This window comes from bacterium (assembly GCA_040755755.1).
GTDB lineage: Bacteria > SZUA-182 > SZUA-182 > DTGQ01 > DTGQ01 > DTGQ01.
Genome location: JBFLZW010000083.1, coordinates 9,791 through 67,461, shown reverse-complemented (window position 1 = coordinate 67,461; position 57,671 = coordinate 9,791). Strand labels below are relative to the sequence as shown.

Sequence of the window (57,671 nt, the reverse complement as noted above, 5' to 3'; positions counted from 1 at the left end):
CCCGGCCTATGAGAAGGCCATTGAGACCGTCCTGGAGCATGATCTTCAGTGCATGCTCGTCAATACCCTCGAAGACGGGCTTATCCTTCTCCAGTATCTCAAGGAGCACAAGGCCGGGCGGGGAACATTCATGGCTGTTGAGGGCATTCCCTGCCCTGATACTGCGCCTGGTCTGGAGGAGCATGCTCTTGAATCTTTGGATATACCGGGAATCATCGGCCTGGCAATCAGGCTGATCCGGTATGAGAAGCGGTATGAGAGAGTTATGGCGTATTTTTTTGGCCATACGATTCTGGTTGATGATATCTCGGTGGCCAGACAGATATTTCCGAAACTGAGCGGACAGTATCGGATCGTGACCCGAAGCGGCGAAATTTTATCTTCCTGCGGAATAATTTCCGGTGGAGAGTCCCAGAAGACCTCGCCAAGCCTTCTGGCCAGAAAACGACAGATGGAAGAGTTGCAGGTCTCGGTTCCACTCCTCCAATCGAATATCGAACAGGAGGAAGCTGCCCGAAACAAGACAGCCAAAGAGATTGAAGAGCTGCGGCAGGAGAAGGAGGAACTGAATCAGCGGCAGCATAAGCTTGAAATCGCCCTGAATGGGCTGCAAAAAGACCTCTCTCACCTTGAGGCGGAGCTTGAGCAGGATCGGCAGCGGCTCAAGGAAGTCAAGTACAAAAAAGAGCGGGCTCTGGCTGATGAGGAAGAACTGGCTGCGGATCTGAAGAACCAGGAAGCGCGGCTCGGTAAGGTCAGGGAAGAAAAAATCCAGGCTGAGCAGGAAATCAGAACCTTTGCTCATGAGCTTGATACCTTGCGCCAGCAGGAGAAAAGCTTGCAGGAGCAAATGACTGACTGCAAAATCGCCCTTACTTCCTTCCGGGAGCATCACAAGGCGCTGCAGACAAACGTGCGGCACCAGCAGGAATTACAGCTTCAGAATACCAGGAGGATAGCTAATCTTCAGAGCAGGCTGGAAAAAATTGATCTCAATTGGCAAAAAAGCGATCAGACCCTTCATGAGCTGAACGGACGTCTCCCCCAGCTTATACAAGACAGAGAGGCTGCCAGCCTCGATTTCACGAGGCTTGAAGCTGACCGTAATGAACGGGTCGAGATAGTCAGGCATTTGGAAAAAAAACTGAAGAAAGCCCTTCAGGCGAAAAATCAGGTTCTCATGGAAACCAAAAAGGTTGAGCTTCACCTGACAGAGATACAGATCCGCATGAGTCACCTCCTTGGAGACAGCCATTTACCTGAGGACCAGATGATTCCTCCTGATGATTCTCCGCTTCTCGGTGAAGGAGAAATCCGGGAGCTTCAGGAACAGCTCCAGACTATCAGGAGCGCGATCTCATCCCTGGGAGCAGTCAACCTTATGGCAATTGAGGAATACAATCAGCTCCTTCAGCGCTATGAATTTCTCCACCAGCAGGAAACCGACATGCGCAGCTCTCTCGAATCGCTCAATTCCCTGATCAGCCGGATCAATCAGGATTCCTGTGCGCGCTTTCAGCAGGCATTTGACAGCATAAACTTTAATTTTCAAGCCGCCTTCAAACGGTTGTTTGAAGGCGGACATGCGGAGCTTTTACTTGAGGAACCCAATGATCTGCTTGAAACAGGTGTCGAAGTAGTGGCTCAGCCACCGGGGAAAAAACCGCAATATTTATCTCTTCTTTCCGGCGGCGAAAAAGCCATGACGGCGATTGCCCTGATTTTAGCCATTTATCTGCTGAAGCCGAGTCCATTCTGCTTACTGGATGAGATCGATGCTCCGCTGGATGATGCCAATATCGATCGATTTCTTACTATTATCAACGAATTCAAGCAGCGAACACAGTTTCTCATTATCACTCACAGCAAGAAAACGATGCAAACTGCTGATGCGATTTATGGGGTGACGATCGAACAGCCGGGTCTTTCCAAGGTAGTCAGTCTGGAATTACCTCATTCTCCATCGGGAGGAGATTGATCCGGCACCTGCTGGTGACTAGAGAATAACCCTTGTCTCAACACCTTTGCCGTCATCGGTTTTTGAGACAATGACGTTTCCTTTCCCTGATTCTAATTTTGCCCATTTATAGATCCGAATAGCCTCTCTCATGATCTCGCTGACTGTCAATCCGCTTTTAGTGCTTAATTCTTTCAGTGCCTCGTAACTATCTTTTGGGATAGTGAAATTGAGTCTCTTTTTTTGCATAGTTCCCTCCATTTTTGCTACAGATTTAAGGATGTCTTACTAATAATATCACATTATCATATTTTACGCACTACAAAAATTTAATTACTGAATAAAAAATTTACCTGCCGCGATCTAAAAAAGTGGTTTCTTGGTTGAATTTCATAATTATTTTCATATAAAATAGGGACGTATTGCATTCATTTTCCGGTGGTCTTCAGTTCATCTCATTTGGTATTATCATCATAAAGCTGAAAGAAGATATTGACACAAATAAGGAGTCATGGTAGTATAGTAGTCCCCGGTGAGAAAATGATGGCGGATAAAGGATAAAGGGAGAGCGAACAAAGAGCTTGACAGGGGGAGGAAAGGTTGATAGAATAAAAAACGCGGTTGAGAAAGATCCACGGGAAGAAAGAGAAAGAAGGCAGTATATAGTTCTTTGAAAAGATGGGTATCGCTATTTTGCGGACAGGAATTTAGGATAGGGATAAAACTTGATGGAGAGTTTGATCCTGGCTCAGAACGAACGCTGGCGGTATGCTTAACACATGCAAGTCGAACGAGAAAGGGGCCTTCGGGCCCTGAGTAAAGTGGCGAACGGGTGAGTAACGCGTGAGCAAGCTGCCCTGGAGTAGAGGATAACATTCCGAAAGGAGTGCTAATACTTTACGACATTAGGGCTGCGCATGCAGCTTTAATCAAAGAAGGCCTCTTCATGAAAGCTTTCGCTTCAGGATGCGCTCGCGTACCATTAGCTAGTTGGCGGGGTAATGGCCCACCAAGGTGAGGATGGTTAGCCGGCCTGAGAGGGTGTACGGCCACACTGGGATTGAGATACGGCCCAGACTCCTACGGGAGGCAGCAGTGGGGAATATTGCGCAATGGGGGAAACCCTGACGCAGCAATACCGCGTAGACGATGAAGGCCCTTGGGTTGTAAAGTCTTGTTAGGTGGGAAGAAGTGCTGTTACGTGAAGAACGTAATGGTTTGACGGTACCACCAGAGAAAGCCCCGGCTAACTCCGTGCCAGCAGCCGCGGTAATACGGAGGGGGCAAGCGTTGTTCGGAATTACTGGGCGTAAAGGGCGTGTAGGCGGCCTGGTAAGTTAGATGCGAAAGACCATGGCTTAACCATGGAATTGTGTCTAAAACTGCTGGGCTTGAGTATAGGAGAGGAGAGTGGAATTCCCAGTGTAGCGGTGAAATGCGTAGATATTGGGAGGAACACCGGTGGCGAAGGCGGCTCTCTGGACTAATACTGACGCTGAGGCGCGAAAGCTAGGGGAGCGAACGGGATTAGATACCCCGGTAGTCCTAGCCGTAAACGATGGACACTAGGTGTAGGAGGTATCGACTCCTTCTGTGCCGCAGCTAACGCATTAAGTGTCCCGCCTGGGGAGTACGTTCGCAAGAATGAAACTCAAAGGAATTGACGGGGGCCCGCACAAGCGGTGGAGCATGTGGTTTAATTCGAAGCAACGCGAAGAACCTTACCTGGGTTTGACATGTACTTGACGGTGCTAGAGATAGCATTTTCCCTTTGGGGACAGGTACACAGGTGCTGCATGGCTGTCGTCAGCTCGTGTCGTGAGATGTTGGGTTAAGTCCCGCAACGAGCGCAACCCTCACCCTTAATTGCCAACAGGTCGCGCTGGGAACTTTAAGGGAACTGCCGGTGATAAACCGGAGGAGGGTGGGGATGACGTCAAGTCCTCATGGCCCTTATGTCCAGGGCTACACACGTGCTACAATGGCTGGTACAAAGAGTATGCAAGGTCGCGAGGCGGAGCTAATCTCAAAAAGCCAGTCACAGTTCGGATTGAAGTCTGCAACTCGACTTCATGAAGCCGGAATCGCTAGTAATCGTGGATCAGCACGCCACGGTGAATACGTTCCCGGGCCTTGTACACACCGCCCGTCACACCATGAGAATCGGCTACACCAGAAGTCATTGGGCTAACCCGCAAGGGGGGCAGATGCCGAAGGTGTGGTTGGTGATTAGGGTGAAGTCGTAACAAGGTAGCCGTAGGAGAACCTGCGGCTGGATCACCTCCTTTCTAAGGATTGAAAGAATCCATTGAGATTGACGATAAGCGAAATAGCGATACCCTCCCTTTTTGTTGGGCCTATAGCTCAGCTGGTTAGAGCGCACGCCTGATAAGCGTGAGGTCTCTGGTTCAAGTCCAGATAGGCCCATAACAGAGAAAAAGGGGGTGTAGCTCAGTTGGGAGAGCGCCTGCCTTGCAAGCAGGAGGTCAGCGGTTCGAACCCGCTCATCTCCACCATAGAAGAGAAAGCAGGAAAGAGAAAAGAAAAAAGGTTTTTGAAAGATACCCATGAAGGGGTAATATGTGAAAAAAAGAAAGGCAACCACAGAGGCACAGAGACACAGAGAAAAGAAGAGAGAGAGAGAATATCTTTGGTGAGTTTGGGTCTGTGTGGTTTCTTTTTAGATCTTTGAAAATTGAATCTTTGCTAGGGTAAATTAGACGAAGGATTCTTTGACATACAAGGGAAAATGTATGGTCAAGCTACTAAGAGCATTTAGTGGATGCCTTGGCGTCAATAGGCGAAGAAGGGCGCAGTAAGCTGCGATAAGCCTCGGGGAGTCGCAAACAGACATAGATCCGGGGGTACCCGAATCGGGAAACCGGCCGGGAGTAATATTCCGGCATCTATCCTTGAATAAAATAGGGGGTAGAGGCGAACCAGGGGAACTGAAACATCTCAGTACCCTGAGGAAGAGAAAGAGAAATCGATTCCCTCAGTAGCGGCGAGCGAACGGGGAAGAGCCTAAACTGGACATACGTGATAGCCTACATGCGTTGTATGTTCGGGGTAGAGGGACCTGGTTGGGAGAAGGTGTAGATTCTCCAGGGAGTTAAAAAACTGCATTCTAGCTGAATAGTCTGGGAAGGCTAACCATAGACGGTGAAAGTCCGGTAAGCGAAAGGGTAGCAGACTCTTGTGATCAGGCACCCAAGTAACACGGGATACGTGGAGTCTTGTGTGAATCCGGGAGGACCACCTCCTAAGGCTAAATACTCATTGACGACCGATAGTGAACAAGTACCGTGAGGGAAAGGTGAAAAGTACTCCGGTGAGGAGAGTGAAAAGTACCTGAAACTAAATGTTTACAAGCAGTGGAATAGCTATGAGGCCGTGAGGTTTTCAGCTAGACCGCGTGCCTTTTGCTTAATGAGCCAGCGAGTTACTCAGTGCAGCAAGGTTAAGCCGATGGAGGTGGAGCCGTAGCGAAAGCGAGTCCGAATGGGGCGACAAGTTGTATTGAGTAGACCCGAAGCCGGGTGAGCTACCCATGGCCAGGGTAAAGCATGTGTAAAAGCATGTGGAGGCCCGAACCTTTGACAGTTGAAAATGTCCTGGATGAGCTGTGGGTAGGGGTGAAAGGCCAATCAAACTCGGAGATAGCTGGTTCTCCTCGAAATAGCTTTAGGGCTAGCCTTCCAGATTCAGTGGCAGCGGTAGGGCTCTGGATGGATAAGGGGCCATCTCGGTTACCAAGTCCAACTAAACTGCAAATGTTGTCAACATGTTACTGGAGGAGTCAGACTGTGAGGGATAAGCTTCATAGTCGAAAGGGAAACAGCCCAGACCGTCAGCTAAGGTCCCAAAGTGTAAGTTAAGTGGGAAAGGATGTGAGATTACTTAAACAACCAGGAGGTTGGCTTAGAAGCAGCCATCCTTTAAAGAAAGCGTAATAGCTCACTGGTCTAGTGATCTTGCGCCGAAAATATAACGGGGCTCAAACTTACCACCGAAGCTACGGAAGGAAGGTTAAAAACTTCTTTGGTAGAGGAGCGTTCCATACGGGTTGAAGTCAGACTGGGAAGACTGGTGGACTGTATGGAAGTGATTATGCTGGCATGAGTAGCGATAAACTCTGTGAGAAACAGAGTCGCCGTAAACCTAAGGTTTCCTGAGGAAGGTTAATCCGCTCAGGGTTAGTCGGATCCTTAGCCGAGGCCGAAAGGCGTAGGTGATGGGAAACAGGTTCATATTCCTGTACCACCAAAGCAGCGTTTGAGCGATGGGGTGACGCAGGAGGGTAGGGTATCCTCGGATTGGATAGCGAGGTCTAAGCCCGTAGGAGGCTATCTAAGCAAATCTGGATAGCATATACTCTGAGAGGTGATGGGGAGTCTCCTTAGAGGGACATAAACTACCTGAACCCATACTGCCAAGAAAAACCTCTAGTGAGCTGTGAGGTGACCGTACCGTAAACCGACACAGGTGGGTGGGGTGAGAATCCTAAGGCGCTTGAGAGAACGCTCGTTAAGGAACTCGGCAAAATAGCTCCGTAACTTCGGGAGAAGGGGTGCCCCGCTAGTGTTATCCGTGAGGAGAAGCACGAGGGGGTTGCAGTGACCAGGCCCAGGCGACTGTTTACTAAAAACACAGGTCTCTGCTAAGTGGCAACACGATGTATAGGGACTGACGCCTGCCCGGTGCTGGAAGGTTAAGGGGAGAGGTCATCCTTTTGGGGAGAAGCTTTGAACCGAAGCCCCAGTAAACGGCGGCCGTAACTATAACGGTCCTAAGGTAGCGAAATTCCTTGTCGGGTAAGTTCCGACCTGCACGAATGGCGTAACGATCTGGGCACTGTCTCAACGAGCGACTCAGCGAAATTGTAGCACCGGTGAAGATGCCGGTTACCCGTGGCTAGACGGAAAGACCCCGTGCACCTTTACTATAGCCTGACATTGTACTTTGAATTGGTATGTGCAGGATAGGTGGGAGGCGGAGAAGCTTGGGCGTCAGCCTGAGTGGAGCCAACCTTGAGATACCACCCTTATTAATTTGAAGTACTAACCCAGGTCCGTGAATCCGGATCGGAGACAGTGTCAGGTGGGTAGTTTGACTGGGGCGGTCGCCTCCAAAAGCGTAACGGAGGCGCCCAAAGGTTCCCTCAGTGCGGTTGGCAATCGCACGCAGAGTGCAAAGGCAATAAGGGAGCTTGACTGCGAGACACACAGGTCGAGCAGGTGCGAAAGCAGGGCTTAGTGATCCGGCGGTTCCGAGTGGAAGGGCCGTCGCTCAACGGATAAAAGGTACGCCGGGGATAACAGGCTTATTTGGCCCAAGAGTTCATATCGACGGCCAAGTTTGGCACCTCGATGTCGGCTCGTCGCATCCTGGGGCTGAAGCAGGTCCCAAGGGTTTGGCTGTTCGCCAATTAAAGCGGTACGCGAGCTGGGTTTAGAACGTCGTGAGACAGTTCGGTCCCTATCTACCATGGGCGTAGGATATTTGAGAGGCTCTGCTCCTAGTACGAGAGGACCGGAGTGGACGGACCTCTAGTGTACCAGTTGTCACGCCAGTGGCACCGCTGGTTAGCTATGTTCGGAAGGGATAACCGCTGAAGGCATCTAAGCGGGAAACCCACCTCAAGATGAGATATCCCCTCTTTATGAGATAAGATCCCTTGAAGATGACAAGGTTGATAGGCCGGGAGTGTAAGCATAGTAATATGTTGAGCTGACCGGTACTAATAGATCGAAAGGCTTGACCATACTCTTTTCTTTCCCTGCATTCTTTGTAAATGCGCAAGATGCCCTCCTTCAATCTCCATTTACCCCAAAAGCAAAGATCAAAAACTTGACTTACATTTTCTCGGTGGCTATGGCGAAGAGGAAACACCCGTTCCCATTCCGAACACGGAAGTTAAGCTCTTCTGCGCCGATGGTACTGCCTTATATCGAGGTGGGAGAGTAGGTCGCTGCCGAGGCTAATTTAATTTTCTCTGCAAAGCCCGTAACTCAGTGTTGCGGGCTTTGCTTTCTCAGCTCGGTTCTTCTCCCCTCCTCTACCGGATGTTCATCATAAAAAAATAAACAAAAATATTGACAAGGGTGAGAGGTGATGATAGTATGGGATTTCCTGTTGAGCAGGATGCTGGGTTGAGAAAAAAGCGAACAAAGAGCTTGACAGGGGGAGGAAAGGTTGATAGAATAAAAAACGCGGTTGAGAAAGATCCACGGGAAGAAAGAGAAAGAAGGCAGTATATAGTTCTTTGAAAAGATGGGTATCGCTATTTTGCGGACAGGAATTTAGGATAGGGATAAAACTTGATGGAGAGTTTGATCCTGGCTCAGAACGAACGCTGGCGGTATGCTTAACACATGCAAGTCGAACGAGAAAGGGGCCTTCGGGCCCTGAGTAAAGTGGCGAACGGGTGAGTAACGCGTGAGCAAGCTGCCCTGGAGTAGAGGATAACATTCCGAAAGGAGTGCTAATACTTTACGACATTAGGGCTGCGCATGCAGCTTTAATCAAAGAAGGCCTCTTCATGAAAGCTTTCGCTTCAGGATGCGCTCGCGTACCATTAGCTAGTTGGCGGGGTAATGGCCCACCAAGGTGAGGATGGTTAGCCGGCCTGAGAGGGTGTACGGCCACACTGGGATTGAGATACGGCCCAGACTCCTACGGGAGGCAGCAGTGGGGAATATTGCGCAATGGGGGAAACCCTGACGCAGCAATACCGCGTAGACGATGAAGGCCCTTGGGTTGTAAAGTCTTGTTAGGTGGGAAGAAGTGCTGTTACGTGAAGAACGTAATGGTTTGACGGTACCACCAGAGAAAGCCCCGGCTAACTCCGTGCCAGCAGCCGCGGTAATACGGAGGGGGCAAGCGTTGTTCGGAATTACTGGGCGTAAAGGGCGTGTAGGCGGCCTGGTAAGTTAGATGCGAAAGACCATGGCTTAACCATGGAATTGTGTCTAAAACTGCTGGGCTTGAGTATAGGAGAGGAGAGTGGAATTCCCAGTGTAGCGGTGAAATGCGTAGATATTGGGAGGAACACCGGTGGCGAAGGCGGCTCTCTGGACTAATACTGACGCTGAGGCGCGAAAGCTAGGGGAGCGAACGGGATTAGATACCCCGGTAGTCCTAGCCGTAAACGATGGACACTAGGTGTAGGAGGTATCGACTCCTTCTGTGCCGCAGCTAACGCATTAAGTGTCCCGCCTGGGGAGTACGTTCGCAAGAATGAAACTCAAAGGAATTGACGGGGGCCCGCACAAGCGGTGGAGCATGTGGTTTAATTCGAAGCAACGCGAAGAACCTTACCTGGGTTTGACATGTACTTGACGGTGCTAGAGATAGCATTTTCCCTTTGGGGACAGGTACACAGGTGCTGCATGGCTGTCGTCAGCTCGTGTCGTGAGATGTTGGGTTAAGTCCCGCAACGAGCGCAACCCTCACCCTTAATTGCCAACAGGTCGCGCTGGGAACTTTAAGGGAACTGCCGGTGATAAACCGGAGGAGGGTGGGGATGACGTCAAGTCCTCATGGCCCTTATGTCCAGGGCTACACACGTGCTACAATGGCTGGTACAAAGAGTATGCAAGGTCGCGAGGCGGAGCTAATCTCAAAAAGCCAGTCACAGTTCGGATTGAAGTCTGCAACTCGACTTCATGAAGCCGGAATCGCTAGTAATCGTGGATCAGCACGCCACGGTGAATACGTTCCCGGGCCTTGTACACACCGCCCGTCACACCATGAGAATCGGCTACACCAGAAGTCATTGGGCTAACCCGCAAGGGGGGCAGATGCCGAAGGTGTGGTTGGTGATTAGGGTGAAGTCGTAACAAGGTAGCCGTAGGAGAACCTGCGGCTGGATCACCTCCTTTCTAAGGATTGAAAGAATCCATTGAGATTGACGATAAGCGAAATAGCGATACCCTCCCTTTTTGTTGGGCCTATAGCTCAGCTGGTTAGAGCGCACGCCTGATAAGCGTGAGGTCTCTGGTTCAAGTCCAGATAGGCCCATAACAGAGAAAAAGGGGGTGTAGCTCAGTTGGGAGAGCGCCTGCCTTGCAAGCAGGAGGTCAGCGGTTCGAACCCGCTCATCTCCACCATAGAAGAGAAAGCAGGAAAGAGAAAAGAAAAAAGGTTTTTGAAAGATACCCATGAAGGGGTAATATGTGAAAAAAAGAAAGGCAACCACAGAGGCACAGAGACACAGAGAAAAGAAGAGAGAGAGAGAATATCTTTGGTGAGTTTGGGTCTGTGTGGTTTCTTTTTAGATCTTTGAAAATTGAATCTTTGCTAGGGTAAATTAGACGAAGGATTCTTTGACATACAAGGGAAAATGTATGGTCAAGCTACTAAGAGCATTTAGTGGATGCCTTGGCGTCAATAGGCGAAGAAGGGCGCAGTAAGCTGCGATAAGCCTCGGGGAGTCGCAAACAGACATAGATCCGGGGGTACCCGAATCGGGAAACCGGCCGGGAGTAATATTCCGGCATCTATCCTTGAATAAAATAGGGGGTAGAGGCGAACCAGGGGAACTGAAACATCTCAGTACCCTGAGGAAGAGAAAGAGAAATCGATTCCCTCAGTAGCGGCGAGCGAACGGGGAAGAGCCTAAACTGGACATACGTGATAGCCTACATGCGTTGTATGTTCGGGGTAGAGGGACCTGGTTGGGAGAAGGTGTAGATTCTCCAGGGAGTTAAAAAACTGCATTCTAGCTGAATAGTCTGGGAAGGCTAACCATAGACGGTGAAAGTCCGGTAAGCGAAAGGGTAGCAGACTCTTGTGATCAGGCACCCAAGTAACACGGGATACGTGGAGTCTTGTGTGAATCCGGGAGGACCACCTCCTAAGGCTAAATACTCATTGACGACCGATAGTGAACAAGTACCGTGAGGGAAAGGTGAAAAGTACTCCGGTGAGGAGAGTGAAAAGTACCTGAAACTAAATGTTTACAAGCAGTGGAATAGCTATGAGGCCGTGAGGTTTTCAGCTAGACCGCGTGCCTTTTGCTTAATGAGCCAGCGAGTTACTCAGTGCAGCAAGGTTAAGCCGATGGAGGTGGAGCCGTAGCGAAAGCGAGTCCGAATGGGGCGACAAGTTGTATTGAGTAGACCCGAAGCCGGGTGAGCTACCCATGGCCAGGGTAAAGCATGTGTAAAAGCATGTGGAGGCCCGAACCTTTGACAGTTGAAAATGTCCTGGATGAGCTGTGGGTAGGGGTGAAAGGCCAATCAAACTCGGAGATAGCTGGTTCTCCTCGAAATAGCTTTAGGGCTAGCCTTCCAGATTCAGTGGCAGCGGTAGGGCTCTGGATGGATAAGGGGCCATCTCGGTTACCAAGTCCAACTAAACTGCAAATGTTGTCAACATGTTACTGGAGGAGTCAGACTGTGAGGGATAAGCTTCATAGTCGAAAGGGAAACAGCCCAGACCGTCAGCTAAGGTCCCAAAGTGTAAGTTAAGTGGGAAAGGATGTGAGATTACTTAAACAACCAGGAGGTTGGCTTAGAAGCAGCCATCCTTTAAAGAAAGCGTAATAGCTCACTGGTCTAGTGATCTTGCGCCGAAAATATAACGGGGCTCAAACTTACCACCGAAGCTACGGAAGGAAGGTTAAAAACTTCTTTGGTAGAGGAGCGTTCCATACGGGTTGAAGTCAGACTGGGAAGACTGGTGGACTGTATGGAAGTGATTATGCTGGCATGAGTAGCGATAAACTCTGTGAGAAACAGAGTCGCCGTAAACCTAAGGTTTCCTGAGGAAGGTTAATCCGCTCAGGGTTAGTCGGATCCTTAGCCGAGGCCGAAAGGCGTAGGTGATGGGAAACAGGTTCATATTCCTGTACCACCAAAGCAGCGTTTGAGCGATGGGGTGACGCAGGAGGGTAGGGTATCCTCGGATTGGATAGCGAGGTCTAAGCCCGTAGGAGGCTATCTAAGCAAATCTGGATAGCATATACTCTGAGAGGTGATGGGGAGTCTCCTTAGAGGGACATAAACTACCTGAACCCATACTGCCAAGAAAAACCTCTAGTGAGCTGTGAGGTGACCGTACCGTAAACCGACACAGGTGGGTGGGGTGAGAATCCTAAGGCGCTTGAGAGAACGCTCGTTAAGGAACTCGGCAAAATAGCTCCGTAACTTCGGGAGAAGGGGTGCCCCGCTAGTGTTATCCGTGAGGAGAAGCACGAGGGGGTTGCAGTGACCAGGCCCAGGCGACTGTTTACTAAAAACACAGGTCTCTGCTAAGTGGCAACACGATGTATAGGGACTGACGCCTGCCCGGTGCTGGAAGGTTAAGGGGAGAGGTCATCCTTTTGGGGAGAAGCTTTGAACCGAAGCCCCAGTAAACGGCGGCCGTAACTATAACGGTCCTAAGGTAGCGAAATTCCTTGTCGGGTAAGTTCCGACCTGCACGAATGGCGTAACGATCTGGGCACTGTCTCAACGAGCGACTCAGCGAAATTGTAGCACCGGTGAAGATGCCGGTTACCCGTGGCTAGACGGAAAGACCCCGTGCACCTTTACTATAGCCTGACATTGTACTTTGAATTGGTATGTGCAGGATAGGTGGGAGGCGGAGAAGCTTGGGCGTCAGCCTGAGTGGAGCCAACCTTGAGATACCACCCTTATTAATTTGAAGTACTAACCCAGGTCCGTGAATCCGGATCGGAGACAGTGTCAGGTGGGTAGTTTGACTGGGGCGGTCGCCTCCAAAAGCGTAACGGAGGCGCCCAAAGGTTCCCTCAGTGCGGTTGGCAATCGCACGCAGAGTGCAAAGGCAATAAGGGAGCTTGACTGCGAGACACACAGGTCGAGCAGGTGCGAAAGCAGGGCTTAGTGATCCGGCGGTTCCGAGTGGAAGGGCCGTCGCTCAACGGATAAAAGGTACGCCGGGGATAACAGGCTTATTTGGCCCAAGAGTTCATATCGACGGCCAAGTTTGGCACCTCGATGTCGGCTCGTCGCATCCTGGGGCTGAAGCAGGTCCCAAGGGTTTGGCTGTTCGCCAATTAAAGCGGTACGCGAGCTGGGTTTAGAACGTCGTGAGACAGTTCGGTCCCTATCTACCATGGGCGTAGGATATTTGAGAGGCTCTGCTCCTAGTACGAGAGGACCGGAGTGGACGGACCTCTAGTGTACCAGTTGTCACGCCAGTGGCACCGCTGGTTAGCTATGTTCGGAAGGGATAACCGCTGAAGGCATCTAAGCGGGAAACCCACCTCAAGATGAGATATCCCCTCTTTATGAGATAAGATCCCTTGAAGATGACAAGGTTGATAGGCCGGGAGTGTAAGCATAGTAATATGTTGAGCTGACCGGTACTAATAGATCGAAAGGCTTGACCATACTCTTTTCTTTCCCTGCATTCTTTGTAAATGCGCAAGATGCCCTCCTTCAATCTCCATTTACCCCAAAAGCAAAGATCAAAAACTTGACTTACATTTTCTCGGTGGCTATGGCGAAGAGGAAACACCCGTTCCCATTCCGAACACGGAAGTTAAGCTCTTCTGCGCCGATGGTACTGCCTTATATCGAGGTGGGAGAGTAGGTCGCTGCCGAGGCTAATATCTGAAAACAGCCCGCAGATATACTATTTGCGGGCTGTTTTTGTATTGATGCACAAAATGCATCACCCACCCATAACCATCCACTATCCTTGAAATGACAACTGATATCTGGCAAGTTAAGATCAAAGGAGATAGCATGAAAGGGCTATTTCCTGATGGCAAAACCCTATCGGCTAAAGTCTGGACAGATTTTAGCCCTGAATCTGATCTCCAGGTAGGCAGGATAGTTATTTTAAGAAAAAGAAAGCCCCCAAGCACTCACCATTTTTGCCAAAATGGCCTGACATTTCAGCAGGAAAATGACGTAGGAAGTAGTTCCACAGCAGCGGGCACCTTAATAATCCACAGAATTGTAGGCAGATTTTGCCTTAAAAACCGGCTTTTATTCTGGGAAAAGGGAGATAATGATTATTTTCCAAAAGTATGCTATCCTGATGAGATCGCGGCCATTGTGATGAATATTGAAGGTCATTCGGAGCTTTCCCCCAGATTACAACCTGTCCTATGGCAGAAGCGAAATCAGAAGCTGTTGAAATTTTATAAAATGGCTGGAAGGATTTATGCCTTATTAGAAAAGGGCAGAGAAAATCAAAAAGGCGGGAAAAGTCAATGGCAGGATTTTTCTTATAGAGCATTCCGGAAAGGATTTTGGTATGCTTTTCATTTTCTGTGCTCCTTTTTTAACCTCAAAGGAAACTGATAAAAGCGCAAGCTACCCTCCTACCCCCTCCTACCCTCTTCATTGTCTAACCGATCATATTCCAAAATGAACTATCCTTTTGGAATTCCAATTCATAAATTGCTACTTGCTGGATTAGATCAGTACAGTTTTGAAATAATTGTCTGGTCAGAAAAGGTTCCCGGCTAAAATATAAGATATTTTCCATCAATCTGCACAATGCCTCCCTTTCGGACAATTTTCTCGTCAGCAACTGAGAGCTCTGCTTTAATCGATAAATCCCAGCAAGAGGAGAGAAATAATTCCTGCCCTTAATTTCCTGCTCCCCCCAAAAAGGAGTGCTGTAGACCAGATAATCGGCACCTGCCTTTTTAACCAGGGAAATCTCGTCACTTAAGACTGTGTATTTAGAAGAATGGATGGCAATAGTGGACTTTCCTGCTCCGGATTTTCCCATGAACAGATACCCCTGACCATCTCTTACAACTGAGGCAGCATGAAGGAGGAACCCTCCCTCTTGAACAAGGAACAGGGAATAGAGAATTCGCAAAAAGGAATCAAAACTGTAAACCGCTGCCCTGTTGGTAACGCGGGCAATCCGGTTATCAAAATCGATGTCCCCCTCAAGATCAGGTCTCCGAATGATAAACTTCTTATTATGATATGAAACATCCACCCAAAGTGTTTCGTCGAGCATATCATTCCATTTCTCCGATTCTTTCTGCCGAATGTCAATCTGCAGATGAACGGGAGGATGAGAACTTGAACGGGATGTTTGAAAAATACCTTCTTCTTTCAAACCGCACAATAAAGCAAAGTCTCGATATTTTTCAGCTATCATCTGAATAAACCACGGTTCACAGGACTTAATTATTAGTGGTATACCCCCGATTTCCAATTTGAAGTTACGCATTTTTTGCTTCCCTGCCGGGTTAGAATGTATGTTGAGTTGAATAGTATTTAAGAATAGACACAAATAGGCCCCTGATCCCCATGAATGGGGATCAGGGGCCTATCAGGGTGAAATAAAATGAAAGGTATACTCAGCAAAATTTAAAAATTAGAAGACCATGGCTGGTAATTCCAGCTTGAAGTGGTAAATGACCATGATTGATAATCCCAACTTGAAGTGGAAGACCAGGGCTGATAACTCCAGCTTGAGGATGTTGAAGACCAGGGCTGATAGTCCATAGCGATGCTGCTATATGAATATGACCACGGTTGGTTCCACAAGGTGATAGTAGTAGTAGTACTGCTGGAGTAATCCGAAAATTTAGTCGCAGGCTGTTTTGGCGCTGCCAACTTGGTGTAGGTTCCGCTCACGGCATCACTCGGAACATCGCCACTCTTGAAAGCTTGAGCTTTGATAGTGGCGGTGTTGGTCAGAGTCAGAGGAGCGGCATAAATTGGCGAATTCTCGGTCGGTTCACTGCCATCAATCGTATAGCGGATAGTAGCCCCTTGAGTGGCGCAGGTGATCGACACGGCTACTGAATCGGTAAAAGTACGAGGCAGGGGAGAGAACGCAGGTTTGGCCACTGTTTCAACTTCCTCCGTATAGGTACTTCTGGCGGCAGCACTCGGAGTATAACCATCCTTGAATGCCTTAGCTTTAATAGTGGTGGTACTGGTCAGGGTCAGAGGAGCGGTATAGATTGGCGAATTCTCAATCGGCTCACTGCCATCAGTTGTATAGCGGACAATAGCCCCTTGGGTAGCACAGGTGATCGACACAGATACTGAACCATGAAAGATGCCAGATGGGAGAGAGAAGCCGGGGGTAGCTACTTGTTTTATGAGTTTCGTATAGGTTCCGCTTACGGTATCACTTGGGTTGAAACCGCTCTTGAAGGCTTTCGCTTTAATGGTTGTGGTGCTGGTCAGGATCAAGGGAGTTGAATAGGCTGAAGAGGTTTCAGTCGGTTCACTGCCATCAATCGTATAGCGGATAGCAGCCCCTTGAGTCGTACAGGTCAGTGATACGGTAATTGAATCACTAAAGGTTCGCGATACTGGCGAAATGGAAGGAATAGCTGCCTTTTCCAACTTAGTGTAGGTTTCGCTTGCGGTGTCGCTTGCAGTATAGCCGCTCTTGAAAGCCTTTGCCTTAAGAGTAGTTGTTTTTGTCAGTGTCAGGGGAGCAGTATAGGCAGGGGAATCTACTGTCGGCTCACTGCCGTCTTTAGTGTAGCGGATGATAGCACCTTGCGTGGCACAGGTGATTGATACGGACATTGAACCTGTAAACGTGACGGATGAGGGGGAAAGAACAGGTGTGGCCAGGACGGCTGCTGGAGGAGAGGATATTACCTGTCTGGTTGAATCATCTCCCTGCCAGCCATCACCCCCGTCGATCTCAGGGAGGACCGGATCGTCTGGGCTGGCCGGCAGAGGTTCTCCGGACGATGTCGATATGCTGTAAGAGCGCTGAGTAGTAGAAACAAATTCAAATCCTCTGATAATGAGTTGTCCGGTTTGGCTATCGTAATATGAATTCCAATAATCTTTCGTATTATAGAAAAACATTTTATTATCCAGGAAGTATTTTGTGGATCGAATTACATAATAGCCTGTTTGTCCTTTCTGGATACCATAGGCAGTGAGAATATTAGCCCCTTGCCCATTCCATCCCCATTGTCCTCCGATGAGCGGGAGATCGTTCCCGGCAGGGACAATGGGGCTGTTACCGGACCGGAAGTCGCTGGCATAGGTGGAATAAAAGCCCATTTCTCCGTTGGGGCCATTATATAAATAATACCCCATACGGTTTTGAGGGGCAGTGTTCTTCCATCCGGGCGAGCAGTCAGTCACATCAGCAGGTGTGAAGCCCTGCTCATCTGCCTGAGAGTCATCAAGGATGGCCTGAGGATCTTCCTCATACCATATCCCCCACCACCAGACCAGGTTTTTACCAAGGTTTCTCAATGTATAGGTGTAAGTATAGATCTGAGTTACCGGGTCGTACTCGATATTTTCTATTACCGAGACTCCCGAAGAAGTCTTCTCCTGAGGAGGACTTGAAGCAATACCCTCTGCTGCAATATCCTGGGCATAGGCATTGGGCATATACCCTACAGACAGGCATATACGAAAAAATAATCCACACAACATTGCTGTCAGGATTTTAAAAGGCATACATTTCATTTTTCTTCTTCCTCATTATGGTTCAAAGGCAGGTTTCAGGAAAAGCCGGGGGGATATATCGGCATTTTCACTCTGAGAAAAATGGTATCGAGGCTGAAAAGGCCGACCTTAGTCAATCAACTTACGCCGTGCAGTCCCCTGGGAAGACCGTATCGCAAACAGGCATTGCTCTTGCAGCAGGCAAGAGCCAGGGTCTCAAATACTTCCTCGGAAACTATCCGGGGTTGTTCATAAGCCTTTTTGACTTCTGTTTTTTCAGACAGCGTTTTCTTTTGTTCCATAATCCTACCTCCTTATACATTGATAATAACCTAGCTTACAACGATGGCTTGATATGGTAATGCCTGGATTTTAATCATAGCTGATTACAACGCTTCTCCTCTTCTCTCGCTTTCACCATCCAGCAAGCGGCACTGGAAGGCCCAAGAAGGTCTCCATCCTCAAGATAGGCTAAGCCAGGACACCTGGCACACCAGGGCAGGTAACTGCAGTCATTACAGATACGAATATCTTTCATCCGCAGTTTACGTATCCTGAGCATCTGCGGTGAATGATGCCATATCCAGTTAAAGTCATGATCCCGCACATTGCCGCAGAAAATGGGCAACTGAACACAAGGAGTAACATCACCTTCAGGAGAGATGAAGCAGACATAGTGCCCCGCACTGCAGGGCACTTCTTCACTCATCATACTTGCCGAACAGGCAAAGCTCTCTCGTGTTCCATTCTCCTTTTTCCGTTCACCCTGAAATATCGGATCAGCCAAAACTCTTCGTAAGTCCTCCTGGCCAATGCGGTACTTGAGTGTGTCGCAGTTACCGTCATCCCGGGCTGTGATGACAGGGTCAAAGGCATAATCTGCTCCGAGACTCACTGCCAGGTCATGCACTCTCCGATATTCGGAGAGGTTTTGCCTCATGATAGGACATTTTACCTTCACCGATATACCCTCTTCTCTCAGAAGACGGATTCCTTTCATGGTTTTCGTCCAGGAGCCGGAAACACCGCTGATCATGTCATGGATATGAGCATCAGCAGCATACAGACTTATATGAACTTCCTGGAGGTGCATCCTCTGGAACGCTTCGGCATTCTTCCTGCCTATCAGGGTTCCATTGGTAAAAACCTTAACCGCAAAGCCCATACTCCGGGCACAGCTTATAATATCAATCAGATCCTCCCGAAGTAAGATCTCACCCCCCGACAGCGTGAGAAGAAGGCACCCGGCCTGAACCAATTGCTTGAAAACCCGCTGAATATGCAGCAGGCTCAACTCCGAGCCAGCCCTGTCGTTTTGGTCCCTGTGTGTCTTCCTCCTCTTCCCTACGCAGCAGTGGATGCAGTGGAGATTGCATTTCCTGGTTAAGTTCATTTGGACAGCAATGGGAATTTTTTTCTCCAGGGTATAGGATATAATGTCCATTATAATTGGTACCTAATTCTTCTCTGACGCTTTTTCATCCTGCACGATCAATATTCCTTTCGTACAAAGCTCCTGAATAAAAATCTCACAATCCGACCTGATACTTTCAGGGCTGGCTGAATATTCAGACTGGATCACGCCGATAATTTCTCCAATGGTTTTTTGACCGGTGCACAACTCCCATATTCTTGATCCCACACCATTCAAGGTATGCAAGGTGTTGTCTCCCAGAGTCATGATCACTGCCTGCCCATCGATTATTCGCGAAGCTGTATTTTCATTCTTTGCGATATACTTCATAAGCATAAAATAATCTCCTGATATTCATTGTTCATATTCATTATAGTTAATATTTAATCAAATTTCAATATAAAACATTAATCATGATCAAAAAAATTATATCTATTATTTTTATCTATTATTTAAAGAATATATTTTAAATATTAAATTTTATTTATAAATTTTAACTCCTTCCAATTCCCTTACCCGCCCAGGAATCGACAATAAACCCTCGAAGTAATCGATACAGGGAAAGCAAGGGATTGAGAATGAGATATACAGAGGTACTATAAGATTGAGGAGATAACCCATAACGGTACGCAATAGCCTGCCGAGAGGAAAATATCACCTTCCAAATTGACCTGATAACCACCTTCTCATCGAGCAAAAACAATAAGATGAATTGGCGAAGGTCCTGACCCATCTTGCCATGAACAAGTCTCTGCTCCCGAAAAAGCGCCTGAAATATCCTTTGCTTCCCTGAGGCCAACCGATTGGATAATTCGTCTGCCACGTGCAATACTTGCAGGTCAAACATTCGACAGACCAGACCCAGGGCAAAAACCAGATTGTCGAGAAGGCCAAGCTCACAGGCCATGCCTATCACTTTATCCCAATCCATGTCGTGCTTATAATGGCTGATAACCTGAGCGATATCGACAAGTTGTTTGAGGAAAGCATATCGAGACATATGAGCGTTAATGGTCAAATAGAGCAGCAGTATTTCCGGTTCCATCCGGAAGCAGCTTATCCCATTCAGATAGTATCTATTCCGGGTATTCTGAAAGACTGTCTCCCACCAGCTTTCCATAGGCAGGACATAATCCCGTCTGTTGGCCAGCCCCCAGTGCAGCTCAACACAGAGGTTGTGGCCTGTTCGCCCTCCTTTCTCCATATGCAGGGTGTAGCAGTTGTTCGGAATAAGGACCTGCCTGATAGAATGATCGTGGCAATATCCCAGCTCTACCAGTGCTTCTTCAGCCCCGGCCAGGTCTTCTTCCCGAACCAGCAGATCAATGTCAGTTACCACTCTCAATGATATATCCGGGTAGACTTCCTCTGACAAAAAAATCCCTTTCAGGGGGACACTGATTATCCCCCGTTTTTCCAGGGCCATCAGCACCTTATCTGTTTCTGCCGAAAGAATGAGGTTTCTGGCCATGTTTGCCCGAAAGTTACTCTCCAGTCTCTCCCTGACCTGCCCCGGTATTCCTGTCCAGTTCACTCCTTTCAGGACGTGATAAAGTAAAGGATGAACCCCATGCGACTGTGCCCAGGAGAGGATGAGGTTCCAATCCATATTTTTTCCCATGGAGCTTCGGATTTCATCTGGTGAACCTGTCTTCTGAAGAAAAAAGCGTAAGCAAGCTAAAAAGAATTTTTCCTCTTTAGCCATTTCTCTCTGCGGTTTCCTGGTGTGTATGTCCCGCATACAGCAGGCACAGAGGCACAAAGTTGTTTTTCATTTTTCTCTGTGCCTCTGCTCCTTTGTGCCTACCTGATAAAGGTATTACTTCAGCCACTCCTTGAAGTCGCTCATAAACTGGTTAACAGCTTCGGTAGTCTTGGGATGGGAACACATCTGGATGAAAAACTTGGGCGGGACGGTAACAATATCTGCTCCAGCCTGCATGGCTTCATTAATATCCGCAATGTGACGGATACTGCCGACGATGATCTTTGACGGACATCCCCATTCTATGAGGGTCCTCTTCACGGCACGTATGACCGCCGAGGAATCATGACCGATATCCCTGATCCTGCCGCTGAAGAGGCTTACAAAATCCGAGCCTGCATCAGCCGCCATGACAGCCTGATTATACGACATGCAGCAGGTGCAGTTTACCTTGATACCTTTGTCTTTCAGTCGCTTGATCACGGATAATTCATCCCAGCCAATAGGGATCTTAATATTGAGATTCTCGTAGTGAAACTCCTCCACAAAATCCTCGGCCTGCCTGACCATCTCGGCTGCTTCGGTGGAGAAAACCTCCACACTCAGAGGAATATTGTGATAGCCATACTCCTTTACCAATTGGATAATCTTATGGATATGCACCTTGAAATCACATTTTTGCTCTTTCGCCAGGATCGAGGGATTGGTAGTGATTCCGCTGGGAAATCCTCTTCTGAGTGCTTCTTCAATATCTTTCAGGTTTGCTGAATCAATAAAAATTTTCATTCCTGACCTCTCTTTGATAACCTTGTCATTCTCGTGTTCCTTGATTTGAATGTATTACTCCATGAATATATCTCTATTTGACCGATTCCCATTTCATTTCCGAGACTTTCATTTTAGGATGGGAAACGATTAAATGCCAGATTATCCCCTGAAATGATTCCGTATGGGGAGTAACTGTTTCAGGGTTAACGGTTGGAATAACCACACAGGCGTCCGCTGCCTGTGCCGTGTACCCACCGTCACGGCCTACTATGCCAAGAACCTTGGCTCCAACCTCATGAGCATACTGGACCGCGTATACAAGGTTGGCGCTGATCTTCTTCTCCAGGTTTCCACCGCCGACAGAAAAGATAAATAATCCGTCCCCAGCCTTAATTCTGCTTCCCTTCAACCAACTGACAAATACCGTCTCCCATCCATCATCATTAATGCGGGCAGTCAGCTCAGAGGCATTATCCGTAGGGCTGTAGGCTTCAAAACCGGCAATCTTGCGAAAGTCGTTCACTGCATGGGATGCATTTCCCGCTCCTCCTCCGATACCAAGGAAAAAAAGTCTTCCCTGCTTTGCTCTCATATCAGCCAGAAGGTCGATCATTTTTTCTATTTCCGAAATTTGTAAAAGCCCGATAATTTTCTGCATCTCTAAAAAATAATCAGTTGTATAATCCATGATGCCATTCATTCTCCTTACCTTCATTTCTCGTTTATTTTCTCCCTGCCTGTTCCTTGCCGGGAAACCCTCCGATTACATAACTCCTCTTGTCCGATCGGTCTTCGTGAATATAGAGATTTTCATCGATAAATACTTCATTCTTCAGAGATATCCCGTCAGATATCTCCTGATAGCTGATTCTCAGATTTTCCCGGTACCTGATGACCTTTACCGCCTCCAGGAGACTGGGCACAATAAAGTCCGGTTTCACTCCACTTTTCTCTATAACCCGGCACAAATCACATTTAGGCCGGCCAATCAAGAAAGTAGTGCATCCTACAGCGGCTCCAGCCTGAATATCCGTCACGCTGTCACCAATCATATATGAGGCCTCAAGGTTTATCCGGTGCTTGTTGGCTGCCTCGATCAGTAGGCCTGGTTTTGGTTTTCGGCAGGTGCAGTCCATCACATACCGGCGATCTCCGCTCCCGTTCCCGCTTCCCTGAGGATGATGAAGGCACAGATAAATATCATCCAGGCTTGCCCCTTCAAGAGCCAGATCAGCTATCATTTTCTCCGTAATCAGATCTAAGACATGTTCATTAAAATGCCCCTTGGCTATACCAGGCTGATTGCTGACTACAACAGCCAGTAAACCGTTCCCCTTGATCTCCTTTATGGCCTGCGCCGCTCCATCGATCAGGTGAAACTGTTCAGGGGTAAAGGGACTATCGATTACCCCGATATCGTGGTGATAGATAATGTCGTTAATTACCCCATCCCGGTCGAGAAATACTGCTCTTTTCATTCCTTTCATGGTAATTTTCCCCTCTTGCGCCCGTGCTGACGACGTTAACACTTATTCTTCAGCTTCCAACCGAAAAATCTCCTGAGCCTGGTGATAATATTCCGGTGTATCTATAGAGATTAAAAATCCATCCATCGGGTAAGCATAAACCTCCATTCCCTCCGAAATCATCCTGGGAAGGAGATGATAGCCGAAGTCATAAAATATACCCTGCGGGATCAAGCCGAACACCGCAGGCTCCATCACGAGCACGCCCGCGTTCACGAAGTGGCTGAAAACCTCATCCGGTTTTGGCTTTTCGAGCATTCTCACTATCCGATGGTTATCATTAAATGCGATAATCCCGCTTTTGTGCACATCCTCACTCTCGATAAAGGACAGGGTCAGCATTCCTCTTTTTTCCCGGTGAAAACGCCTCAGAGCGGTCAGGTTGCAATTGGTCAGGTTATCTCCATAGAGGACAAGAACTTCTTCCCCCCACCCTATCTGCTCTTCGAAAGCCTTTACTGCTCCGGCTGTTCCCAAAAGACCCTCTTCAAAATGATACCGGATATGTACTCCCCACTTTCGGCCATCTCCAAAGTAGTCCTGAATCACCTGCGGGCAGTAGTGGAGGTTAAGGAAAATTTCCTCAATCCCATGCTTTTTCAGAAGCAGGATTCCGTGTTCCAGTACCGGCTTTCCCCCGATTTCCAGCATCACCTTGGGGATATTTCGCGTATACTGGCCAAGCCGTGTTCCTTTACCGGCAGAAAGAACAATTCCTTTCATGACAGATCCACCTGAAGTACCCTTCTTTGGATATACTCAATCGATCTTTTCAATCCTTCCTGCAGACTTATTCGCGGCTCCCAGCCGATTTCCTTCTCCCGGGAGATATCCGCCAGAGTGATTTGCGCCTCTCCCGGCAAATCCTCTTTATAGATTGGAGTCAGACCGGTTTGCAGGATTCCTTCAATGGCAGAAAAAATTTCATTGATTGAATAGTTCGTGCCACTGCCCACATTGAACGTTTTGCCATGTAATTTCTCATCATTCATAGCTAAAAGGTGAAATTGGTTGACATCGTCCACGTAGATAAAATCCCTCCTTTTTTCTCCATTTCCGTAAATTACCGGCCTTTCCCCCTTGAGCATTTTAATAATGAAAGAGCTCATTACCGGAGGCACTACGCGCCGCCAATCCTGCGCAGGACCGTAAACATTAAAATATCGCAAGGTAGTAATATTCATTCTATGGAGGTTGCGGTAACTCTCGCAAAAAAGAGCGGCTCCCCTCTTGCTCACTGCGTAAGTGCCGATAGGACATACCCTCTCTACCGTGGAGGGGAAATCAGGTACTCCCTCATATTCAGCCGAGGTATCCGCGTAGATAAACTTTCTCACCCTGGCTCTCCTGGCTCCTTCAAGAACATTTACTGTTCCATACACATTAATTCCGCTCGTCTCAAGGGGATTGCGCAGGCAGTCAATCAGGCAGTTTTTGGCAGCCAGGTGAAATACGGTATCCACTCCTTCAAATAATGAATAAATCTCCTGATCCCGAATATCTTTCTTATGAAAGATAACCCGGTGATCGACATTCTCAATAGTGCCGTGAGAGAGATTATCAATGCCCACTACCTTATACCCTTCGTCACAGAGGCATTTACTGAGGTTGCTGCCAATAAAGCCTGCACAGCCGGTAACTAAGACAATTTTTTTATTCATGATGCTTGATTCCTTGTGATGATTGTCTTATAACTTCACTCTATCTTATAGGGGGGCAATGGCCTAGAGCTCAACCGGTCTGCCAAGCCGGGCTGAATCATACACCGCTTCCAGCATTCGGTTGGCCTCGTATCCATCCTGCCCGCTCCCTAATGGTTCACGGTTTTCCCTGATGGCCTGTACCAGTTCCTTCCACTCCTCTTCCCAGGAAATATCCTCGGCGGGAAAATCAATGGTCTCCTCTTCCGGGGCTCCGCCCTCAGATCTTCGTCTTCCTGCTTTCAGCCTTTCCGGACCATAGCTTCCGCCCAAACCCTCTACAATCACATAGCCGTCACGGCCAAATACCTCAAAGGAGAAAATGTTTTTCCATTGAGTCCAACTGGTATGGAGAGAAGCAATCTGTCCGGTCTTTGTCTTAAACAGGGCAAAGGCATTATCCTCAACCTGCATGTTCCAGAACAAGGTGGGAAGATAGCCAAAAACCTCATGAAAATCCCCGGCAAACCACCGGAAAAGATCGACTACATGTACCCCCTGATCCAGCAATTCACCGCCACCGCACAAATTCTTATCCGCCCGCCATTCGCGATCATACCCCGGCCTTCCTCCGTGCCCGTACCTGCACCGCAGGAAGCTGATTTCACCAATCCGCCCCTCGTCAACAAGCTGCCGTGCCCTGGCTATTCCCGGATGATGACGGTGATTGAAGCCGGTCTTCAGCTTCACCCCGCTCTTTCTGGCAGCCTCTACCATTAAGCCAGCTTCCCGGGCATTCCTCCCCAGGGGCTTTTCACACAGGACATGCTTTCCTCTCTCCAGGAAAAATACGGCAATGGGAGCCAGAAACTTATTGACAGTAGCAATGACTACCGTCTCTATATCATCCCGCTGCCCCATCTCCTCCCAGTTCTGGTAGGTATCCGCGCCATACATTTGCGCCAGTTTCCCTGCCCGCTCAGGATTAACATCACAAACAGCCGCCAGCCTGCACCCTGGTGATTTCCCGATAGCCATAGCTCTCTTATTCCCTATTAAGCCTGCTCCTATAATGGCCACCTTCATGGTGATTTCCTCCGACTCGGTATTCCATCACGGTGGTTATTGATCATTGACTCACCCTTCTCAGCGTATATAAGTTGCCCGACATTATCGATGCAATCCGGTCCGGGCTAAACTGCTGCCAGTTGTCCCAAACCGCGCTGATGAGACGTCCACTCAGGCCATCAGACGCAGATGAAGCTAAAAAAACCGCCAAAGCCGCTGCCAGCTCAGGAGATGTCCCCCCTTTTTCGCTCCTCTCTCTGGCGTCCCTCAGTTCTTTCTCACCAGCCTTTGCTTCTGCCTCCAGTATCTCGTGCAGCATCCTTGTATTCACTGCCCCGGGGGCCAGAGCGTTGACGTCGATGTGATACTCTCTGACCTCCTCGGCCAGAATTTCGGTGAACCGGACAAGAGCCGCTTTTCCTGCCCCATAGGCTGAAAAACAGGGCCTTGAGGCAGCAGCGCCGCCACCTGACAGGTTGATGATCTTGCCTGCTTTTTTGGCTATCATGATTGGCACTACACTCCTGGTGCATCGCACAGTCCCCAGAAGGTTAACTTTGATGTTATCAGCCCAATCCTCACAATCAACTTCCCAGAATTTCCCGATAGGGCCCTGAATGCCCGCATTGTTTACCAGCACATCGATCGTGCCGAAGGTGTTCAGGACCTCGGCAACAAGTTGCCGTATTTCCTGCTCCTCCCTGATGTCAGCGCGGAAGCTGCGGATAGCTCCAACCCTTGACAGCTCTTCACCAGCCCTGGCTAATTCATCCTGATTCCGGCCGGTAATAGTTACCAAAGCTCCCTCTGCCAGAAATGCCCTGGCGATAGCCTTTCCTATCCCGCGGCTCCCACCAGTGATAATGGCTATTTTCCCTTTGAGTTTCATGGCCTTACCTTAACTTAAATTGCATGGATTACCGACATTCTCTTCTGAATCTGGGGTATGCTCCACAAGTGACGCCCCTGATATTCATTTTCACTGTTCACCAGGTTTACGAGAATCTTTGATCCTTCAAACTCAAAGTTAAACCGCATTTCCCGAAGCCCCATCATATGCATCGCCGTTCGTAACTGGTCATGGCCTTTCTCAATGTAAAACAGGAAAAAGCCTCCCCCTCCGGCACCGGTTATTTTTCCACCAAGAGCCCCATAGTCTTTGGCTACCTGATAAATCCGGTCAAATTCCAGGCTGGATATTTTGGAAGACATTTTCTTCTTATGTTCCCAGTGCTTGTCCAGCATCAGGCCAAAATCGGTCAAGTTCCCCTTTTCAATCAGCTCCTTGATCTGGTATCCGCTTTCTTTGATATAGTGAAGACTGTCCAGTACCGTCTTTTTGCTGTTTTGCGCCCCTTTATTCTGCTCACTCAGGATATCCATACTCTGCCGCGATACGCCGGTGTAGAACATCAACATATTTCGCCTGAGGTCGTCCACTACGCTGGGAGGAACATCAACCCGCATCACGGTAACTCTCCCATCCCTGGCAATCTCAAAGGCAGTCAATCCCCCGAAGGTGGCAATATATTGATCCTGCTTTCCGATAGGTTTCTTTAACTGCTCAATCTCGAGGTAGCAGGCTTCCTCGGCCAGATCAGGAAGACTGATATAATCACGCTTTAATGCATGAATAGCGTTCAGCAGGCCAACGGTGTAACAGCTCGATGATCCCAGCCCTGTCCCATCAGGAATGTCGGCTGATGAAATGACTTCAATGGCCTTTTCAATGCCCAGCATGCTCAGGGCAGCCCTGGCAATCTCGTGCTGGAGATCATCCCTGTGCTTGACAATTTCCGATTTGGCGTACTTTACCCTGACCAGATCATCTACTACCGGCCGGTTTAAATTAATAAACATATACTTGTTGATGGCAGCACTAAAGACAAACCCTCCGTATCGGGTATAATACGAAGGCAAATCCGTTCCTCCTCCTCCCAGGGTTATCCTGAATGGGGTTCTGGTAATTATCATCTCTCCAATCTCCTTACACTTAGGTTTATATTTCAGCCAGCCAGCAGCCGGCAGGTTTCTTGATATATTTCATACTTCCTTCCGCACTCACAGGTTGTCGGGGCCATTGGATCACTGACTTTCAGCTTTAAACCGCATATACACATCCAGCCCTGTCGCCTGGCAGGATTTCCAAATACCAGGGCATGGTCGGCCACCGTGCGGGTAACTACCGAACCAGCACCGATAGTTGCATAACAGCCTATCCGGATGCCGGGAACAATAACTGAACCGGCGCCAATACTTGCTCCCCGCTCAATGGTAATGGCCTCATACGGCTTGGGAAAGCCGGAGCGTGGAAACCGCTCATTGGTAAAAACAACATGAGGCCCTATGAAAGCCTGGTCCGCAACGGTGATTCCCTGCCAGAGGGAAATGCCATTCTTAACCACAACCCGATTGCCTATCGAAACGCCGTTTTCCAAAAAACAGTGCTCTCCGACATTACAATACTCTCCCACCACAACATCCTCTTGAATGTGGGTCCATGCCCAGATACGGGTACCGCAGCCAATCTTTTTGGTTTCAACTATGGCTAATTGGTGAATGAAGGGAGGCGGATTCACTTCTCGTTTGCTGCTCATGGGAACAGCTCCAGCACCGATTGAAAGATGCGCATCACTTTCAGCATATATACTCCATCGGTAAACGGGGTCCCTCTGGTTTGGATGCAGTGCAGGAAGTGGTCAATTACCCGGAAAAGGGGCTCTTCATGTCCATGCCCGATGAGATCTTCCCGCTTTTCTTCGATCCAGAACAGCCTGAGCTTGCTACCTGCTGCAAGATCATCAAATATCAATTGCTTCTTTCGATCACAGATCAACAGTTCGCGCCGCCGCTCCGGCAAGGTCCAGCTCAATCCGATATGAACAGGGAATTTGTCAGTATCCAGCCGGATAAAGGCCGTATCACAGAGGGTATTCGAGAGCAGATTGACCTTGTGACCGGCTTTTGGCTGAAACCTCGTGCCTGGCAGCAGGTAATTGAGAATAGCCAGATCATGGAACACAAGGTCCTCGACCACACTGATTCCATTATCCAGCATGGTTTCCTGCAGACGGCTTACATGGTGCAGACGAAGGTCATTTCCGTAGCGCAGGGATTGAATGAATACGATATCCGGAAAAAGATTACTTTCGAGCAGCTCTCTGATTTTCCAGACCGGCTCACTGTAGACAAAGGTGGAATCCATCATAAAGATGCACCTGTTTTGCCCGGCCAGAGCTGTAAGGTATTCAAGCTCCGCAAGGGTTTTGGTCGGAGGCTTGGTTATCAGCACATCTTTGCCGGCTGCCAGGGCACTTTTGGCCAGCTCAAAATGGGTTTTCGGTGGAGTGGCAATTACTATGGCCCTGATTGAAGGATCCCGGAATATCTCTTCAGGATCAGCCAACACGGGAGCGTTCAGATTTGCAGCAATTTCTTGACGGCGAACTGCAGAGGGGTCAACCCCTGTCACGCTTTCAACTGCGGGATGATGGAGTACATTCCGCAACAGCTTGGATCCCCACCACCCCAGGCCTAACACGGCTACTTTGCACATAAGTTTGTCTTCACCGCCTCTTCCCGAAAAAGTTCTTGATTTGGTTCACCACATAATTAATCTGCTCCTTCGTCAATTCCGGATACATGGGCAGCGATAGAATCTCACCGGCCATCTTTTCCGCCATCGGGAAATCGCCCCTCCGGTATCCAAGATGTGCATAGGCCTTTTGAAGGTGAAGAGGAACAGGGTAATGCAGGCCAGTACTGATCCCGTGATCAGTTAAATATTTCATCAGAGCGTCCCGCTCTTTTACCCTGACGACATAAAGATGAAATGAATGTGTTCGGCCCGGCTTGATCTTTGGAATGGCAACCTCCACCACGTCTTTCAGCAACTCACCGTAAAGGTTCGCGTTTTCCCGCCGCTTTTCGGTCCAGGAATTGATATAGTTCAGCTTGACGGAAAGGACTGCTCCCTGAATGCCCTCCATCCGGTAGTTATGTCCGATCACATGGTGATGATACCTGATCCTGGCGCCGTGATCATGGATCAGCATCATGGCCTCATAGAGGCTGCGATCATTGGTTATCACCGCCCCTGCTTCACCATAGGCTCCCAGGTTCTTGCCGGGGTAGAAGGAAAAACAGCCAACCAGGCCGAATGTCCCAACCGGCCTGCCGTTCCATTGGGCACAATGCGCCTGAGCGCAATCTTCGATCATCACAAGGTCATACTCCCTGGCCAGGGCTGCAATTTCATCCATGTCTGCCGGCTGGCCATAAAGATGTACCGGAATGATCCCCTTGAGCCTGGCCCACTCCTTTGCTCTCAGCGCCGACAGCTTCTGCTTCAGCTTTGAGACATCAAGGTTATAGTATTCATCACAGTCGATAAAAACCGGCTCCGCACCGCACAGGCTCACCGCCTCTGCCGTGGCAATAAAGGTGTTTACCGGAATAATCACGGCATCTCCTGACTGGATGCCTGCCGCCCAAAGAGCAAGGTGCAGAGAGTCTGTCCCTGAGCTGGTTCCAATACAATATGCTGCCGAGTGAAGCCGGGCAAAACCCTGTTCGAACTCCGCTACCTTCGGGCCCATGATAAAGGCAGCACTGTCCAGAACATCCTGAACAGCGGCATCAATTTCAGGCTTAATGGTTTGATACTGAATCTGCAGATCCACAAAAGGTACTTTCATCTGTTGTCAACTCCCTTTCATTCATTTTTGTATTTTTTGAATTTCCTCCTGATACCCTGCTTCCTTTCCCTGTAAAAACCACTGATACGGTTCTCAATAAAATCTCAAGGTCGAACAGAAATGAGCAATTCTGGATATAATAAAGATCCAGGATGACCATGTCGTCATAACTGACTTCACTTCGCCCCCTTACCTGCCACAGTCCGGTTATCCCGGGTTTTACCTGAAACCGCCGCTTATGCCACGGCTTATAAAACTGATATTCTTCAACTGAACAAAAACGGGGACCCACCAGGCTCATTTCTCCCCGAAAAACGTTGATAAGCTGTGGCAGCTCATCCAGTGAATGCTTTCGCAGAAAACGGCCCACCTTCGTGATCCGGGATTCATCCTTGACAAAAAATTCTCCATTGGTCCTCCCCTGGATGAAACTCTCCATGAACTGGAGGTGGCGATTTTTCCCTGCTTCATATTTTTGCTGCTCATCCCGGTTATCCGCATGGTGATTGAGCATGCTGCGGAACTTATAGGAGACAAAAGTTTTTCCTCCCCTTCCGACTACCCTGCTTGTATAGAAAACCGGGCCCTCTGAATCCCATTTAATGAATAAGGCAATGATCAGAAACAGGGGAGAAAGAAGGGTGCAAAGAACAGCGGATGCTATCAAGTCAACCGCCCGTTTGGCTAGCCGGTGAATAATACCTGTCTGGCGGGGAACGATCCGGAATGTCATGAGGCCGCCAAATTCCTCGGCCTCTATTTTCTCGGTCACCCTGGAGAACAGGTCTGAAACTACATGAATTACCAGTCCTGCTCTCTTGCACCGATCGATCAGGTCCAGCAATGCTCCCCTACTGATGTTATTGATGGCAAGGATGATTTCTTCGATCTTCCGGCTGGAAATGATGTTTTCCAGCTCATAGCTGTTACCGAAAACTTCCTTGCCGCAAACCCGGCTGCCAGCTCTTTTATGATCGTCAGCAAATCCAACAACCTGAAAATAATTTTTCGGATTATGCTCAAGGAAGGTGCAGACCCTGCTTCCCTGCTGCCCGGCTCCCAGAATGAGTACCCGTTTTCTTATCCTGCCTGTTGTAACCAGATAGTAAAAAAGCTTCGGTATAATTATGGCTCGAGCCAAAACCATGAAAAGGAAGCTTATCAGAAACCCCAGGCCAATCGTCAGCCGACTATCGGCGATGTATCCGGTTTTGAAGAAAAAGATGATCAGGATAACGGCGGCCAGGCATTTGAGATAGCATTTTAAAAGCGATTGGAGCTGGTGAATGGGATTCGTAATGGCCTGATATTTATATAAGCCCTCCAGTTGGAATATTGTAAGAAAGATCGCGCTGATCAATACCAGGGAGGGCGCATAATACCGGGGAAATGAATGTGGCCTGCCGCAGATGCCGGAAGCAAAGACAAACCAGAAAGCACTATGGAAGCCTGCAAAGATGAGAATGATATCGAAAGCTGCCATGCTTATTTTATGTTTGGAAAGTATCATAATACCTCTCTTACCGATGATATATCTAAATTTAAACTTCAATCTTTGTGGTGGTATCTCAGGAGAATTTTACGATAGACTCAGAGAGACAGGCGGATACGTAATGGAGTAAAGCAGCCATTACGAAGGTAAGAACCATGAATATAATTACATTCATGGGAAAGGGCAGGTTCAGTGTACAAATTACAGGGCTAATGGTCACATTGACCATAAATAATTCAAGGGTCAAGCTGCTGATATAGGTAATGATATTTGAAATGGGCGGCAACTGCATAATTCTGTTATTAACAAAGTCCGATCTGGCTAATTTTAGAAAATAATATAAAGATGGAAACATGAGGAGATGTTGAATAATTTGCAGTGACATGAAACTATTTTTTGTCATGAGATATTTATGCACATACGTGAGTGAAATAAAAAAAACCAAGGCCAGAAAATCAGAAGGTCCTGAAAATATTATTTTATTGCTCTTTGTTCCGAGGAAAATCCCGAATAAGAAAATTAAAAAATAGAAAATAGCCCTGAATGGTAAACTCTCAATTGAATATTCTGATAAATTAAGGTAATACAAGTAGCCGATTAAATAGAGCGCCATTGATGCAAAGGTAAAATAATGAAGCTTTTTTCTGTGGTAATTTTTAATTATAAAAAATCCCAGGAAATAAAAAATCATGAGAGATTGCAGAAACCAAAAAGGAGGATAAAAAAACATTCCAAACACACTGAATGTGTCCGCTCCACGCAAGCCGCCTGTCAGGACCTTAATTGGTAAATATACTATTATGAGTAATACCCAGACAGAAGGGTATATTCTTTTTATCCTTCTCCCATACCATTCATGAAAACCTCTTGGTTTTTTCCGTTCACTCAATAATAGCCCAAATGAACTGAGCCCAAAAAAGAGAGAGAGCCCTATCGTGCCCCCGGTTGCAAACGCTTTGATTGGATAAAAGGGGTCGCAATGTGAATTTAATATGAGGGCTATGGCGATGAATTTTAAAAAAGCGGTATCGTTCATTCCATCTCCAAAGGATTCAAGTTGGCAATTTTCAGGTACAATGATTCATACTCCTCGACCATTCTTTCCCGGGAATATACGCTCTTGACCCTCGTTTGAGCTCTGGCAGCCAAGCTCAGCATGGCATCCGGATGCTCCAGTGCCCACCGCATCTTTTGGGCAAGATCCTGAGTGTTCCCGGATCGAAAATAGAGGGCATGTTTATCGAGAACATCTTTATTTTCAGGAATATCACTACAGATCAAGGGAACTCCCAGAGCTGCCACTTCCAACAACATCATTGACATGGCCTCGACAAGCGAGGGGAAGACAAACAGGCGGCAGTGCCGGACAATGCCAAACAGCTTTTCCTTTTCGGCGATGTGCGGGATAAACACTGTTCGGCCATCGGCCTTCTGCTGAAGGTTTTGGCTGTAGTGCGGTACCTGGGATAAATCACCCACAATAACGAGTCTTATATTCAGATTGAGTTGGTAAAAGGCATCGAGAACCAGATGACACCCCTTGGTAGGATCGATGCGGCCCGCAGCAAAGAGAATATATTCTCCGGCTCTTAAGCCCATCTCATCCAGGGTTTGCCGGGCTATCTCCGGATTTACCGGGTGTTGCTGTATTCCGTTCGGCAGATAGAATACCTCTCGCCGGTAGAGTTGCTTAAAATACTCGGCATCACTCTGAGAGACACTGGTAGCACAATTGGGCAGGAGGAGATATGGATACTCCGTTAATCCCATCAGAGTGCGGGCCAAAGGGCCCCATTTGCTCCTGGCAGCCCGAATGGGGCTGCCATGGGAAGTGGCTATCACCCGGTATCTGATCCGCAGTAATGGCAAAATGAAGCAGGCCTCAACGTTGTGCAGATGAATCAGGTCATAATCTCCCTTGAATACGGCATGGAGGGCGGAAAGGATGAAAAAAGACACCGGCTGAAGGTATTTTCCCGGCAGGGTCGGAATACGGATCAACCTCACTCCATCTATATTTGTGCCCTGGGGAGTATACCGGATATTGCAGTAGACGGTCAGCTTCTGCCTGCCTGCAAGCTCATGAACGATGGGCTCGACTACCCGCTCCGCTCCACCGCGGGAGGGTAAACCCTTGATCCCCATGAAAGCGATTTTGATCATTGAAATATCACCTCTTTACCCAGGGCAAGGCGCGCCTTGCTCTGAAGCATCCACACAAGCGGCACCCAGATATTCCTTCGCATGGCTGGCACTGCCGTGCCTGTCATCCAGCAGTTGCGCTGGCACTCCTGTACCCTCCGTCGTACCTCTTCCGCCTGCGGGCTGTGCCATATCTCGTCGAATGATTGCTTTTTCAAATCACCCATGATCCACGGCTCAGCCGAACCATTGCAGGCGATAATCATACCCCAGGGGTCTATGAAAAAAGTATCCGTAGCTGCTCCGCACGACAGGGTCCTGGCTTTGCCTTCAATATACCTCAATGTCCCGAGATTCAGATAGGCACGTGCCCAGTCCTTTATCCGCATGCGCAGGCTGCTCCTGCGACTTAAGAGAAGCGCACGGATGAAGTGATGCATCTGGGCCACTACGGTGTCAACATCCTGAATTTTATTATCAAACTTGTGAAAGTAGAAGGAGTTGTGCATCGTTGCATTACCAAACTCTATTCCCATACTGGAGCAAAGGTTATACAGCTCCAGAAGGTCGGAGCAATTGCGGTCAGATATCACCACCCCAAAGCCGATGTCCCGTATCCCCAGGGCTTTTAAACGCAGGATGGTTCGTAAGGCATGATCAAAACCATTCTTGATTCCCCGCAGCTCATCGTTCAATTTTGGCAAACCCTCTACGCTTACCCGAATGGTGATATTGGGGAACTGCTCACATACTTTTACGATACGGTCTGTGAAATAGCCATTGGTGCTGATCTCCAATCGACCTGTCTTTTTATCGAGAATGCGTGCAATGTCCAGAATATCATCTCTCAGCATCGGCTCCCCACCGGTAATATTGAGGCGGACCATCCCGCGAGGGATCTTTTCCAAAATAGCCGGGTCAAACTCTTCGCTCCTCGAAGTGGGGTTTTGCCAGGTGTCACACATCTGGCAGCGGGCATTACACCGGTAGGTCGTGATAACGGCGCATTCCATTTCCTTTCATCACCTCTTCTTATGAGTGCATGGTAAGATTACAGATTCATGAGAGTCACCTTGCAGGTGAGAGTCCCATCAGTGGTTCTGGTAGCCTTGATCTTTATATAATTAGGGATGCCACGAAAATAGTATGTATAATTGCCATTCGCAGTGAGCACAGGAGTTTTCATCTGAGTAAATGTGCCATCATCCCTGGGAGCATAACAGAGCCCGAAGGTCCCGCCAGACATGGCATCACCCAGGATTTCGACAAGCCAGTTGCCGGAAGAAACGTTAGTTATCGAGCATTCCACCGAGACCGTATTGAATCTGCGGCAATCAATCTCGCTGCTCGTGGCTGTAGCTGTAATACTATTATGAGCGACAACTACTCCACCTTTACTCATACGACTAACATCGATGGTGTCATATTCCGATGAAAGCTGGGTAGATAAAGATACCGGCGCATAGCCTGAGCCGGTTCCCTGCAACTGTTTGAGCAATCCCTTGAGAGCCGCTATAATACTTGCTGCTGCGGTCGGGTCAATTACCGCGGCATCGGCTTTTGCACCAATGTCCTCTGATGCTCCTGCATTAATTCCAATTATCTGTGAACTTACTGAAGACATGAACTCCCTCCTATCTCTCAATAACTCATTACCAACAATGAGTAATCCTTAAGCAGTGGAATACTTTTCTTCTATGGTCTGTTGATAGATTTGCAGTAATTTCCGATAATGTATGTCTGAAGAATGAGTATTACAGGCATATTCCTGAGCCTTCTTCCCCATCTGACGTGCCTCTTTCGGATGTGCAGTGATCCATCGCATGGCTTCTGCCAAATCATCTACATCACCTGGAGAAACCAGGATACCGCCCTGGCTGTTGTTAACCAGTTCGGTCATTCCTCCCAGGTCCGAGGCAATGACCGGTTTCCCGGCTGCGAAGGCTTCGGTAATACTGAACGGCTGGTTCTCGTACCACAGGGAAGGAAGAATTACGGCCCGTGCTCCGGCAAGCAGGCGATGCAGATCTTCTCCCTGTTTCATACCCACGTATTCAGCGTTCGGGGAGAGCAGCTTCGGCAACTGGCTCGCGAGTGGTTCCTCAACCATGCCTGCTATAACAAGATGCGCTTGCGGAGCTTTTTGGCATGCCGCCAGGAGAGGATATATCCCCTTGAGCGGAGTGAGCCTTCCGAGGAAAAGGATGTATCCTTCATCCTTTTCCTTATTATGATGAAAGGACGTATCCGGTATGAACAGGGGAAGATGCTTCACTTTCCTCTGAGATATCCCCCGATCGATGAGTTTATTTCGGAGAAAGGCACTCGGTGAGAGAAAGTAATCCACTTTCGCTTGCACTCTCATGAGCCGATGAATATAAGCCTCAATGGCCGCCATGCTGCTGGCCAAAAAAGATCTCTTTTTACACCTTTTCACCACAGCATGAAAAAATGCACTCTTCCCGCAGGCTTCACATATCTCATTGGTAGCATCTATCCGAAAATGGGTATTTGGACAAATCATTTTGTAGTCATGCAGGGTCCAAACCACCGGTATTTTCCGCTGTCCGGCTTCAAAAATAATCGATGGAGTAATATGGGCATGGATATTTTGTACATGCACCACGTCTGGCTGGACGCGATCAAGAATTCGGCTGAAATTCTTTCGTGCCTCACGGGAGTAAATGACACGGCCTAATGTTCTGAGGCCATTGTACAGATTCTTTTTCCGGTTAAGCTCCTTGAAGTCGATGTAACTGACAAAAAGGTCACTATTGATATCCGCAACATTCCTGGGGTCCTGCATGGCGAAGAAAGCCACCTCATGCCCTCTCTCCCTTAATAACTGTGCCAGATTGAAGGTGTAAGTGCTGTCCCCTCCACCCGAAAAGTGCCTTGTATTGGCAAAAAGTATCTTCATGGCAGGGGAGTATTTTGGCTTGCTCGGGTGCAGGCGACAGCCATGTAAAAATAGAAAATATATGAGGCGATATCACTCCTCCACACGATATTATAGAGAGGCCCGAGTACTGCATAAAATACCCAGATTCCAAATAAAGCGGCAAACAGTGTCTTATGGAGCACGCTCTCGGCTTTCAGATGAGCTGCGAGCAGGGATTGAAAAAGGCGGACAAAAATCCACAAGTGAATCAATAGACCGATGATACCGATATCCCCCACGGTTGAAGGAATTTGAGGCAGCACCATCCATTTCGGCAGCTTCAGGAGAGAAAGAAACCTGCCCGGGGAGTTGAAAAACTGCCCTCCCAGGCTGCTGCCGGGTCCGAATCCGAACATTAAATTCAGCAACCTATGCTTTACCACATCCCAAACCTGCACCAGGATGCCGATTCTGTTAACTTTGTAGATATCTTTTCTTGTTAATGACTGATTTCCTGAAGTAAGTTGTAATGCATGGTGATAGAAGACCGTTAAGGTATCCTGATTGCCTTTTTGAACCTTTCCCCAGTTCTGGTAGACAGGAAGTATAAGAAGGATGACAAGAATACCAATCAGCAATTTACTCACATGTCCACCGATGTCACTGCCCTGGGAAGACTGCTTGTACAAATGTGCCAGGACTACGGCAGTGATTATTACCGGCACCATGATAACCATTGCCTTGATTTCACCGATAAGGGAACAAATCAGGAGGAGCATGCAGGCGATGAGATGGAAGACTCTGATTCTGGTAGTAAGAGCGTGGGCAACGATCAATGCCACTGCATAAATGGAAAAGATACCTATATTATAATGGCCATAGATGCCAAGGGTCAGAGAAATCCTGTCCCCAATAATACCAAAAATCAGATATCGTGAAATAATTTCGGGGACCTGGATAAATGCAAGGAAAAGAAAGATTCCCGTAAACCAGATAACAATAGTATCTGATAGACTCATATTCACTAAGATGATGAAGAGCAGAGGATATGGCAGGCACGTCGTAAAATATGCCATCAGATTCAGAAAGCCGCTGGCGTTTATCAATGCAGACAATACTGCGAGTACTATCAGTGCAAGCAAGGGCTCTTTAATTACCGGCACCCTCAGGGGCTTCCTTGACACGATATTTTTACCTGCCTGGATCAATACCAGGAAAGGAATAACCAGGACAATGAACCATCGGACAATTCGAACGCGTTCCAGCAGTCCCCCCGGAGTGGTCAAACCCGGCAGATACCATATGAGGGGTAAGAGGATTACCGGAAGCCATTCCCAGTATTTTACCAGGAGAATGAGTCCAATAAAGCCGATCAGGAGAGCGTTCAGGAGGAAAGTAAGGCTAACTATATTGATTGACACGACTCAAGCTTTCCGCATCCTGTGAAGTTGTCTCAGGCTTCGAGAGCTTCCATCGCCTGCATCAGCAGGCTGCGCTTATGGGCTACAGCAGCCGTAAGGTGCCGCCGCCAGGACTCCCTCTCTCCCCATAACCGATCAAACAGAGGGAGCACTGCCTCTGCGTGAAAGTCCTCAATATCGATGGAGAAAGCACCCAAGCCCAGCGATTCCATATACTCTTTGATCTTAAAGAGGTAATTTACGGAAATAGTCGGTACATAGGCACAGGTGGAAAGAATGCAGGCATGCATCCGGGTGGTAATATTTATTTCACAGCATCCCAGCATTCCCTGGAGTTCGGCCGGTGAGGGAAGCCTGCGGATAATCATGGCCCTTTCTTTATGGAGCATCAGATGATAGATCTCTTCGGCAGTCTTGACGTCATCCTCCCGGCAGCCGTGAACTTGAAAGTTGGTGGGGAAAAATATGATCCTGATCCGGTATCTGTCAATCAGCTCATCCGCGAGGTGAGCCATTTCCCGCCGATACGATTGATAACTGGCATAAGGAGTTTCTGCCTTGTTTTTGAAATAGTTCCAGCGAAGGGCCGAGATGCCTACCACTTTCTCCTCAGACTTCAGGCTTATTAATTTTCTTGCCCTGGCCGGTTGAATCGGTGTCTGGAGTATCGCCATATCCGGTGAACGGATCACTTTAGCTGAGTCAATACCGAGCTGTCCGGTCACAATTCGATAGGACTCTTCATCGCGCACATAAATCTGGTCCACCGCCCGAAGAGCCTTGATTATGATTATCCTGGACCAGATGAAAAAAAATGGCCCGATGGTCTGAGGGAACAGCACCACCCTTTTACCCATGCGCTTGCACAGCAGATAGGTAAACACGGAAAAGGGAATGCCCTTATAAAACTTGTCATTTAATCTTTCAGCACCAATACTGATAATCAGGTCAGCCCAGAAAAAGCTTTCCAGGTTCCACTGGGGAATTTTACCGGGAACCCTCAATGTACATTCCCGTTTTTTTGCCATCTTCCAGGCCAAAGCCATACAGATTAACTGCCTGATAAGCCAGATTACCTGCTTCCCTCTGGGTTGAAGCAAGGGGTAATCATAGACATCTTGAACAGCCTTACAGCCATGCATATTCTCCAGGGATTGGGGATGATGGGCCATAACCTGAATCTTGCTGCCGGGAAACCTCATCTGACAGATCCTGATGGAATTTTCTACCAGGGCCGAAGATCCAACGTTAGCATCGGTATAAGCCTCAATGATCAGGATGTTCATAGTGTCGTACTCCCTTGATTCATAACCCGTCAAGCAGTAACCTGTTTCTTTTTGATTATAAGACTCCATATCTCGAGTAAAAATTTACGTTCCAGCATGATTACTGCCGGCCCGTAGGCGATCGCTCCTGTTATGGTAAGGCCAAGCAAAAAGCAAGGCTTGTCAATAGGCAGTCTGGCCAGGAAGACATAAGCGGCGAGAACAATTCCTCCCATAATCATGCTCATTATTGCTGGCCAGGCTATGGCCAGGAGATACTCTGACCAGGTAAGCCCGATGACGAATCGTAAAACAACTGATCCGAAAAATATGAAGTAGGCGATATAAAGGATGACCTGACTCCAGGCCACCCCATAAGCCCCCTGGTATTGAACAACAGACCAAAATACCATGACGTTGATAAGAGCCACGGAGGCGTACCACAGAAATCCGATATCCGTTCGTCCCTTGGCCCAGAGTATTGATATTGACGGATTCATCATGGTCTTCAAAATTCCGAGGAGAACCATGATCTGAACAAGAGGGATTGCCGCTGCCCAGCCCGCACCGAAAAACAACGGTACAACAAGCGGTGCTGCTATCCCGAGGCCGATGAGAATCGGGAAGACAGTAAGAGCAAGTAACTTGATCATTTCAAGGTATCCACGGCGCAGGGTGGCATTATCCGACTGCTTCCTGGCAAAGACCGGGAAAGCCACGCTGGTTACAATCGGGTTGATTTTGGCAATAGGCAGAGCCACCAGCCGGTAAGCCAGCATGTAGGTTCCCAGGATCTTAGACCCCAGGAATCGTCCGACCACCAGATAATCCGCATTAACCGAAAGGTAATCCATGCCCCGCTCTCCCATCTGGTAGATGCCAAAGCTGAGATAGCCCTGTAAATCACTCCTCTGAAAGTGAAGCTCTGGCCGCCAGATATTCCAGGAGAGCCAGGCTGACAGCACTGCCTTTGAAGCAGCCAGGGATATTTCCCCCCAGATGAGCGAAAATACCCCGCAACCGAATCTGGCTAAGAAAATTGCCACCACAGCACTCACGATAGCTGAGGCCAGTTCGACCTTGGCCAGGCGATCGAATTGCAACTCTTTTTGCATCAAGGTCTGGAATTGCCGTCCAAGAGGAGTAATGATAAAGACCAGCGCCTCCCACGGTAATAAAACCGCCAGCCGCGGTTCGTTGAACAGCAGGACCAGCAGTGGCGTGGCCGCCCAGACAAAGATAAACAGAGCTATTCCGGCTATCAGGTTGAGCCAGTAAATGCTGGAGAGATGATGATGGGTTACATCCTGGCGGTAGATAACAGCGTTACTGATACCCAAGTCTTCGAAGGATTGAGCAAACCCGATGGCAACCATGATCATGGTCTTCAGGCCAAAGTCTGCCGGGCTCAACATGCGGGTAAGAACAGCCAGCCGAAGGAATTCAATGCCAATAACCGTGGCTTTAGAAAAACTTTCCCACTTGACGCCAAGGATGGCAGATTGTCTGAGAGACATTATGCTAACGACGGGTGAGTATTATACTTTTATTCAGGAGTCAGGAGTCAGGAGTCAGGAGTCAGGAGAGGATGATTGCTTATTCTGACTCCTGACTCCTCTGGATTAGAGCGCGGATGATCTATACCGTGGATTGGTCAGTCCCTCATACCATTCATCAATCGTGAGGCAGGATATATTGCGGGCTACAATATAATCAATTAATGCCTGAAAATCAGCAATTGCCCAGGCATTGAGTCCAGCCGTTGAAGTGAGAACGTGACCATGGAAAAATACGGTCGATTGCTGAGTAATCGCTTTATCGAGCCAATCCTTGGCTGCTGCCAGGGTTGTCCCGATGTCAAGAGACTTACTCTTTAAAAGTTTAAAATCATCCACCGGAATATATTGAAGTATGGCCCATGTTGTTCTTCCCGTCAGCATCCCTGTAGCATTGAGAGCAGCAAAAACATCACTGTTCCATGCTCCTCCGGGATAGGCTACATGATAAGCTGCCCGCAAATACCCGTGGTTGATAAGCCAGGCAGTGCACTGCTGAATTTCATTCTCTATTTGCGATTGAGATAATCCAGTCAGATAGAGAGGAGCTCCAGGGTGATTATAGGAATGATTAGCTAAAGCCCATCCTGCCGCATTCATGATATCAAGGTGCTCGAGGGTCATATAATTTTCACTGCCAACCATCGCGGGTATGATATACATCGTTCCCCGCACTCCTCTTGAATTCATATAGCTGTACCCTTCGGTATAGGCTGAGAGGTGTCCATCATCGAAACTGATAACACAGCGGGGTAACTGCTCGGTAGAATGGCGGAGCTCATCAACGGAAATGCTGACTGTCTGACCGGATTTGGCAACCAGTTTGAAATACATCCTGATGATCGCAGCCCAGGATTCATTATTGACGTTAAGCCATCTATCCCGTGGGACAACAAGGTGGTTCCAGCCGGTATGTAAATCTGATGAGCAGAGCGATAAGTTGAAACTTTTGCTGAGGTCAGATGTAGAGGTAAACTGAACCAGGACTTCCTGCAGGGTTACTGATGGATCGGTATGACAGTAAAACCAGAAATGCATCCTGCTGCTTGCGCTTCGGAAATCCGTTGCTGAGGGAAAAATCTTTCGAGCCATGATCCATGATCCAGTTGTCGTTACGTTCAATTTCAGTGACTGGGTGCCGGTTCGATGCTGATTCAGGTTTGCCTCGAGGGTTCCCCCTGATCCTATTGGGGTCCATTCACCGAAATTTTCAAAATCTTCGAACAGAACTCCACCATTGACAGTGTAATCCTGCGGTAACAAAGATCGCGGCATGAATATATCTCCTTCTTCTCCTTTCCAGGTTCATGGACAGGTTGATCAATTACTCCGTTTCTTTCACTGCACTGAGCATGTAATGGTAGTTGTGGTATTTTTTTATCCATTCAATTCTGTCAGCCATTTTATACACCCGTAAGCCGAAAGGTCCTATGCAGGGATAGGCAGAATGGCACTTACATAAGCTAAGCTTATAATATAGAGAGAACACAAAGCGCACAGGGGAAAACGATCTCCCGCAGAGACGCAGAGGCGCAGAGAGCAACCAATCCGGCAAGGGCCTGATGAAAGTCGGGATATCCCGATGTGTCAACGGCATGGAAGCAAGCAAAAAGTAAAAAAGCACAAGGAGGAACTTATTTTACTTTTACTTTTCAATGATATCCTCTGCGTCTCAGCGTCTCTGCGGGAAAATTACTAATTCTTATGTAAGAGCCATTCGGGATAGGCATTGTTTGAATAAGCTGTTATATTTGTGAAGCTTAAATCTTTCAACATCCTCCTGGCAGCCCATATGCTTAAGGCATATTCATAATCTGCCGGTTTTTTATGAGGATTTTTTAATTTGTGGTACCAAGATCGCAAAGACCTGTATAGGGGTCTGGGAAGAAATGCTGATTTTATAAATTGAAACATACCCCAGGCATTTGGATCTTCCAGGAATAGAATGCCGCCGGGTTTTAGTAGCTCATGAAAGGACCTGAGTAAAGCCTCTGCTTTATCATATTCATGGTGTATGACATCGATGGAAACAACATAATCAAAGGAATGTTTCCGAAAGGGCAGGTAATTAATATCTCCGGCAACACAGAATTTTGACCCATGTTGAGTTTGGAGGTCATAGAGCATATCGTAAACGATATCGAAGTTAATGAACATATATCCATTTTTTTCTAAAATACTAAAAGAGTTATCATAACCACATCCGATATTAATAAAAGCTTTGGGAGGCTGTCCTATATTACCTTGCACCATATCCCAAAATTCCTGTTTAGATTTTTCCCACTGTATCAAACTGGTCTGATCTTTTTTACTGAACGATAGATTTTTCATCATCTTTGCCAGGTTTTCTTCTTCTCGTAAGTGTTCAAAATCTATCGTATCAGGATACAGCAAGGGTATACCGTTTCTAATTCCATATTCCCTGGCACAATACGTACACTTCAATTTACTGCCGAATTCAGCTAAATCTCTTTTGCACAGGGGACATACAAGAAAGGCAAGTAACTCGGTACTTTTCAGGCTACTCATGATATACTCCCGTGGCTGTTTTCAGGCCAGATGCAGACGGTTTTTGGCAAATTCAACCATTGATGACGGCTCCGGACGGGTAATCCTGGCAAGGCCCTCTGCCCGCGACATTCCGCCCGATCGGACAAGACCGGCTGTTTCCCAGGCATAGGGATGGAAGTGATACTTTTCCTTATGATTCTCGATAGCCAGGGAATTTAACAGGCAATTGGTGGAGTGCGCTCCCGTATCGTCGGGTTTTCGCCAGCCGAGAGCCTCTATCCGGTGGAAAATCTTCTCCTCGCTGTATTCCAGAAAGGCCAGGGGATGGATGTTCCAGGGGAAATGTGCTTCCCGGATGAAGTGTTTCTCGGTCAGAAAGTATGGCTCAAGCTCTTCCTGGCTGACTATCGTGCCTAATGGACTTCGGAGAGCTTTCTGGGTCATGCTCACCAAACCGGCGTTAACTTTCATCACCGAGGATTGAATAGGAGCCTGGCCAGGCGACCAGCCAAACCCCTGAAAAGGGATTTCCTTCTCAACGGCCAGCCGCAAGCCGATAAACTTGACAAAGCTGATGCAGGCAGTACAAATGGGACTTGCCCTCTCCAGGGTCTTCCTGGCATACAACTCCTCTCTGGCTGCGGCGGCGAAGATCTTGGTGAGCAGATCAAATCTTGGCTTAACCAGGATATGGTCAATACCAAGGCTTTCCACTACCCTGCCGATATTTTCCAGGGCGGCTTTTGATATAAAGCCATTGTCAAAAGTGAAGGCCAGGACCCTCAGACCGAAAGTATTCTTAAAAAGATCAAGGGTAAAGCTGCTGTCCTTGCCGCCGCTGTAGCTCACAAGGATGTCATAGTCGCTCCGGCCCTGATATTCTCTGATCAGAGCGGCGAATTTTAAGCGGTATTTCTCCATCTGCTGCCTGAGCTGGAGCGGTCGGTATCTCAGACAATGCTGACAAATACCCTGCTTATCGAAGATAACACCGGGGAAGGTAGAAGGAAGAACACACCTGATGCAGTAATTCATGGGTGATAATCCGTTTCCGGCCTGATTCACTGCCTGACCAGATTATGGTCAAGCGATGGCGGAAGTGCCCGCAGGTGCCAGGTGGCTCTGGCCTTGGCCTGAATATCCTTGAATATCCGGGCAATCTGCTCTTCGGAAAGAGACAGAACCTCAGAAATCATGGCGATTGGGACCTCATGTTCCTGAGCGTAGAGGAGCAGGTCCAAGAGTTCATAAGGAAGGCAAAAGTAAAATTCCTGATCACTCACCGGCAAACTATAGGTATCCGGACTTGGCGTCCGATTAATGATTTCCTCGATGACCCCCAGGTATCTGGCTAATTGAAAAATCTGCGTTTTATAGAGATAAGCTATAGGCTCGATATCCACTCCGCCATCGCCAAACTTGACGAAAAAGCCCTGGTCTGCTTCAGATTTGTTGGTGGTTCCGCAGACCAGGTAATTATTTTGCTCAGCCCACAAGTAGAGATTAATCATCCTGACCCGCTGCTTGATATTCTGGCAGGCAGCAATGGCCAGCCAGTCTTTGGGCAGCAGCCGGGCAGTTTTATGGTTTTGATTTTTATCCACAATAGTTATGGAATGGTAACTCAGTCTGTCTTTCTGAAGGATGTTCTGGGGAAGAGAAATGTTGAAAACGTACGAGTCATCGAATTCCGGAAAGATCGAACTGATAACGGCATTTCTCCGCTCATAAGCCCCGAAAGCCTCAAGTTGCCTGGTTATATCTATTTTTTCAACCCTGATGCCTAATTTTGCCGCCTGTTTTCTGGCATAGGTCTCGCTGATCGGATTGGATTCCCTTTCCGGAAGAATGAGCCCCAGCACCCGTCCGGGACCAAGGGAGCGGACCAAAAGTTCCGATATCACCGCTGAATCTATGCCGCCTGACAGGCCAATGACCGCACCCTGGCGTTTAAACCTGGTTACGACCTGGTCCTGAATAAAGGCACAGATGCGGCCGCACTCAACCTGCGGGTCAATCTTTAATACCTGCCGGCTAAAAACCCCCTTATCTCCTAAATGCTCACAGCCTTTCTCTATCAGGGAACTGCTCATTATGCCTCCTCTCTCCCATTGCCAGTGCTTTGCGGTCAATTTTTCCTGTACTGGTTCTGGGAAATTCTTCCAGAAATTCTATGTACTTCGGTACCATGAAAAATTCCAGCCTTGCCGCACAATGGGCAATAATCTCTTTCTCCTCAAGAATCTTACCTTCCCGAGATAGAATGAATGCCTTGACAGCCTGGCCCAAAAGCTCATCAGGGACCCCGATAACTGCTGCCTCCACGACACCCTCTATCTGGTGGAGGACATTTTCTACCTCCCGCGGGGCTACCCTCTCACCCCGTGTCTTGATGAGATCGTCTTTTCTGCCTACAAAGAACAGGTATCCTTCCTCATCCATTCTGAAAAAATCGCCGGTATACAGAACCGTCTCGCCAGGATACCGGCCAGCCTTCAGGACTCTGGCCGTTTCTTCCGGGTCGCACCAGTAGCCCCGCATGACGTTGGACCCTCTGACCACCAGTTCACCAACCACACCCGGTCCAACCTTCCTCCCCTGCTCATCAACGATAAAGGTTTCCACATTCGGCATCGGTTTTCCCACGGAATGCGGCCTTCGGTCCAGTTCTTCCGGAGGAAGATAGGAAACCCGCTTACACTCGGTCAGTCCGTACATGGAATAGATGGCAGCCTGCGGGAAGATACTCCGAAGCTTCCTGATATGGTTTTCAGAAAGCGCTGCCCCGGTATTGGTGATATATCTCAGGGAATTGAATTCATAATTCTTCAGACTCTCAAGCTGGAGGATCATGGCAGCTATGGTCGGAACCAGGGGAAAACCGGTTACTTTCTCCCGGATCATCTTATCGATCACTGCATAAGGGTAAAGGAAGGATTTTTCCAGGATAACCGTACCCCCGAACTTGATCGCCATAAGTACCTGATACAGGCCGTAATCAAAGGATAACGGCAGGACATTCATAATAATGTCATCAGGCGTATTTTTCAAATAGCTGATAATAGATGTGGCAGCAGAAACCATGTTGAGGTGAGTCAGCGTAACCCCTTTGGGATCACCGGTAGAGCCTGAGGTATAGATCAGAGCAGCCAGATCAAGATCGATATTTTGTCTCGTCGGGCAATGATCAGCCGAGGCGGCCATAACCTCCGCCCATGAAATATCCTGTGGATTCTGCCGGGTCGCGCTTTCTCCGATAATGATTTTGAGCAGACCTGGCACCGCGAGACTGTCCAAAACATCATGCTTGCCGCTATGGCTTATTAAGACTCTGGCTCCACAGTGATTCAGGATAAGCTCTACTTTTCCGGCTTTTGCGGCAGCGCTCACCATGACAAAAGCAGCCCCGGTCTTTAATATCCCGAACAGGGCGACCACCGATTCCAGGGAATTGTCAAGAAATACGGCCACCCGATCGCCTCTTTCAACGCCAAGGGCAATCAGAACCCAGGCCAGCCTGTTGGCCTGCCTGTCTAACTCCCCGTAAGTAATCCGGTGCCCTCTGAAAATGACAGCGACCTTATCAGGGTATTTTTGAGCACTCTCGGTGAGAAAATTGTGCAGCAGCATTTTTCTTAACCCCTATTTTTTCGATGCCAGACATCCCTTTCTCTCCAGATAGGCTATGATCCTGTTGACAGAGTCCAGATTGTCGGGGATAAGCTCTTCATCTTCAACTACAAGACCATAGGTGTCCTCAATAAAGGCAACCAACTCCAGCATACCGGTGGAATCGATAATCCCTTCATCAAGGAAAGAAATATCGTTCTGCAATTCCCGATTTTTTTGACCAATGAGAAAGTTTTCAAAAATAAAATTTTTAATTCGATTTTCTATTTCGTCCATAAGTAATATCCTTATAATGTCTGACGATTAATATTGTATTTTTAAGTTAAGAATATAATATATATTTTTTTCATTTCTGTAAACAATTAACTCACTGGGTGAAATGACAAGGGACATTTTTGATTCTGGATGGTGGATGGTTTTTTACTGCGGTGACGCTTTAAGGCGCTTGAAAATATCGATCATAGAGCGAGATCTTTCCAGATGAGCTTCTCTTCCATATACTGCCTGATAGACACGGAGCAGGCCGGCTTCAAGATCCGCCCTCGACATCTTCAGTGGATCAAAGACAACATCGAAACAGCTATACGTATCCCATTGGCTATGATCGGGCTTGAGTCTTTTTTCATTTATGAGGGAAGCCCTCAGCCGGGTTCCCGGAAAAGGAGTCAAAAAATGGAACTGGCCAAGGATTTTATTTTCGAGGGTAAAATCGATAAGCTGCTGAAAAACATTTTTATCATCGTGATCAAATCCGACAATGAAAGCCCCAAGTACCTGGATTCCGCGGCTTTGGATCTTCCGGCATGCTTCGGAATATCTTGCCAGGCGCTTGAATTTCCACTGGCTGTGGTGAAGCGAAGTCAAGTTTTCAGGCACTAAACTCTCAAAGCCGATAAAAACGGTGACACAGCCGCTTCTTTGCATCAGATCAAGTAATTTCTCATCTTCGGCTATCGAGACATCCGACTCGGTGAAGTATTTTATTTTCAGCGGAATAAGCGCTGAAAGGAGTTGATAGGATTTTTTACGGTCAACAAACATATTGTCATCGTTAAAGACGATACGCTGGCTTTTCGATATTTGCTGAATGGCCTCAACTTCAGCGATGACCTGCTTGACAGTTTTGCATCGAAACCGAGGGCCATAGACCTTGGTTGCTGTACAAAAAGAGCAGTCAAGGGGACAGCCCCGTGTTGTCTGAGTCGGGATAACATTGTATGTCCCCGATGATAAAAGGTCATACCGCGGAATGGGGGACTTGAGAATATCAACCTGTTCCTCATTGCTATAGAACCGCTTGAACGAGCCTTTCCGGAAATCATCCAAAAGCTTCGGCCAGAGAGTTTCTCCTTCGCCAATAACAACGCAATCGCAATGAGATGCTGCCTCTTCAGGAAGAACGCTCGCGTGGATGCCGCCCATGACGGTCATAACGCCCCGCCGTTTAAACTCCCTGGCAATCTCGTACCCCCGCAGTGCCTGCTCGGTCATGATGCTGATGCCGACAAGGTCGGCCTGCTCATCAAAATCAATTGGCGTAATCCGCTCATCAATCAGCCTGATCTCAATTTCCGGTGGAGTACAGGCAGCGATCGTAAGCAGAGAAAGACTTGGAAGGAAAAACATCGGAAGATATTGATTCGTATCGAAAAATTCCCGAAGCCCTGGATTGCTGCTTGAATAGGTATTTTTGCGGCTTCGAGAAGGAAAAATCAAAATTATCTTCATGGTGGCTGCCTGAATAATTTCCTGCTGCTTCCTGGTCCTGAATATCCTTACCAGGACCGGGAGAACCAATCAACAGTTTTTCTGAGCCCTTCCCGGATATTCACGAGAGGGTTAAAGCCCAGATAGGTCCTGGCCCGCTCGACATCTGCCAGGGAATGCCTGACATCGCCCGGACGGGGGGGCTGATAGAGAGGGGTAACTTTTTTCACCAGGATGGTTTCCAGCTCTCTCAGTAATTCATTGAGTGAAATCCGCTGACCGCAGGCGATATTAATCGGCATCCCATCACATACCTCGCTTCTGGCTGCGAGGATGTTGGCCTGAACGACATTTTCAATAAAGGTAAAATCGCGCGACTGCTCCCCATCCCCAAAGACCGTTGGAGGAAGCCCCCGGAGGAGAGAAATGATAAACTTCGGGATCACCGCCGCATACTGGGAATTAGGGTCCTGGCCTGGACCAAAGACATTAAAGTAGCGCAAAACTACGGTCTTGAGACCGTAGAGACGGGAAAATATCTGACAATACTGCTCATCAGCAAGCTTGGTTAGAGCGTAGGGAGACAGGGGGTTCGGAGGCAGACCTTCGTGCTTGGGAAGCGTTGGATTATCTCCGTAAACTGAAGAGGAAGAAGCCATGACAAACTTTTGCACCCTGCATTCTTTTGCCGCTACTAAAAGATTTACGGTTCCATCAATATTGACCGACGTGGAAGAGATCGGATCAGCAATCGAGCGGGGCACAGAAGGCAACGCTGCCTGGTGGAGGATATAATCCACCCCCTGAACCGAGCGGTTGACCACTTCAGGGTTTCGGATATCCCCTTCGATCAGCTCGATCTGGTCGAGAACACCGGTGAGGTTTTCCCTCTTGCCAGTTGAAAAATTGTCCAGTACCCGCACCCGCTCTCCCTGGGAGAGAAGGGCTTTGACCAGATTCGAACCGATAAATCCTCCACCTCCGGTGACTAAAAAAAGTGCCATATGGTATATCTCCTTTCTCCAGTTGAGCGTTAATCCTGAAATGTAAAAGGATAGCATACCATAGTTGAAGGACATTTTCCAAGAATATTAAATCAAGGTATAGCTTCGCCCTCTCAGTGCCGGGAACCAAGGCCACTTACGGTCACGACAATTCCTGCAATTAGGTGCTGTCAACTTTATCGAGCAATTTATTGAGCGCAGGGGAATATGCCTTTTCAGGCCCTTATGCTCACACAATCAAAAACAGACAAAAAATTTAATCGCGGCCGGATGAACCGATCTCCGGCTGCTGGTAATGTCCATAATGATACCGATAGTAATCATAGTAATAACCACCCTTTTTAATATCCAGGCGGTTAAGTATTACTCCGCAAATTTTTGCGCCCGCATTCTCCAGGTGCTGCTTTGCCTTTTGCACTCCCCGACGATTCGTCTGACCCACCCGCACGACCAGAATAACACCATCGACTTTGGACGAGAGGATGCAGGCATCACTAACTGAATTCAGCGGAGGTGAATCAAAGATGATAGTATCAAACTTCTCCTTGAGAATAGCGATTAGCTCGGCCAGCCTTCGCGAGCCGAGAAGCTCCGTAGCATTTGAAGGAATCGGGCCTGAATTCAAAACCTTCAGATTATCCACCGGGCTGTCCTGGATGTAGAGAGATATCCTCTGGTTAATGAAAGGAATATATTCCTTCTCGCCGGTCATTCCCCGTATACTGTCGAGGAAGCAGGAATGATCAGCCCCCTGCGGGCTGATTGCCTGACAGTCCTCCGATAAATTTCTATCCTGAAAATAAAAGGTTCCGCCTTTCAGAGAGTAGAGTCGCTGCAGGGTTTCAGACACGTGGAGTTTCAGCGGTCCCTCGATCTCCTGGGGAGAAATCAGGTTCATGTTTATCAGGATGGAGCCGAGCCTTTTGCGGGTGTTTGCCTGTCTCTTCAGAGCACGGGCCTGCTGATCAAGGGTGATTCGGCCGCTTTCCACTAATATTGATCCGAGCCGCTCTTCCACCGGTCGGTTTTTCCATTGGACATCGACCAGATGTCCATTCCGAAATGAAAGATGATAAACATCCCCGTTTTCTGAAATGTTCAACAAACCGTTCTTTCCCTGAATGCCCAGGATAGCAAGCAAGTCTCCCGGTCCGTATTGAGAGAGGGTTCCTCCCGTCAGATCAGCAGTGTACATATCCATCAGAATATTGGTAAGCCCCCGATTGCGGTCATGTCCGAAGATTTTGTAAATAGAAGGGATCCGCAGGTCCGTATCGACAAGCAGTACCCTTTGACCTCCCTCAGCTATGGTCAGTGCCAGGTTTACGGCGGTAGTTGTTTTACCCTCCTGAGGAAGGCTGCTGGTGACCAGAAGGAGTTTCCCGATCTTTCCATTCAGGGAGTAGTGAATGTTCGTATGGGCTGTCCGGAAGGACTCGGCAAAGGAGGTGGATAAATCCTTTTCCACAACCAGTGGATACGATTTCCTGTCTGAATGAGTGCGCCCTTTATGGTTTTTTCCCCTTGGCCCGCTCATGATGATCTTCCCATCCTTTCTACTTCCGGTATGATTCCCAAAACCGGCAGATGAAGATAAAGCTCCACGTCATCTTCCGTTTTAATGTTGGTTTCCATATATTCCATGAGAAATACCAGACCTATCCCGGACACAAGCCCGACAACTACTGCCAGCATGACATTCAGTACTTTTTTCGGCTTGATGGGAGACCGGGGCAAATCAGCAGGCTCGATGAGCCGGACATTTGACTTCCCCGCACTTTCATTGATCTGGGTTTCCTTGAGCTTATTCAGCATGATTTCATAAAGGCCCTTATTCGTTTCAAGCTCTCTTTCCAGGACTGCATAGCGAAGCTCATTCTGGTTGGTCAAAAGAGCGTCCTCCTCGTGCTTTTTGATGGCTTTCTGCAGCTCTTCCTCCCGTGACTGAAGGATCGTTTCCTCAATCAGGAGATTTTTGTATACCTTATTCAGCTTACTGTTGAACTCATCCTGCAGGATATCTACCCGACTGGCTAAATTGGCTATCTTTGGATGCTTGTCCTTGTAGCGGGTTTTCAAGTCAGAGAGCTGAATCTGTGCATCGGTCAACTCTTTGCTCAGGTCTACCAGGACCGGATCACCTAAAAGCCCGGGGCTGAGTGTTTTCTCGTTTCGCCTGGCCATGATTTTTTCCAGTTCAGCCACCCGTGCCTTCAGTTCCATGTGCTCAGTCCGGACCTTGATATAGGAAGCACTCAGCTCACCGATTTTCTGGGTATCAATTCCCTGCTTGCCACTCAGGGAGAAGATTTTGTTTTCGCTTTTAAAGCGGTAAAAAGCCTGTTCAGACTCAGTGAGCTTCCTTTTCATGTCATTGATTTGCGATAAAATCCAATCCACAAACTTCTGGGCAGCACTGCACCGGGTGTGAATATCATATTCGATGCAGGCATCTACCACACCGTTGGCAATCCTCTGTGCCCAGACAGGATCCTCGTCACTTACGGTGATAGTGACCAGACGGGTTTCGGTAACCTGTTCTGCACTGATTTTTCGCTTCAGGCTGTTGACCAGGGCAATCATTTCCAGTTTTTCTTCCTGCTCAGGGGAGATATCCGGCTGCCCGGTCCGGCTGTCCACAGTCTTACCCAAAGAGGGCAGGAAGCCTTTCACCGTTTCCCTGAGCCTGATGATGTTATCGAGAATGCTCTCCCTGAGAGAAGAACCCGGTCCGGCCTGCGGAGCCCTCTGATTCTGATAGCGCTCCTTGAGGTGGAGGTTCCTGACTACCCGCTCAAGTACGGGATAGCTGACCACCATTTTGAACTGCGTATTAAAGGTCAGACTCTCGGACAGGAAACTCTCGTAATCCAGATATTCAAGCTCCTGTCCACTGACAATCGACCGGCTGCTGTCTTTATCGATAACCAGTTGTGATTGAGCCTCATAGATAGGAGTGAGGGTATAGTTGCCGATAATGACCAGAGTGACGGTGATAAACAGACTGGCAAATACGAGCCATTTCCACTTGCGCAGAATGTAAAGATAATCAAGTAAATGAGTTTCCTTGTGCTGAGAGTCCATGAGCCGTTCCGTAAAGAAGTTATCAGTTCAAAGTTTCAATTATCAGTTTTTTGCTGGCCACTGGCCACTGACCACTTACCAGAAGCTCTCGGGAACGAACAGGCGATCTCCGGGCTGCAACTGGATATCCTGCCGCTTTCCGTCCTTGACCAGGTCAAGATTAATCTTCACTATCTGTTGCTGACCGGCAATATTCCGGGTTAAAATAGTCCGATTCGAGGCCGCGTCCTTCTCGAAGCCTCCGGCCATGATACAGGCATTGAGAGCCGTGAGCCCTTTCTGGTATTCATAGGCACCCGGTTTCTGCACCCGCCCGGAAATATATACCTGCTGTTCTGAGATATCACTGTCTTTCCTGCCTGCCAAAAAAACAATATCCCCTGGATAGAGATCAATATTACCGGCCAGGTTTCCCTTTTTGAGCAGTTCCTCAAGGTCAATCGAGAGGGAAACGGACTCTTTTTCCTCTCCTTTACCCCCTCTCCCGGATGGACCGGATCGAAGGATACTTACCCTGCTGCCCACTTTATCGCTCACGCCGCCAGCCTTGGAGATGATTTCCAGAAGGGAGGTCGGGCCGCTGAGAACATACAGGCCCGGATGCAATATCTCGCCCAGAACCAGAACCTTTTGACTATGATATTCTTTAATCGTGACATCAACCTCCGGATTTACCAGGTAATCTGCGGCCAGCAGCCGGGTGATCCGTTCATCGATCTGCCTGACCGTACAACCGGCCACAGGCACATTCCCCACCAGGGGATAATTGATTGTCCCATCCTGGGCAACGACAACAGTCTTATCCAGTTCCGGCTCATTCCAGACCGTTATGGATAAGATATCTTCCGTTCCTACCTTATAACAATCCTGAAGGGCGAAAAGATAATCGGGGAAGAGAAGCAGGAAGCAGAGAATGAGTATCCATCCCCGTACGGAAAGCTCTTTTGTGCTTGATATCAGCCCTTCGTCTTTTGTCTGGTTGTTCAGAAATACCATAACATTCTTTTTCTGAGAGCCGTCTGGCTGTTAATATGCCTGTTTTCGTCAAGATAATCAGTGGAGCACCCAACCAGCGGGTGCCCCTTCAACCGGGTGTTGACACAGGGAGCATCTCTCACTCAGAACATGGTGAGCCCATAATCGAAATATGACATCCTTTTTACAAAGTATGTATATTATGCAAACCGAGTGCCAGGTAACAATTTTTATCATTTACTAACTCTGTATTAAACGGCCTTAGCTTAAAAAATAAATTTAAATGGAGTAAGAAGAGAAAAAAAGAGATAAATAGTAAGGAGAAGGCATTAAATAAAACCAGATGTGTGAAATTATTTTCAGCCTATTTACAAATATTAAATAAATAAGTCATTTAGATGAAAAAATACATGAAATTTTATTCACAGCAGGCAGCGGTATCGCAGAGTATGTTCTGCACAAGTCCACCTGGGTTTTCGATATAAGGAATTTTTCCGAAGCTTGCAAGGCTGTGATAGATTGTGGAAATTACAGGCTAAAGGGCTTGAGGGAGGCTCTATTTCAGAGAGAACCTTGAGACGATACGTTAATCAGTTGAAAACGCATATAACAGTCAAGCAAGACTCCTGCCGATACTTTTTTCCAGCCGATAGAAAATCAGGTTTTAAAGAATAGCCTGGAGACAGGTTATACACGGCGGGGCATGTCGAATGGGACATGCCATCAGGTTTTGGAGGGAGGGAAGGAAGATGAAGAAGTATCTATATCTTGCAGTATGCCTTATTGTTTTTCTCACTGTTTCACCCTGTCGGGCAGCTTTGGACGATTCTGTCGGGCAGAGAGCATCTCTTGCTGTCGATATCCAGACTGACAAGGTGCAGTATGCACCCGGGGAATGTGTTCTGGTGTCCTTTACCGTAATCAATACCGGCAGTGAGCCGGTAGTCTTGAATTTTTCTTCCGGCAGGCAGGTGGATTTCTCCGTCGTCGACATGTCTGGAATCGAGGTCTGGAGATCGTCCAGGCATGCCCTGTATATTCAGGCACTGACTTCGATGGAATTGCAGCCTGGTGAGGTTGAGGAGTTTCAGGAGGAATGGCCTCAGGTCAATAACAGTGGGGAGCAGGTCAGTCCGGGCATCTATCAGGTTATCGGGCAATTGACGGCCAATGGGATTCAGCATCAGAGGAATGCTTCCATACCCGTTGCGATTACTCCCTCCTCGTATGTGGGAAATTAAGATATGCCTGGCAGCCAGCCGGGAGGGACATTATCCATACGGGTGGGGGATCGTTTGGCCGTGAAGGATCAGCCTTTTGAGATTGTCGAAAAGAAAGGCAAGGGGCACCCTGACTCTATCTGTGACGCTCTGATGGAAGAAGCTTCTCGTGCCCTGAACCTGCTTTACCGGGAATATACCGGCCATATCCTTCATTATAACCTGGATAAGGGGTTACTGGCTGCCGGAAGGGCAGCGGTAGCTTTTGGCGGAGGAAAGGTCCTTACTCCCCTGCGGATGATTATCGGAGACCGGGCCACGTTTGAATACCTGGGACGAGAGCTGCCGATATGGGATACGGTCGTTAGATCAGCCCGGAATTGGATCAGCCGCAATGTCCGATACCTGGACCCGGAGCGGCACATGACCTTCCAGAACGGACTCAATCCCGGATCGAGGGAACTTACGGGCATCTTCACTTACGAAGAGGGGAAGATGCCCAAAGCCAACGATACCTCGGCAACCGTGGGGTTTGCTCCTCACACCCCGGTTGAAGAACTGGTCCTGGCACTCGATCGGTATCTCAATTCAGCCCGTTTTCGGGAAAAATTTCCGGCTGCCGGTGAGGATAGCAAAATCATGGCGGTCCGAAGAGAGCGGTCACTGGACCTGACCATTGCCCTGGCTATGGTGGACCGCTTTATAGCCAGTGAGAGTGATTACTTCAGTCTCAAGGAAGCCGTAAGCCGGGAAGTGGATGATTTTGTCAAGTCCCGGTTTGATACCACCTCCCTGGATATCCATCTCAATACCCTGGACCAGCGGGGAAAAGGTGAAGATGGAATATACCTCACCGTCACCGGGACCTCTGCCGAGCAGGGAGACAGCGGACAGGTCGGACGGGGCAACCAGGTGAACGGTCTGATGAGCCTGATGCGGCCGCAGAGCAGCGAGGCATCGGCAGGGAAAAATCCCCTCAGCCATGTAGGGAAAATTTATAACTACCTGGCGTATATCCTGGCTGATGATCTTTATCGCCATCTCGAAGGGGCAGGCGAAGTTTTTGTCTGGCTGACCAGCCGGATCGGTGATCCGGTCAACCAACCCGCTCTGGTTGCCGTTGAGATTATCCCCGGAAAAGGAAAAAGCCTCGCTGCCGGATACCAGGATATCGTTTCCTCCCGCGTGCTGCATCATCTTGAGGTAATTCCGGACCTTTGCCGGAAACTCATGCTGGGAGAGGTTTTAGTGGTTTAATCTTCCCTGCTCCGCAGATAGGTCAAAAGCTCTGTTTCGAGGTTGAGAATTTCGGGAGTCGGCGGCAGCAGCCTGCAAATCTGCTCCACATATTTGCGGTGGAGAATTTGCCGGAACGCAGGGAGAAAATTGATATCGAAGATCCAGCCAAGAAGCAGCAGCTTGAAATCGTTTCGATTCCGGACATGAGCCAGGGAAGATATCCGATGGTTGCTCAGATCAGCCATTATTGCCCCGGAATAGCCGGGAGTTTCCGGAAGGTTCCACTCTACCGAGAAATTTTTCTGGTCAGGAGGAGAATAAAAATGGTCGAGAAACACCCGGAAGATGTCGAGCTTATCCGCATCCCGCAGCATGCGGATGAGCTGCATGGCCTTGGGGTCTTCAAGATCGGGAACATGCAGGGCATTATGGTAGCGGATTGCCTGCCGGATCAGTTCCTGTTCTTCCGGGATGAGCGCAGCCAGAACCTTGTGTTCATCCAGTACTCTTAAGGCAATGGCAGCGTGATTTTCGGACCGATCATCCCGGAAGGTGCCATACTGCTGCCACTGCCGGAATCTGCCAAGATCGTGAAACAAGGCCGCAGTCTCGGCCAGGAAGAGATCCGGACCGCTGAGGCCAAGCTCCTGTCCCAGGCTCAGGATTTGCCGGCACACCCGCAGGGTGTGCTGCTCCTTGAGGATAATATTCCGCTGCTGCTCCTCCGATGAAGAATAAAAGGTGGTTACATAGTGAAAAAACCAGGCCCTGAAATGAGCCATTGTTTCCCTGTGCATGCGTTTTTCCCAATTCATGAAGCACTATTAAAAAAAAATAAGCGGGAAATTGAGATTCTCAATTTCCCGCTTATTATGAATGAGAACTGGATAAGAATCAAGCTTTATCCAGTCATAACCACTCTTGAAATTACCACAGCCCGAGCGCGCTGATAACTGCTGCCGGGACTGTTGTCGTAGCCGGTGCTACGGTAGTTGCCGGTATGGTCGTCGCCAAAGGTGCCGGAGTAGTGACCGCAGGGGTCACCGGGGTAACTGCAGGGGCCACCGCAGTCGTTGTCGTTGTCGGTATCTGGCTGATAAGATCCAGGTAAGTCTGCTGTAAACCTGCAAGTCCTCCAAGGCCTCCATCAAGGCCGGTCACTTTGAGGAGGTAATCCTGCAAGGCTGCATTGCCGCTGTTAAGTCCCAGAAGCCCGCCAAGACCGCTTCCCAAAAGGCTGGTGCCAGAAAACCCACCGCCCAGCAGACCGCCGTACAGGCTGCTCAATCCCATCATGCCGCCGTAGAGTCCACCATAGAGTCCAGCGCCATAGATACCCCGGCCATAGAGGCTGCTGAGGCCACCGCCATAGAGGCTGCTGAGGCC

46 protein-coding genes, 4 tRNA genes and 6 rRNA genes (1 of these 56 cut by a window edge) are annotated in these 57,671 nt (G+C 48.4%); 16 read left to right on the top strand and 40 right to left on the bottom strand.

The window, feature by feature from the left end:
• Nucleotides 1–1,978, top strand: the 3' portion of a protein-coding gene (gene smc / locus AB1611_21640; GenBank protein MEW6382178.1) for a chromosome segregation protein SMC. The gene continues 1,610 nt to the left of window position 1, outside the view; 1,978 of the gene's 3,588 nt are visible here — the last part of the coding sequence; its start codon lies beyond the left edge, outside the window; the stop codon is at nt 1,976–1,978.
• Nucleotides 1,979–1,996: 18 nt separating this feature from the next.
• Here smc and AB1611_21635 read toward each other — a convergent pair whose 3' ends face one another.
• Nucleotides 1,997–2,206 carry a ribbon-helix-helix protein, CopG family gene (locus tag AB1611_21635; GenBank protein MEW6382177.1) on the bottom strand — a complete coding sequence of 70 codons (210 nt, stop codon included), beginning with the start codon at nt 2,204–2,206 and terminating at the stop codon, nt 1,997–1,999.
• A gap of 476 nt (nt 2,207–2,682) precedes the next feature.
• On the opposite strand from AB1611_21635, the gene AB1611_21630 reads away from it, so the two are divergent.
• From AB1611_21630 to AB1611_21575, 12 genes are all read left to right on the top strand, one after another.
• Nucleotides 2,683–4,245: ribosomal RNA gene (locus AB1611_21630) — 16S ribosomal RNA — on the top strand.
• Nucleotides 4,246–4,310: 65 nt separating this feature from the next.
• Nucleotides 4,311–4,384 (top strand) — tRNA-Ile (locus AB1611_21625).
• Nucleotides 4,385–4,397: 13 nt separating this feature from the next.
• Nucleotides 4,398–4,473: transfer RNA gene (locus tag AB1611_21620), tRNA-Ala, on the top strand.
• A gap of 239 nt (nt 4,474–4,712) precedes the next feature.
• Nucleotides 4,713–7,722: ribosomal RNA gene (locus tag AB1611_21615) — 23S ribosomal RNA — on the top strand.
• Nucleotides 7,723–7,821: 99 nt separating this feature from the next.
• A 5S ribosomal RNA gene (gene rrf / locus AB1611_21610) occupies nt 7,822–7,937 on the top strand.
• Nucleotides 7,938–8,079: 142 nt separating this feature from the next.
• Nucleotides 8,080–8,226 (top strand): hypothetical protein, encoded by a 147-nt coding sequence (locus AB1611_21605; GenBank protein MEW6382176.1) that lies wholly within the window; start codon nt 8,080–8,082, stop codon nt 8,224–8,226.
• Nucleotides 8,227–8,277: 51 nt separating this feature from the next.
• Nucleotides 8,278–9,840: ribosomal RNA gene (locus tag AB1611_21600) — 16S ribosomal RNA — on the top strand.
• Between the two features lie 65 nt (nt 9,841–9,905).
• Nucleotides 9,906–9,979 (top strand) — tRNA-Ile (locus AB1611_21595).
• 13 nt (nt 9,980–9,992) lie between these two features.
• A tRNA-Ala gene (locus tag AB1611_21590) sits at nt 9,993–10,068 on the top strand.
• Nucleotides 10,069–10,307: 239 nt separating this feature from the next.
• Nucleotides 10,308–13,317 (top strand): 23S ribosomal RNA (locus AB1611_21585).
• Between the two features lie 99 nt (nt 13,318–13,416).
• Nucleotides 13,417–13,532, top strand: a 5S ribosomal RNA gene (gene rrf, locus AB1611_21580).
• The 16S, 23S and 5S rRNA genes sit together here with 4 tRNA genes alongside, the layout of an rRNA operon.
• Before the next feature lie 100 nt (nt 13,533–13,632).
• A complete protein-coding gene (locus AB1611_21575; GenBank protein MEW6382175.1) occupies nt 13,633–14,238 on the top strand; it encodes a hypothetical protein in 606 nt (201 codons plus the stop codon).
• Nucleotides 14,239–14,284: 46 nt separating this feature from the next.
• Here AB1611_21575 and AB1611_21570 read toward each other — a convergent pair whose 3' ends face one another.
• The 24 genes from AB1611_21570 to AB1611_21455 form a co-directional block, all read right to left on the bottom strand.
• On the bottom strand, nt 14,285–15,193 hold the full coding sequence (locus tag AB1611_21570; protein ID MEW6382174.1) for a hypothetical protein: 909 nt from the start codon (nt 15,191–15,193) through the stop codon (nt 14,285–14,287).
• Nucleotides 15,194–15,270: 77 nt separating this feature from the next.
• Nucleotides 15,271–17,361 (bottom strand): chitobiase/beta-hexosaminidase C-terminal domain-containing protein, encoded by a 2,091-nt coding sequence (locus AB1611_21565; protein ID MEW6382173.1) that lies wholly within the window; start codon nt 17,359–17,361, stop codon nt 15,271–15,273.
• 116 nt (nt 17,362–17,477) lie between these two features.
• A complete protein-coding gene (locus tag AB1611_21560; GenBank protein ID MEW6382172.1) occupies nt 17,478–17,642 on the bottom strand; it encodes a hypothetical protein in 165 nt (54 codons plus the stop codon).
• Between the two features lie 74 nt (nt 17,643–17,716).
• Nucleotides 17,717–18,784 (bottom strand): radical SAM protein, encoded by a 1,068-nt coding sequence (locus tag AB1611_21555; protein MEW6382171.1) that lies wholly within the window; start codon nt 18,782–18,784, stop codon nt 17,717–17,719.
• 12 nt (nt 18,785–18,796) lie between these two features.
• Nucleotides 18,797–19,084 carry a PqqD family protein gene (locus AB1611_21550; protein ID MEW6382170.1) on the bottom strand — a complete coding sequence of 96 codons (288 nt, stop codon included), beginning with the start codon at nt 19,082–19,084 and terminating at the stop codon, nt 18,797–18,799.
• Between the two features lie 163 nt (nt 19,085–19,247).
• The gene (locus AB1611_21545) at nt 19,248–20,459 is read right to left on the bottom strand and encodes a nucleotidyltransferase family protein (GenBank protein MEW6382169.1); all 1,212 of its coding nucleotides are present in this window, start codon (nt 20,457–20,459) and stop codon (nt 19,248–19,250) included.
• Nucleotides 20,460–20,573: 114 nt separating this feature from the next.
• Nucleotides 20,574–21,245 (bottom strand): transaldolase family protein, encoded by a 672-nt coding sequence (locus AB1611_21540; protein ID MEW6382168.1) that lies wholly within the window; start codon nt 21,243–21,245, stop codon nt 20,574–20,576.
• A 73-nt stretch (nt 21,246–21,318) separates the two neighbouring features.
• A complete protein-coding gene (locus tag AB1611_21535; protein MEW6382167.1) occupies nt 21,319–21,915 on the bottom strand; it encodes an SIS domain-containing protein in 597 nt (198 codons plus the stop codon).
• 34 nt (nt 21,916–21,949) lie between these two features.
• On the bottom strand, nt 21,950–22,714 hold the full coding sequence (locus AB1611_21530; GenBank protein MEW6382166.1) for an HAD family hydrolase: 765 nt from the start codon (nt 22,712–22,714) through the stop codon (nt 21,950–21,952).
• Nucleotides 22,715–22,756: 42 nt separating this feature from the next.
• Nucleotides 22,757–23,476 (bottom strand): nucleotidyltransferase family protein, encoded by a 720-nt coding sequence (locus AB1611_21525; protein MEW6382165.1) that lies wholly within the window; start codon nt 23,474–23,476, stop codon nt 22,757–22,759.
• Nucleotides 23,473–24,414, bottom strand: coding sequence for an NAD-dependent epimerase/dehydratase family protein (locus tag AB1611_21520; GenBank protein MEW6382164.1), 942 nt, complete (start codon nt 24,412–24,414; stop codon nt 23,473–23,475). The genes AB1611_21525 and AB1611_21520 overlap by 4 nt, the downstream gene beginning before the upstream one ends.
• A 63-nt stretch (nt 24,415–24,477) precedes the next feature.
• On the bottom strand, nt 24,478–25,479 hold the full coding sequence (locus AB1611_21515) for a Gfo/Idh/MocA family oxidoreductase (protein ID MEW6382163.1): 1,002 nt from the start codon (nt 25,477–25,479) through the stop codon (nt 24,478–24,480).
• A gap of 43 nt (nt 25,480–25,522) precedes the next feature.
• Nucleotides 25,523–26,350, bottom strand: a complete 828-nt coding sequence (locus AB1611_21510; GenBank protein ID MEW6382162.1) for an SDR family oxidoreductase — start codon at nt 26,348–26,350, stop codon at nt 25,523–25,525.
• Nucleotides 26,351–26,364: 14 nt separating this feature from the next.
• Complete coding sequence (locus tag AB1611_21505; protein MEW6382161.1) at nt 26,365–27,435, bottom strand: galactokinase; 1,071 nt, start codon at nt 27,433–27,435, stop codon at nt 26,365–26,367.
• A 32-nt stretch (nt 27,436–27,467) separates the two neighbouring features.
• A complete protein-coding gene (locus AB1611_21500) occupies nt 27,468–28,058 on the bottom strand; it encodes a DapH/DapD/GlmU-related protein (GenBank protein ID MEW6382160.1) in 591 nt (196 codons plus the stop codon).
• Entirely contained in the window at nt 28,055–29,017 is a 963-nt protein-coding gene (locus AB1611_21495; protein MEW6382159.1) for a Gfo/Idh/MocA family oxidoreductase, read from the bottom strand. The genes AB1611_21500 and AB1611_21495 overlap by 4 nt, the downstream gene beginning before the upstream one ends.
• A 10-nt stretch (nt 29,018–29,027) precedes the next feature.
• The gene (locus AB1611_21490; protein MEW6382158.1) at nt 29,028–30,158 is read right to left on the bottom strand and encodes a DegT/DnrJ/EryC1/StrS family aminotransferase; all 1,131 of its coding nucleotides are present in this window, start codon (nt 30,156–30,158) and stop codon (nt 29,028–29,030) included.
• Nucleotides 30,112–31,668 (bottom strand): sugar transferase, encoded by a 1,557-nt coding sequence (locus AB1611_21485; GenBank protein MEW6382157.1) that lies wholly within the window; start codon nt 31,666–31,668, stop codon nt 30,112–30,114. The genes AB1611_21490 and AB1611_21485 overlap by 47 nt, the downstream gene beginning before the upstream one ends.
• Before the next feature lie 58 nt (nt 31,669–31,726).
• Entirely contained in the window at nt 31,727–32,686 is a 960-nt protein-coding gene (locus tag AB1611_21480) for an acyltransferase family protein (protein ID MEW6382156.1), read from the bottom strand.
• On the bottom strand, nt 32,683–33,813 hold the full coding sequence (locus AB1611_21475; GenBank protein ID MEW6382155.1) for a glycosyltransferase family 4 protein: 1,131 nt from the start codon (nt 33,811–33,813) through the stop codon (nt 32,683–32,685). The genes AB1611_21480 and AB1611_21475 overlap by 4 nt, the downstream gene beginning before the upstream one ends.
• A complete protein-coding gene (locus AB1611_21470; protein ID MEW6382154.1) occupies nt 33,810–34,805 on the bottom strand; it encodes a radical SAM protein in 996 nt (331 codons plus the stop codon). The genes AB1611_21475 and AB1611_21470 overlap by 4 nt, the downstream gene beginning before the upstream one ends.
• A 38-nt stretch (nt 34,806–34,843) precedes the next feature.
• On the bottom strand, nt 34,844–35,416 hold the full coding sequence (locus AB1611_21465; protein ID MEW6382153.1) for a hypothetical protein: 573 nt from the start codon (nt 35,414–35,416) through the stop codon (nt 34,844–34,846).
• 48 nt (nt 35,417–35,464) lie between these two features.
• Nucleotides 35,465–36,712, bottom strand: a complete 1,248-nt coding sequence (locus AB1611_21460; protein ID MEW6382152.1) for a glycosyltransferase family 4 protein — start codon at nt 36,710–36,712, stop codon at nt 35,465–35,467.
• Complete coding sequence (locus AB1611_21455) at nt 36,709–37,515, bottom strand: hypothetical protein (GenBank protein ID MEW6382151.1); 807 nt, start codon at nt 37,513–37,515, stop codon at nt 36,709–36,711. The genes AB1611_21460 and AB1611_21455 overlap by 4 nt, the downstream gene beginning before the upstream one ends.
• A gap of 40 nt (nt 37,516–37,555) precedes the next feature.
• On the opposite strand from AB1611_21455, the gene AB1611_21450 reads away from it, so the two are divergent.
• Nucleotides 37,556–38,119, top strand: a complete 564-nt coding sequence (locus tag AB1611_21450; protein MEW6382150.1) for a hypothetical protein — start codon at nt 37,556–37,558, stop codon at nt 38,117–38,119.
• A 7-nt stretch (nt 38,120–38,126) separates the two neighbouring features.
• Here AB1611_21450 and AB1611_21445 read toward each other — a convergent pair whose 3' ends face one another.
• The 13 genes from AB1611_21445 to AB1611_21385 all read right to left on the bottom strand — a co-directional run bounded on the left by AB1611_21445 (nt 38,127) and on the right by AB1611_21385 (nt 53,847).
• Nucleotides 38,127–39,380: a polysaccharide pyruvyl transferase family protein gene (locus tag AB1611_21445; GenBank protein ID MEW6382149.1), complete on the bottom strand. Its 1,254-nt coding sequence runs from the start codon at nt 39,378–39,380 to the stop codon at nt 38,127–38,129.
• A 29-nt stretch (nt 39,381–39,409) separates the two neighbouring features.
• Nucleotides 39,410–40,876, bottom strand: coding sequence for an MOP flippase family protein (locus AB1611_21440; protein MEW6382148.1), 1,467 nt, complete (start codon nt 40,874–40,876; stop codon nt 39,410–39,412).
• Between the two features lie 105 nt (nt 40,877–40,981).
• On the bottom strand, nt 40,982–42,190 hold the full coding sequence (locus AB1611_21435; protein MEW6382147.1) for a polysaccharide deacetylase family protein: 1,209 nt from the start codon (nt 42,188–42,190) through the stop codon (nt 40,982–40,984).
• A 420-nt stretch (nt 42,191–42,610) separates the two neighbouring features.
• The gene (locus AB1611_21430; protein ID MEW6382146.1) at nt 42,611–43,444 is read right to left on the bottom strand and encodes a methyltransferase domain-containing protein; all 834 of its coding nucleotides are present in this window, start codon (nt 43,442–43,444) and stop codon (nt 42,611–42,613) included.
• Between the two features lie 21 nt (nt 43,445–43,465).
• Nucleotides 43,466–44,461, bottom strand: a complete 996-nt coding sequence (locus AB1611_21425; GenBank protein MEW6382145.1) for a hypothetical protein — start codon at nt 44,459–44,461, stop codon at nt 43,466–43,468.
• A 26-nt stretch (nt 44,462–44,487) separates the two neighbouring features.
• On the bottom strand, nt 44,488–45,519 hold the full coding sequence (gene nadE / locus AB1611_21420; protein MEW6382144.1) for an NAD(+) synthase: 1,032 nt from the start codon (nt 45,517–45,519) through the stop codon (nt 44,488–44,490).
• Nucleotides 45,488–47,056, bottom strand: a complete 1,569-nt coding sequence (locus AB1611_21415; protein ID MEW6382143.1) for an AMP-binding protein — start codon at nt 47,054–47,056, stop codon at nt 45,488–45,490. Before AB1611_21415 ends, nadE begins: the two co-directional genes overlap by 32 nt.
• Before the next feature lie 12 nt (nt 47,057–47,068).
• Entirely contained in the window at nt 47,069–47,332 is a 264-nt protein-coding gene (locus AB1611_21410) for an acyl carrier protein (GenBank protein ID MEW6382142.1), read from the bottom strand.
• 144 nt (nt 47,333–47,476) lie between these two features.
• Complete coding sequence (locus AB1611_21405; GenBank protein ID MEW6382141.1) at nt 47,477–48,784, bottom strand: radical SAM protein; 1,308 nt, start codon at nt 48,782–48,784, stop codon at nt 47,477–47,479.
• 47 nt (nt 48,785–48,831) lie between these two features.
• Nucleotides 48,832–49,767, bottom strand: a complete 936-nt coding sequence (locus tag AB1611_21400) for an SDR family oxidoreductase (protein ID MEW6382140.1) — start codon at nt 49,765–49,767, stop codon at nt 48,832–48,834.
• A 256-nt stretch (nt 49,768–50,023) separates the two neighbouring features.
• A complete protein-coding gene (locus AB1611_21395) occupies nt 50,024–51,304 on the bottom strand; it encodes a polysaccharide biosynthesis tyrosine autokinase (protein MEW6382139.1) in 1,281 nt (426 codons plus the stop codon).
• Entirely contained in the window at nt 51,301–52,851 is a 1,551-nt protein-coding gene (locus AB1611_21390; protein ID MEW6382138.1) for a GumC family protein, read from the bottom strand. Before AB1611_21390 ends, AB1611_21395 begins: the two co-directional genes overlap by 4 nt.
• A 75-nt stretch (nt 52,852–52,926) precedes the next feature.
• Nucleotides 52,927–53,847, bottom strand: a complete 921-nt coding sequence (locus tag AB1611_21385; protein MEW6382137.1) for a polysaccharide biosynthesis/export family protein — start codon at nt 53,845–53,847, stop codon at nt 52,927–52,929.
• 728 nt (nt 53,848–54,575) lie between these two features.
• Here AB1611_21385 and AB1611_21380 point away from each other — a divergent pair.
• Both AB1611_21380 and AB1611_21375 read left to right on the top strand, forming a co-directional pair.
• A complete protein-coding gene (locus AB1611_21380; protein ID MEW6382136.1) occupies nt 54,576–55,067 on the top strand; it encodes a BsuPI-related putative proteinase inhibitor in 492 nt (163 codons plus the stop codon).
• A gap of 3 nt (nt 55,068–55,070) precedes the next feature.
• On the top strand, nt 55,071–56,303 hold the full coding sequence (locus tag AB1611_21375) for a methionine adenosyltransferase (GenBank protein MEW6382135.1): 1,233 nt from the start codon (nt 55,071–55,073) through the stop codon (nt 56,301–56,303).
• On the opposite strand, the gene AB1611_21370 is transcribed toward AB1611_21375, so the two are convergent.
• Entirely contained in the window at nt 56,300–57,082 is a 783-nt protein-coding gene (locus AB1611_21370) for an HD domain-containing protein (GenBank protein MEW6382134.1), read from the bottom strand. The two genes, AB1611_21375 and AB1611_21370, sit on opposite strands and share 4 nt — an antisense overlap.
• A gap of 130 nt (nt 57,083–57,212) precedes the next feature.
• The coding region (locus AB1611_21365; GenBank protein MEW6382133.1) for a hypothetical protein at nt 57,213–57,671 on the bottom strand (459 nt) is incomplete at its 5' end.

Excerpts from the sequence above, each read along its gene's own strand:
- AB1611_21635 (MEW6382177.1), bottom strand. The coding sequence starts at position 2,206 with ATGCAAAAAAAGAGACTCAATTTCACTATCCCAAAAGATAGTTACGAG.
- AB1611_21605 (MEW6382176.1), top strand. The coding sequence starts at position 8,080 with ATGGGATTTCCTGTTGAGCAGGATGCTGGGTTGAGAAAAAAGCGAACA.
- AB1611_21575 (MEW6382175.1), top strand. The coding sequence starts at position 13,633 with ATGACAACTGATATCTGGCAAGTTAAGATCAAAGGAGATAGCATGAAA.
- AB1611_21565 (MEW6382173.1), bottom strand. The coding sequence starts at position 17,361 with ATGAAATGTATGCCTTTTAAAATCCTGACAGCAATGTTGTGTGGATTA.
- AB1611_21560 (MEW6382172.1), bottom strand. The coding sequence starts at position 17,642 with ATGGAACAAAAGAAAACGCTGTCTGAAAAAACAGAAGTCAAAAAGGCT.
- AB1611_21555 (MEW6382171.1), bottom strand. The coding sequence starts at position 18,784 with ATGGACATTATATCCTATACCCTGGAGAAAAAAATTCCCATTGCTGTC.
- AB1611_21550 (MEW6382170.1), bottom strand. The coding sequence starts at position 19,084 with ATGAAGTATATCGCAAAGAATGAAAATACAGCTTCGCGAATAATCGAT.
- AB1611_21545 (MEW6382169.1), bottom strand. The coding sequence starts at position 20,459 with ATGGCTAAAGAGGAAAAATTCTTTTTAGCTTGCTTACGCTTTTTTCTT.
- AB1611_21540 (MEW6382168.1), bottom strand. The coding sequence starts at position 21,245 with ATGAAAATTTTTATTGATTCAGCAAACCTGAAAGATATTGAAGAAGCA.
- AB1611_21535 (MEW6382167.1), bottom strand. The coding sequence starts at position 21,915 with ATGGATTATACAACTGATTATTTTTTAGAGATGCAGAAAATTATCGGG.
- AB1611_21530 (MEW6382166.1), bottom strand. The coding sequence starts at position 22,714 with ATGAAAGGAATGAAAAGAGCAGTATTTCTCGACCGGGATGGGGTAATT.
- AB1611_21525 (MEW6382165.1), bottom strand. The coding sequence starts at position 23,476 with ATGAAAGGAATTGTTCTTTCTGCCGGTAAAGGAACACGGCTTGGCCAG.
- AB1611_21520 (MEW6382164.1), bottom strand. The coding sequence starts at position 24,414 with ATGAATAAAAAAATTGTCTTAGTTACCGGCTGTGCAGGCTTTATTGGC.
- AB1611_21515 (MEW6382163.1), bottom strand. The coding sequence starts at position 25,479 with ATGAAGGTGGCCATTATAGGAGCAGGCTTAATAGGGAATAAGAGAGCT.
- AB1611_21510 (MEW6382162.1), bottom strand. The coding sequence starts at position 26,350 with ATGAAACTCAAAGGGAAAATAGCCATTATCACTGGTGGGAGCCGCGGG.
- AB1611_21505 (MEW6382161.1), bottom strand. The coding sequence starts at position 27,435 with ATGATAATTACCAGAACCCCATTCAGGATAACCCTGGGAGGAGGAGGA.
- AB1611_21500 (MEW6382160.1), bottom strand. The coding sequence starts at position 28,058 with ATGAGCAGCAAACGAGAAGTGAATCCGCCTCCCTTCATTCACCAATTA.
- AB1611_21495 (MEW6382159.1), bottom strand. The coding sequence starts at position 29,017 with ATGTGCAAAGTAGCCGTGTTAGGCCTGGGGTGGTGGGGATCCAAGCTG.
- AB1611_21490 (MEW6382158.1), bottom strand. The coding sequence starts at position 30,158 with ATGAAAGTACCTTTTGTGGATCTGCAGATTCAGTATCAAACCATTAAG.
- AB1611_21485 (MEW6382157.1), bottom strand. The coding sequence starts at position 31,668 with ATGATACTTTCCAAACATAAAATAAGCATGGCAGCTTTCGATATCATT.
- AB1611_21480 (MEW6382156.1), bottom strand. The coding sequence starts at position 32,686 with ATGAACGATACCGCTTTTTTAAAATTCATCGCCATAGCCCTCATATTA.
- AB1611_21475 (MEW6382155.1), bottom strand. The coding sequence starts at position 33,813 with ATGATCAAAATCGCTTTCATGGGGATCAAGGGTTTACCCTCCCGCGGT.
- AB1611_21470 (MEW6382154.1), bottom strand. The coding sequence starts at position 34,805 with ATGGAATGCGCCGTTATCACGACCTACCGGTGTAATGCCCGCTGCCAG.
- AB1611_21465 (MEW6382153.1), bottom strand. The coding sequence starts at position 35,416 with ATGTCTTCAGTAAGTTCACAGATAATTGGAATTAATGCAGGAGCATCA.
- AB1611_21460 (MEW6382152.1), bottom strand. The coding sequence starts at position 36,712 with ATGAAGATACTTTTTGCCAATACAAGGCACTTTTCGGGTGGAGGGGAC.
- AB1611_21450 (MEW6382150.1), top strand. The coding sequence starts at position 37,556 with ATGCCAAGGGTCAGAGAAATCCTGTCCCCAATAATACCAAAAATCAGA.
- AB1611_21445 (MEW6382149.1), bottom strand. The coding sequence starts at position 39,380 with ATGAACATCCTGATCATTGAGGCTTATACCGATGCTAACGTTGGATCT.
- AB1611_21440 (MEW6382148.1), bottom strand. The coding sequence starts at position 40,876 with ATGTCTCTCAGACAATCTGCCATCCTTGGCGTCAAGTGGGAAAGTTTT.
- AB1611_21435 (MEW6382147.1), bottom strand. The coding sequence starts at position 42,190 with ATGCCGCGATCTTTGTTACCGCAGGATTACACTGTCAATGGTGGAGTT.
- AB1611_21430 (MEW6382146.1), bottom strand. The coding sequence starts at position 43,444 with ATGAGTAGCCTGAAAAGTACCGAGTTACTTGCCTTTCTTGTATGTCCC.
- AB1611_21425 (MEW6382145.1), bottom strand. The coding sequence starts at position 44,461 with ATGAATTACTGCATCAGGTGTGTTCTTCCTTCTACCTTCCCCGGTGTT.
- nadE (MEW6382144.1), bottom strand. The coding sequence starts at position 45,519 with ATGAGCAGTTCCCTGATAGAGAAAGGCTGTGAGCATTTAGGAGATAAG.
- AB1611_21415 (MEW6382143.1), bottom strand. The coding sequence starts at position 47,056 with ATGCTGCTGCACAATTTTCTCACCGAGAGTGCTCAAAAATACCCTGAT.
- AB1611_21410 (MEW6382142.1), bottom strand. The coding sequence starts at position 47,332 with ATGGACGAAATAGAAAATCGAATTAAAAATTTTATTTTTGAAAACTTT.
- AB1611_21405 (MEW6382141.1), bottom strand. The coding sequence starts at position 48,784 with ATGAAGATAATTTTGATTTTTCCTTCTCGAAGCCGCAAAAATACCTAT.
- AB1611_21400 (MEW6382140.1), bottom strand. The coding sequence starts at position 49,767 with ATGGCACTTTTTTTAGTCACCGGAGGTGGAGGATTTATCGGTTCGAAT.
- AB1611_21395 (MEW6382139.1), bottom strand. The coding sequence starts at position 51,304 with ATGAGCGGGCCAAGGGGAAAAAACCATAAAGGGCGCACTCATTCAGAC.
- AB1611_21390 (MEW6382138.1), bottom strand. The coding sequence starts at position 52,851 with ATGGACTCTCAGCACAAGGAAACTCATTTACTTGATTATCTTTACATT.
- AB1611_21385 (MEW6382137.1), bottom strand. The coding sequence starts at position 53,847 with ATGGTATTTCTGAACAACCAGACAAAAGACGAAGGGCTGATATCAAGC.
- AB1611_21380 (MEW6382136.1), top strand. The coding sequence starts at position 54,576 with ATGAAGAAGTATCTATATCTTGCAGTATGCCTTATTGTTTTTCTCACT.
- AB1611_21375 (MEW6382135.1), top strand. The coding sequence starts at position 55,071 with ATGCCTGGCAGCCAGCCGGGAGGGACATTATCCATACGGGTGGGGGAT.
- AB1611_21370 (MEW6382134.1), bottom strand. The coding sequence starts at position 57,082 with ATGCACAGGGAAACAATGGCTCATTTCAGGGCCTGGTTTTTTCACTAT.